Origin of the sequence: Asanoa sp. NPDC049573, assembly GCF_040676615.1 — a bacterium.
In the GTDB taxonomy this organism is placed as follows: Bacteria; Actinomycetota; Actinomycetes; order Mycobacteriales; family Micromonosporaceae; genus Asanoa.
Genome location: NZ_JBFAPI010000018.1, coordinates 54,390 through 99,171 on the forward strand (window position 1 = coordinate 54,390; position 44,782 = coordinate 99,171).

The 44,782-nt window shown below is 72.0% G+C and carries 47 protein-coding genes and 1 pseudogene; 19 read left to right on the top strand and 29 right to left on the bottom strand.

What is annotated here, in order from left to right:
* Nucleotides 1-10 precede the first annotated feature (10 nt).
* Nucleotides 11-1,492 (top strand): annotated as a pseudogene (locus AB0J74_RS31080) (glycine hydroxymethyltransferase); the annotation flags it as partial.
* 224 nt (nt 1,493-1,716) lie between these two features.
* Here the strand turns inward: AB0J74_RS31080 and AB0J74_RS31085 are convergent.
* From AB0J74_RS31085 to AB0J74_RS31100, 4 genes are all read right to left on the bottom strand, one after another.
* Complete coding sequence (locus tag AB0J74_RS31085; RefSeq protein WP_363454261.1) at nt 1,717-2,700, bottom strand: beta-ketoacyl-ACP synthase 3; 984 nt, start codon at nt 2,698-2,700, stop codon at nt 1,717-1,719.
* Between the two features lie 162 nt (nt 2,701-2,862).
* Nucleotides 2,863-3,294 (bottom strand): hypothetical protein, encoded by a 432-nt coding sequence (locus tag AB0J74_RS31090; protein ID WP_363454431.1) that lies wholly within the window; start codon nt 3,292-3,294, stop codon nt 2,863-2,865.
* Nucleotides 3,295-3,367: 73 nt separating this feature from the next.
* Nucleotides 3,368-4,240 carry a M48 family metalloprotease gene (locus AB0J74_RS31095; RefSeq protein ID WP_363454263.1) on the bottom strand — a complete coding sequence of 291 codons (873 nt, stop codon included), beginning with the start codon at nt 4,238-4,240 and terminating at the stop codon, nt 3,368-3,370.
* The gene (locus AB0J74_RS31100) at nt 4,237-4,617 is read right to left on the bottom strand and encodes a BlaI/MecI/CopY family transcriptional regulator (protein WP_363454265.1); all 381 of its coding nucleotides are present in this window, start codon (nt 4,615-4,617) and stop codon (nt 4,237-4,239) included. Before AB0J74_RS31100 ends, AB0J74_RS31095 begins: the two co-directional genes overlap by 4 nt.
* Before the next feature lie 308 nt (nt 4,618-4,925).
* On the opposite strand from AB0J74_RS31100, the gene AB0J74_RS31105 reads away from it, so the two are divergent.
* The 4 genes from AB0J74_RS31105 (at nt 4,926) to AB0J74_RS31120 (ending at nt 7,992) form a co-directional block, all read left to right on the top strand.
* A complete protein-coding gene (locus AB0J74_RS31105; RefSeq protein WP_363454267.1) occupies nt 4,926-5,222 on the top strand; it encodes a hypothetical protein in 297 nt (98 codons plus the stop codon).
* A 12-nt stretch (nt 5,223-5,234) separates the two neighbouring features.
* Complete coding sequence (locus AB0J74_RS31110) at nt 5,235-5,759, top strand: phosphatase PAP2 family protein (RefSeq protein WP_363454269.1); 525 nt, start codon at nt 5,235-5,237, stop codon at nt 5,757-5,759.
* A gap of 44 nt (nt 5,760-5,803) precedes the next feature.
* A complete protein-coding gene (locus tag AB0J74_RS31115) occupies nt 5,804-6,373 on the top strand; it encodes a VTT domain-containing protein (protein ID WP_363454432.1) in 570 nt (189 codons plus the stop codon).
* An 86-nt stretch (nt 6,374-6,459) separates the two neighbouring features.
* Complete coding sequence (locus AB0J74_RS31120) at nt 6,460-7,992, top strand: glycosyltransferase (RefSeq protein ID WP_363454271.1); 1,533 nt, start codon at nt 6,460-6,462, stop codon at nt 7,990-7,992.
* A 155-nt stretch (nt 7,993-8,147) separates the two neighbouring features.
* On the opposite strand, the gene AB0J74_RS31125 is transcribed toward AB0J74_RS31120, so the two are convergent.
* Nucleotides 8,148-9,131: a glycosyltransferase family 2 protein gene (locus AB0J74_RS31125; RefSeq protein ID WP_363454273.1), complete on the bottom strand. Its 984-nt coding sequence runs from the start codon at nt 9,129-9,131 to the stop codon at nt 8,148-8,150.
* 98 nt (nt 9,132-9,229) lie between these two features.
* On the opposite strand from AB0J74_RS31125, the gene AB0J74_RS31130 reads away from it, so the two are divergent.
* Entirely contained in the window at nt 9,230-9,877 is a 648-nt protein-coding gene (locus tag AB0J74_RS31130) for a hypothetical protein (protein ID WP_363454275.1), read from the top strand.
* Here the strand turns inward: AB0J74_RS31130 and AB0J74_RS31135 are convergent.
* Nucleotides 9,874-10,254, bottom strand: a complete 381-nt coding sequence (locus AB0J74_RS31135; protein ID WP_363454277.1) for a RidA family protein — start codon at nt 10,252-10,254, stop codon at nt 9,874-9,876. The genes AB0J74_RS31130 and AB0J74_RS31135 overlap by 4 nt on opposite strands.
* An 80-nt stretch (nt 10,255-10,334) precedes the next feature.
* Here AB0J74_RS31135 and AB0J74_RS31140 point away from each other — a divergent pair, with 80 nt between their 5' ends.
* Together AB0J74_RS31140 and AB0J74_RS31145 are read left to right on the top strand one after the other, a co-directional pair.
* Nucleotides 10,335-10,697, top strand: coding sequence for a YciI family protein (locus AB0J74_RS31140; RefSeq protein ID WP_363454279.1), 363 nt, complete (start codon nt 10,335-10,337; stop codon nt 10,695-10,697).
* A complete protein-coding gene (locus AB0J74_RS31145; RefSeq protein WP_363454281.1) occupies nt 10,694-11,905 on the top strand; it encodes a sigma-70 family RNA polymerase sigma factor in 1,212 nt (403 codons plus the stop codon). The genes AB0J74_RS31140 and AB0J74_RS31145 overlap by 4 nt, the downstream gene beginning before the upstream one ends.
* Here AB0J74_RS31145 and AB0J74_RS31150 read toward each other — a convergent pair.
* The 4 genes from AB0J74_RS31150 to AB0J74_RS31165 all read right to left on the bottom strand — a co-directional run bounded on the left by AB0J74_RS31150 (nt 11,902) and on the right by AB0J74_RS31165 (nt 15,382).
* Nucleotides 11,902-12,525 carry a hypothetical protein gene (locus AB0J74_RS31150; protein ID WP_363454283.1) on the bottom strand — a complete coding sequence of 208 codons (624 nt, stop codon included), beginning with the start codon at nt 12,523-12,525 and terminating at the stop codon, nt 11,902-11,904. The genes AB0J74_RS31145 and AB0J74_RS31150 overlap by 4 nt on opposite strands.
* On the bottom strand, nt 12,522-12,653 hold the full coding sequence (locus AB0J74_RS31155; RefSeq protein WP_275407654.1) for a hypothetical protein: 132 nt from the start codon (nt 12,651-12,653) through the stop codon (nt 12,522-12,524). Before AB0J74_RS31155 ends, AB0J74_RS31150 begins: the two co-directional genes overlap by 4 nt.
* Nucleotides 12,654-12,750: 97 nt before the next feature.
* On the bottom strand, nt 12,751-14,019 hold the full coding sequence (locus AB0J74_RS31160) for a cytochrome d ubiquinol oxidase subunit II (RefSeq protein WP_363454285.1): 1,269 nt from the start codon (nt 14,017-14,019) through the stop codon (nt 12,751-12,753).
* 4 nt (nt 14,020-14,023) lie between these two features.
* A complete protein-coding gene (locus tag AB0J74_RS31165) occupies nt 14,024-15,382 on the bottom strand; it encodes a cytochrome ubiquinol oxidase subunit I (RefSeq protein WP_363454287.1) in 1,359 nt (452 codons plus the stop codon).
* A gap of 94 nt (nt 15,383-15,476) precedes the next feature.
* On the opposite strand from AB0J74_RS31165, the gene AB0J74_RS31170 reads away from it, so the two are divergent.
* From AB0J74_RS31170 to AB0J74_RS31180, 3 genes are read left to right on the top strand one after another with little or no spacing between them, the layout of a single operon-like run.
* Nucleotides 15,477-16,172: a response regulator transcription factor gene (locus tag AB0J74_RS31170; RefSeq protein ID WP_363454289.1), complete on the top strand. Its 696-nt coding sequence runs from the start codon at nt 15,477-15,479 to the stop codon at nt 16,170-16,172.
* A complete protein-coding gene (locus AB0J74_RS31175) occupies nt 16,169-17,578 on the top strand; it encodes a HAMP domain-containing sensor histidine kinase (RefSeq protein WP_363454291.1) in 1,410 nt (469 codons plus the stop codon). Before AB0J74_RS31170 ends, AB0J74_RS31175 begins: the two co-directional genes overlap by 4 nt.
* On the top strand, nt 17,575-18,036 hold the full coding sequence (locus AB0J74_RS31180) for a hypothetical protein (protein ID WP_363454293.1): 462 nt from the start codon (nt 17,575-17,577) through the stop codon (nt 18,034-18,036). Before AB0J74_RS31175 ends, AB0J74_RS31180 begins: the two co-directional genes overlap by 4 nt.
* Here the strand turns inward: AB0J74_RS31180 and AB0J74_RS31185 are convergent.
* The 10 genes from AB0J74_RS31185 to AB0J74_RS31230 form a co-directional block, all read right to left on the bottom strand.
* Nucleotides 17,987-18,985: a D-alanine--D-alanine ligase family protein gene (locus AB0J74_RS31185; protein ID WP_363454295.1), complete on the bottom strand. Its 999-nt coding sequence runs from the start codon at nt 18,983-18,985 to the stop codon at nt 17,987-17,989. The genes AB0J74_RS31180 and AB0J74_RS31185 overlap by 50 nt on opposite strands.
* Nucleotides 18,982-20,151: an alanine racemase gene (gene alr / locus AB0J74_RS31190; protein ID WP_363454297.1), complete on the bottom strand. Its 1,170-nt coding sequence runs from the start codon at nt 20,149-20,151 to the stop codon at nt 18,982-18,984. The genes AB0J74_RS31185 and alr overlap by 4 nt, the downstream gene beginning before the upstream one ends.
* A gap of 235 nt (nt 20,152-20,386) precedes the next feature.
* Nucleotides 20,387-20,782 (bottom strand): DUF393 domain-containing protein, encoded by a 396-nt coding sequence (locus AB0J74_RS31195; RefSeq protein ID WP_363454299.1) that lies wholly within the window; start codon nt 20,780-20,782, stop codon nt 20,387-20,389.
* A 4-nt stretch (nt 20,783-20,786) separates the two neighbouring features.
* Entirely contained in the window at nt 20,787-21,662 is an 876-nt protein-coding gene (locus AB0J74_RS31200; protein ID WP_363454301.1) for an MFS transporter permease, read from the bottom strand.
* Complete coding sequence (locus AB0J74_RS31205; RefSeq protein WP_363454303.1) at nt 21,659-22,099, bottom strand: hypothetical protein; 441 nt, start codon at nt 22,097-22,099, stop codon at nt 21,659-21,661. Before AB0J74_RS31205 ends, AB0J74_RS31200 begins: the two co-directional genes overlap by 4 nt.
* A gap of 73 nt (nt 22,100-22,172) precedes the next feature.
* Entirely contained in the window at nt 22,173-25,679 is a 3,507-nt protein-coding gene (locus AB0J74_RS31210; RefSeq protein ID WP_363454305.1) for an ABC transporter ATP-binding protein, read from the bottom strand.
* 123 nt (nt 25,680-25,802) lie between these two features.
* Nucleotides 25,803-27,254, bottom strand: coding sequence for a M28 family metallopeptidase (locus AB0J74_RS31215; protein WP_363454307.1), 1,452 nt, complete (start codon nt 27,252-27,254; stop codon nt 25,803-25,805).
* 55 nt (nt 27,255-27,309) lie between these two features.
* The gene (locus tag AB0J74_RS31220; RefSeq protein WP_363454309.1) at nt 27,310-27,684 is read right to left on the bottom strand and encodes a nuclear transport factor 2 family protein; all 375 of its coding nucleotides are present in this window, start codon (nt 27,682-27,684) and stop codon (nt 27,310-27,312) included.
* Nucleotides 27,685-27,715: 31 nt separating this feature from the next.
* Nucleotides 27,716-28,177, bottom strand: a complete 462-nt coding sequence (locus tag AB0J74_RS31225) for a hypothetical protein (RefSeq protein WP_363454311.1) — start codon at nt 28,175-28,177, stop codon at nt 27,716-27,718.
* A 47-nt stretch (nt 28,178-28,224) separates the two neighbouring features.
* A complete protein-coding gene (locus tag AB0J74_RS31230) occupies nt 28,225-29,397 on the bottom strand; it encodes a serine hydrolase domain-containing protein (protein WP_363454313.1) in 1,173 nt (390 codons plus the stop codon).
* 44 nt (nt 29,398-29,441) lie between these two features.
* On the opposite strand from AB0J74_RS31230, the gene AB0J74_RS31235 reads away from it, so the two are divergent.
* From AB0J74_RS31235 to AB0J74_RS31245, 3 genes are read left to right on the top strand one after another with little or no spacing between them, the layout of a single operon-like run.
* The gene (locus AB0J74_RS31235) at nt 29,442-30,269 is read left to right on the top strand and encodes an SDR family NAD(P)-dependent oxidoreductase (protein ID WP_363454315.1); all 828 of its coding nucleotides are present in this window, start codon (nt 29,442-29,444) and stop codon (nt 30,267-30,269) included.
* Between the two features lie 50 nt (nt 30,270-30,319).
* Entirely contained in the window at nt 30,320-30,901 is a 582-nt protein-coding gene (locus AB0J74_RS31240) for a metalloregulator ArsR/SmtB family transcription factor (protein WP_363454317.1), read from the top strand.
* On the top strand, nt 30,898-32,337 hold the full coding sequence (locus AB0J74_RS31245; protein WP_363454319.1) for an MFS transporter: 1,440 nt from the start codon (nt 30,898-30,900) through the stop codon (nt 32,335-32,337). The genes AB0J74_RS31240 and AB0J74_RS31245 overlap by 4 nt, the downstream gene beginning before the upstream one ends.
* Nucleotides 32,338-32,387: 50 nt before the next feature.
* Here AB0J74_RS31245 and AB0J74_RS31250 read toward each other — a convergent pair whose 3' ends face one another.
* The 9 genes from AB0J74_RS31250 to AB0J74_RS31290 all read right to left on the bottom strand — a co-directional run bounded on the left by AB0J74_RS31250 (nt 32,388) and on the right by AB0J74_RS31290 (nt 40,191).
* A complete protein-coding gene (locus AB0J74_RS31250; RefSeq protein ID WP_363454434.1) occupies nt 32,388-33,449 on the bottom strand; it encodes an ABC transporter ATP-binding protein in 1,062 nt (353 codons plus the stop codon).
* Nucleotides 33,446-34,231 carry an ABC transporter permease gene (locus tag AB0J74_RS31255; protein ID WP_363454321.1) on the bottom strand — a complete coding sequence of 262 codons (786 nt, stop codon included), beginning with the start codon at nt 34,229-34,231 and terminating at the stop codon, nt 33,446-33,448. The genes AB0J74_RS31250 and AB0J74_RS31255 overlap by 4 nt, the downstream gene beginning before the upstream one ends.
* A complete protein-coding gene (modA, locus tag AB0J74_RS31260) occupies nt 34,228-34,989 on the bottom strand; it encodes a molybdate ABC transporter substrate-binding protein (protein ID WP_363454323.1) in 762 nt (253 codons plus the stop codon). Before modA ends, AB0J74_RS31255 begins: the two co-directional genes overlap by 4 nt.
* A gap of 153 nt (nt 34,990-35,142) precedes the next feature.
* Nucleotides 35,143-36,621 carry a CYTH and CHAD domain-containing protein gene (locus tag AB0J74_RS31265; RefSeq protein WP_363454325.1) on the bottom strand — a complete coding sequence of 493 codons (1,479 nt, stop codon included), beginning with the start codon at nt 36,619-36,621 and terminating at the stop codon, nt 35,143-35,145.
* A gap of 38 nt (nt 36,622-36,659) precedes the next feature.
* Complete coding sequence (locus AB0J74_RS31270) at nt 36,660-36,986, bottom strand: STAS domain-containing protein (RefSeq protein WP_363454327.1); 327 nt, start codon at nt 36,984-36,986, stop codon at nt 36,660-36,662.
* Nucleotides 36,987-37,109: 123 nt separating this feature from the next.
* On the bottom strand, nt 37,110-37,349 hold the full coding sequence (locus tag AB0J74_RS31275) for a hypothetical protein (protein WP_363454329.1): 240 nt from the start codon (nt 37,347-37,349) through the stop codon (nt 37,110-37,112).
* Nucleotides 37,350-37,368: 19 nt separating this feature from the next.
* Nucleotides 37,369-38,493, bottom strand: coding sequence for an inorganic phosphate transporter (locus tag AB0J74_RS31280; RefSeq protein WP_363454331.1), 1,125 nt, complete (start codon nt 38,491-38,493; stop codon nt 37,369-37,371).
* Nucleotides 38,494-38,620: 127 nt separating this feature from the next.
* Nucleotides 38,621-39,856 carry a DUF6596 domain-containing protein gene (locus tag AB0J74_RS31285; RefSeq protein ID WP_363454333.1) on the bottom strand — a complete coding sequence of 412 codons (1,236 nt, stop codon included), beginning with the start codon at nt 39,854-39,856 and terminating at the stop codon, nt 38,621-38,623.
* 5 nt (nt 39,857-39,861) lie between these two features.
* A complete protein-coding gene (locus tag AB0J74_RS31290) occupies nt 39,862-40,191 on the bottom strand; it encodes a YciI family protein (RefSeq protein WP_363454335.1) in 330 nt (109 codons plus the stop codon).
* Between the two features lie 98 nt (nt 40,192-40,289).
* Here AB0J74_RS31290 and AB0J74_RS31295 point away from each other — a divergent pair, with 98 nt between their 5' ends.
* From AB0J74_RS31295 to AB0J74_RS31315, 5 genes are all read left to right on the top strand, one after another.
* Nucleotides 40,290-40,829, top strand: coding sequence for a dihydrofolate reductase family protein (locus AB0J74_RS31295; protein ID WP_363454337.1), 540 nt, complete (start codon nt 40,290-40,292; stop codon nt 40,827-40,829).
* A 27-nt stretch (nt 40,830-40,856) separates the two neighbouring features.
* The gene (locus AB0J74_RS31300; RefSeq protein ID WP_363454339.1) at nt 40,857-42,104 is read left to right on the top strand and encodes an MFS transporter; all 1,248 of its coding nucleotides are present in this window, start codon (nt 40,857-40,859) and stop codon (nt 42,102-42,104) included.
* A gap of 379 nt (nt 42,105-42,483) precedes the next feature.
* Complete coding sequence (locus tag AB0J74_RS31305) at nt 42,484-42,960, top strand: GNAT family N-acetyltransferase (RefSeq protein ID WP_363454341.1); 477 nt, start codon at nt 42,484-42,486, stop codon at nt 42,958-42,960.
* A 408-nt stretch (nt 42,961-43,368) separates the two neighbouring features.
* Nucleotides 43,369-43,923 (top strand): helix-turn-helix domain-containing protein, encoded by a 555-nt coding sequence (locus AB0J74_RS31310; protein ID WP_363454343.1) that lies wholly within the window; start codon nt 43,369-43,371, stop codon nt 43,921-43,923.
* Complete coding sequence (locus AB0J74_RS31315) at nt 43,920-44,753, top strand: SRPBCC domain-containing protein (protein ID WP_363454345.1); 834 nt, start codon at nt 43,920-43,922, stop codon at nt 44,751-44,753. The genes AB0J74_RS31310 and AB0J74_RS31315 overlap by 4 nt, the downstream gene beginning before the upstream one ends.
* The last annotated feature ends 29 nt before the right edge of the window (nt 44,754-44,782 follow it).

Below are 44,782 nucleotides of genomic sequence, written 5' to 3' on the forward strand. Positions count from 1 at the left end.
GGTGGAGACGATCGTCGGTAGGTATCTCGGTGCGGTCGACCGCGGACAGCTCGACCCGTCCGCGATCGGGTTCTACGCCATGCTCGACGCGGTCCGCGCGGTCGACCCGGGCATCGCGGCGGCGACCGTGCAGGAGCTGCTCGACCAGCGGTCCCACCTCAAGCTGATCGCCTCCGAGAACTTCAGCTCCCTGGCCGTGCAGGCCGCGCAGGGCTCGCTGCTCACCGACAAATACGCGGAGGGCTTCCCGGGCCACCGGTTCTACGCCGGCTGCGACAACGTCGACACGATCGAGGCGACCGCGGCCAAGCTGGCCACCGACCTGTTCGGCGCGCAGCACGCCTACGTGCAGCCGCACTCCGGCGCCGACGCCAACCTGGTCGCGTTCCTGGCCATCCTGGCCACCCGGGTCGAGGCCGACGTGCTGGCCAAGCTCGGCGGCCCCGACGCGCCGGCCCGGTTGCCGCAACTCGACGCGGCGCAGTTCGCCCAGTTGCGCACCGAACTCAACAACCAGCGGCTGCTCGCGATGGACTACTACTCGGGCGGGCACCTAACCCACGGCTACCGGTTCAACATCTCCAGCCGGATGTTCGAGGCGCACTCCTATGCCGTCGACCCGCAGACCAAGCTCCTCGATCTCGCCGCGGTGCGCGACAGGGCCCGCGAGGTGCGGCCGTTGATTCTGCTCGCCGGCTACTCGGCGTACTCCCGAAAGATCAATTTTGCGGAGTTGCGCTCGATCGCCGAAGAGGTCGGCGCGACGCTGATGGTCGACATGGCCCACTTCGCCGGCCTGGTCGCGGGCAAGGTGTTCACCGGCGACTTCGACCCGGTCGCCCACGCGCACGTGGTCACCACGACCACGCACAAGACGCTGCGCGGCCCGCGCGGCGGCATGGTGCTCTGCACGAGCGAGTACGCCGAGGCGGTCGACAAGGGCTGCCCGGCCATCCTCGGCGGCCCGCTCTCGCACGTGATGGCCGCGAAGGCGGTGGCGTTGCGCGAGGCGTCGAAGCCGGAGTTCGCCGACTACGCCGCCCGGATCGTCAGCAACAGCCAGGCGCTGGCCGACGGGCTGCTCAAGCGCGGCGTCCCGGTCCTCACCGGCGGCACCGACAACCACCTGCTCCTGGTCGACGTCGAAGAGGGCTTCGGGCTCACCGGCCGCCAGGCCGAGCAGGCGCTGCGCGACTGCGGCATGACACTCAACCGCAACAGCCTGCCGGGCGACCCCAACGGCGCCTGGTACACCAGCGGGCTGCGGCTGGGCACGCCGGCGCTGACCACGCTCGGCATGGGTCCGGCCGAGATGGACGAGATCGCCGACATCATCTCCCGGGTGCTGGCCGCCACCTCCCCGGCGCAGGGCGAGGGCGGCAAGCCGGCCAGCAAGGCCAAGTTCAGCACCAGGCCCGACGCGGTGCACGAGGCCGGCAAGCGGGTGCACGCCCTGCTCTCGCAGCACGTGCTCTACCCCAACCTCGACCTCGACCACGTGCACCCGGCCGACTTCGGCCTGACCGCCTTCGAGCACCGGGGTGCCGCGGCCTAAGGCCGTGTCCTGTCGAGCATCGTGAGCCGAGACGGAGGCCAGATGTCGTCTGGTGGTGGCTCGGGGTTGCCGGGATACCGGTGTTGTATCTCGGTGATCCCGAGCCGCCGCCAGGCGGCATCTGGGCCCGTCGCAGGCCGCGATGATCGGCAGGACACGGCCTAGGGCAGATCGACGACCATCGCCGAGTAGGAGAGGCCCGCGCCGAAGCCGACGAGCAGCGCGGGGCCGTGCGGGGCGTCGGGCGCGGCGAGCATTGCGTCCAGCGCGAGCGGGATCGAGGCGGCCGACGTGTTGCCGGCCGTCTCGATGTCGCCGGCGACCACACACGACGGTGGCAGGCCGAGGTCGGCGGCCATCTTGTCGGTGATCCGGGCATTGGCCTGATGCGGTACGAACGCCGCCAGCGACGACGGGTCGAGCCCGGCCACGGTCAGCGCCGCCCGGGCCGTCGCGGTGACCTCCTGCACGGCCCAGCGGAACACCTCCGGCCCGGCCATCGTCATCGTCGGGTAGAAGTCCGGCTTCTCGCGCATGCTCGTCCACGGCTCCTGGTGGCCGATCAGCCCGGCCCGGGAGCCGTCGGACCCCCAGACCACTGGGCCGACCGAGGGCTCCGGTGCCGGGCCGACCAGCACCGCGCCGGCGCCGTCGGCGAACAGGAAGGCCAGCGAGCGGTCGGTCGGGTCGATGATGTCGGTCATCCTCTCGGAGCCGATCACCAGCACGTGCCGGGCGCTGCCGGCCCAGATCAACCCGTCGGCGACCGCGATGGCGTGGCAGAAGCCGGCGCAGGCGGCGCCGAGGTCGATGGCGGCCGCCCCGGCCGCGCCGACCTGCTGCGCGACCTGCGGTGCGGCGGGCGGGGTCTGCTGGACCCGGGACATGCTGGCCAGCAGGACGGCATCGACGTCGGCCGGCTCCAGCCCGGCGCGATCGAGGGCCTGCCGGCCGGCGGCGGCCGCCATGCTGACCACGGTCTCGCTGTCGTCGGCGAAGCGCCGGCTGGCGATGCCGGAGCGGCGTCTGATCCACTCGTCGGTGGAATCGATGCGTGTGCAGATCTCGGCGTTGGACACGACCCGCGCGGGCCGGTACCCACCGACGCTGAGCAGCCGGCTTCCGCCTACCGCGGCCACCCGCATCGATCACCCCCTCGGCCCGGTTCTGCCTAAGAGTCATTCAAGCCACCGGCACGGTCGGTCGGGCCGTTTTGCGCAAACGCCCCCCGCCGCGGCCGAGCACGCCGGCGGCGGGCGCGAAGAAAGCGGTCCAGCGGTCGGCCCAGACGCTGCTTGAGCCAGCCGTCAGCCACGCCAGCGGTAGAAGATCCGCACCGCGTCGTCGATCAGCAGGGACAGGCCGATGCCCAGCAGCCAGCTGTCCTTGGCCAGCGGGATGCCCTGTTCGGTCGGGCGCAGGCTGCCGTCCAGCCGCATACCCGGTGTCCGCAGGTAGAGGCCGACGAGTCCGGCCGAGAACCCGGTCAGGGTGAGGCCCGCGATGCCTTCCGGGATCAGCGGGAACAGCAGCACCGCTCCGACGGTGATCTCCGCGGTCGCCAGCATCCGGGCGAACTTCTGTGGCTCCATCTCGCCCATGAACGGGTATGCCGTCGAGGCGAACCCGTGCATGCCCTTGGCCGCGGCGTCGTCGGCGCCGCGTTTGGTCAACCCGGAGTTGAGCACGAACGCGCCCGTAGCGAGTCGAAGCGGCAGTTGGTGCGCGAGGTCTCGCATGAGCAACACGTGACTCCCCCTTGTTCGCGCGGTCAAACTGTCGCCTACCCGCTCGAACCGGAGACAAACGGTCTTACGCGGCGCCCAACCAGGCGGCGGCGAGGGCGGCGAACTCCGCGGCTGCCACCAACGTGACCACGCCGATGCCGGCGACGACCGCGGCGGGCAGGAGCAGGCGGGTCCAACGGCCGCGCGGTGCCGGGCGGCGCAGCGCGTGCACCCGGTCGACCACGCTCGTGCCGCCGAGGGCGAGCACCGGGCTGGCCGCGAGCGCCGCCTTGGCGACACAGCGTGCGACCAGCCCGCGGTCGCCGACCTGCACGGCGGCCTCCTCGTCGGCCCAGCGTTCGGCCTGGTAGGCGACCGCGTCGCGGAGCGGCACCAGCAACGGGTTGACCGCCGCGGCCGCCGCGGCGGTGGAGACCAGCCGGTGGTGCCGGTGCCGGAGGTGGGCGCGTTCGTGTGCCAGGACCACCCGCCGCTCACGGCCGTCGAGGGCGCGCAGCAGGCCGGTGGTGATGAGCACGTGGCCGGGGCGGCCGGGCACGGCGACCGCGTGCGGCGCCGCCCAGTCGGCGACCACCAGCCCGTCGGCCCGGGGCCGGCCGGCCGCGCGCAGCCGCTCGGCGGTGTCGCGGCGCAGCCGGCGATCCCGGACCAGCCGGACGGCACCCCAGCCGAGCAGGCCGGCCGCGACCAGCGCGATCGGGCCCGGCACCGGTTTGGGCAGCCCGGGCAGGTGGTCGAGGGCGGCGAGCGGCGGCACGTCGTCGAGCAGGGTCAGGGTCAGAAATCCGAGGCAACAGGTGTACGCGGCCGCGGCGCCCGCGGCGGCCAGGGCGAGGCCACGGGTCGCGACGGCCGGCGGCGCGCGCCGCACGGCGAGCCCCGACACGGCCACCAGCAGCAGCGAGAGCAGTGCGGGCAGGTAGACGGCCAGGGTCATGGCGCCTCCGGCGGCTCGGCGAGCAGGGCGCGGAGCGTACGCGCGTCGTCGTCGTCGAGTTCGGCGGCGAACCGCTGGAGCACCGCCGAGCGGTCGGGCCGGCCGGCGAGCGTGGCGCGCATCCGCCGGGCCGCTTCGGACGCCTCTTCGTGTTTCACCCAGTAGACGTGGCCACGCCCCTGCGCCTGGCGCTCGACGACGTCTTTCTCCAGCAGCCGGATGAGGATCGTCTGCACGGTGTTGTAGGCCAGGTCGTGGCCGAGCGCCCGCTGGACCTCGGTCGCGCTGAGCGGCCCGCCGGCGGCGGCGAGCGTCGCGAGAATCTCCGCTTCGAGCGCGCCATGCGGCCGGCGGCCGGCACCCGCGTTCACGGCCATCGATCCACCTCCGTATTCACCCTAACGCCCAACGCTGGTAGCGGCCGTCAGTAACGAAGCTAGCACCTACATGTTGTAGGAGCTGGTACCGAAGGGGCGATCATGCGCGACTACGCGGACGTGTTCCAGGATGCGGCCACGGCGGCCCGCTACGACGAGGAGGCCTACGCACCGGACGGCTGGGCGGCGGCGGTCGACGACCGGGGGGTGCGCCTGCGGCGCTGGCTGCGGGCCCGGGCGCGGCCCGTACCCGGTGAGTTGCATCTGATCGTCGAGGGATGCCCGACCGCGACGCGGGCTAGCTGCTGGTGGAGAACCACGGGCCGAGCGGCTCGCTGCGCGGTCTCGGGCGGCGCCGGCACCGCGCCGACCGCTCGTTCGCCGAACTGTGCCACCGGCGGGTCGCCGACCTGCTGGCCGGGCACGGCTTCGAGATCGTCGCCAGGCACGGTTTCGGGCTGGCGCCGGCGGGCAGTTACCGGTCGGGTTGGTCGCGGCCGCTGGCCCGCGCGGTGGACGCGCTGTCCGTCCACATCCCGCACGCGGCGGTGGCGACCACCGCGGTCTACATGGCGCGGAGATTTGACAGCACCTACAAATTGTAGGAGCTTGGGCGGGTGAACTACCGCACCTTCGAGGCGATAAACGGCCTGGCCGGGCGCGTCGACGGGGTCGACGACCCGGTCGAGTTCGTCGCGGTCTGGCTGATCTTCGGGGTGTTCGCGGTAGCCGCCGGCCTGTGCCTGCACGCGCTGCTGCGGCGCCGGTTCCGGCCGGTGGCCGAGGTGTGCGCCGCGCTGGCCCTCGCGTTCCTGGTCGGGCTCGCGGTCGGCGGGCTCGGCCTCGAACAGCGGCCGTTCCAGGCGCACCCGGTGCACCAGTTGATCGCCCACGCCCCTGGCACCTCCCTGCCCAGCGACCACGCCACGGCCGCCTTCGCGGTCGCCCTGGCCGTCACCGTTTTCCTGCACCGGCGTTGGGGGCTCGCACTGCTGGTCGCCGCCGTCCTGATCGGGCTGGCCCGGATCTGGGTCGGGGTGCACTACCCGGCCGACATCCTGGCGAGCCTGGTCATCGCCGCCCTCGCGGTCGGCGTGGTCGTCCTCAGCCGGCGGCTTCCCGCTGTCGCGGAACGGCACTGACCGTGGGTTTTGTCAACCCGGAATGGCTGATCTCCACGTTCGGGATGCTGGGCATCCTGGTCGCGGTGTTCGCCGAGTCCGGCCTGCTGATCGGCTTCTTCCTGCCCGGCGACTCGCTCTTGTTCACCGTCGGGCTGCTGATCGCCGACGGCCGCTATCTCCACCTGCCGCTCTGGCTGGCCTGCGTGCTGATCGCCGCGGCCGCCGTCGCCGGCGACCAGGTGGGCTACCTGTTCGGCCGCCGGGTCGGGCCGCGGTTGTTCTCCCGGCCGGACTCCAAGCTGTTCAAGCAGCAGAACCTGGAACGCGCGGCCGAGTTCTTCCAGCGGCACGGCGCCCGCTCGATCGTGCTCGCCCGCTTCGTGCCGGTCGTCCGCACGTTCACGCCGATCGTGGCCGGCGCGAGCCGAATGCCCTACCGCACCTTCGTCCTGTTCAACGTCCTGGGCGGGGTGCTCTGGGGCTGCGGCGTCACGATCCTCGGCTATTTCCTCGGCCAGATCGCGTTCGTGCACTCGCACATCGAGTTGATCCTGATCGGCGTGGTCGCACTCTCGCTGGTGCCGATCGGCGTGGAAGTGCTCCGGGCCCGACGGCGTCGCGTCTCCCGCTGACCGGGGGCCACCTCGCGTCCACCGCCCCGTAACGCGGGGACGCTATCCTTCGCGCCCGTACGCTCGGCGCCGCTGAAGGGTTGGTCATGAACGCCATTCCGCGGGTGCTCCGCAACGACTGGTCGACGGTGGCCGTGCCCGACCTGGCCGGCTGGCAGCCCACGAAGACGGTCAGCGTGATCATTCCGGCCTTCCGCTGCCAGGCCACCCTCGACCTGACGCTGGCCTCGCTCAGCGCTCAGACCTACCCGGCCGACCTGCTCGAGGTGGTCGTCGTCGACGACGGCTCCGAGCCGGCGATCGAGCTGCCGGCGATCCGCCCGGCCCGCACCACGCTGCTGCGGGTCGGTGCCGGCTGGGGCCGGGCCAACGCGCTGGCCTGGGGCGCCCGGCACAGCAGCGGCGAGATCCTGCACTGGCTCGACGCCGACATGGTGGCCTACCCGGAGCATGTCGCCGCCCAGGCCCGCTGGCAGCACGTGCTCCCCTACGCGGTGACCCTCGGCTACAAGCGCTTCGTCGACCCGGAGACCCACGGCCCGTGGCCGGCGCCGGCGACCGTGGCCGACGCGTGGCGCACCGGTGCGGCGGCCGACCTGTTCGGCGGCTCCGCGGGCGAGCCGCACAGCTACGTCGAGCGCTACATCACACAGACCGACCAGTTGCGCACCGCCGACCACCTGGCGTTCCGGATCCACGTCGGTGCCACCGCGGCGGTGACCCGCGAGCTCTACGAGGCGGCCGGCGGGTTCGACACCGACCTGCGGCTGGGTGAGGACACCGAGTTCGGCTACCGGCTGGCCCAGGCTGGCGCCGTGTTCGTGCCCGAGCCGGCGGCGCGCAGCTGGCACCTCGGCCGCACCCAGGTGATGAAGGCCCGCGAGCAGGTGGCCCGCTACAACGCGGCGTTCTTCGCCGACCGGATCCCGTACCCCCGGCACACCCGCAAGGTCGGCGGCACCGTCTGGACCGTGCCGCTGGCCGAGGTGGTCATCCCGGTCGGCGACGAGTCGCTGGAACGGGTCCGGGCGGCGGTCGACTCGGTGCTGCACGGCACCGACCTCGACGTACGCGTCAACCTGCTCGGCGCGTGGGACAAGCTCGACGACGCCCGGGTGTCGCCGCTGGCCGACCCCGACCTCGACCGCCGGCTGATCGCCGCCACCTACCGTGGCGAGCCCCGGGTCCGCCTGGTCACCGAGCCGGTGTCGGCCTTCCCCGCGCCCTACCTGCTGGAGCTGCCGCCGGCCTACCGGCTCGCGCCGGACAGCCTGCGGCATCTGGTCGAGCTGGCCGACCACCACCGGGTGGGCCTGATCCGGGTCGGCAACGACGAGCCGGTGCTGCTCTGGCGCACGGCGGCGGTACGCCGGGCGGAGTTCGTGCGCGCGACCGGCGAGTCACGTGCGGCCGCGGTCACCGCCGTCTACGGCAGCCGTACCGAACCCGCGGACGCCGTCGGGATCACCGTCGAGGGCGGCGCCGCCGGTGACGGGCGGCGCAGCCGGCCGATGCCCTCGACGATGGAGGTCGGCGGCGTGCGATCGCTGGCCCGGGCCGCGGTGATGGTCGCCTCGCTGACCGGCCGCCAGCTCAAGTCGCGGCTCGGCCGCCGCTAGGCGCATCGGTAAGCCGACGCCGCCACCAGCCCGAACTCGGACGTGACCCTAGGCCTCAGCCCTCGCCGCCGACTCGGACCCGGCGCCAGGCCTCAACCACCGGCGCGACCTCCGCGCCAAGCCACCACCACCCGGCGCCTACTCCGCGCCGGGGCTCAACCGACCGGGGCCGCGACCCTTGCCGGCACGGGCTCGCGCCCGGCCGAGCGGCGCCGGCGGAGCACCCTGTCGCGCAGGGTGGCCCGCAGGGTCGGTGGCAGCAACCACACCTGCAGGAACGTGACGTAGTCGAGGAAGCCGGGCCGGCCGTGGGTGCGGGCCTCGCGAAGCAGCGACCGGAACACCCGGAAGCTGCCGGTCGACGCGGCCATCGAGCTGATCACCGCCAGCGTGACCGCGGCGTAGGCCCGCGGGGTGAACAGCGACCGGTTGCGCCGCGACCAGTCGAACATCCGCTCCCACGGGGAGGCCAGGCTCAGCCGCGGCCGGTCTTCGTCGGTGTGCCAGATGACCAGTGGCTCCGGCGCCACGAGCAGGTCGACGCCCTCTTCGGCCAGCGCGCGCAGCGTCCAGTCGAGCTCCTGCAACCGGGGCAGGCCCACGGTGAACGGCACCCGGCGCAGCAGCTCGGTCGGCGCCATGATCATCGAGGTCTGCACGAAGCCGTCGCCGTGGAAGAGGCCGCGCCGGACGGTCAGGTATTCGCTGCGCGGCTCGCCCGGGTCGGGCAAACGGCGGGGCATGACGAAATCCGCCCGCGGCGTACGGTTGATCAATCTGCTCGTGACGATCGGCAGCGGGACGCGCGCCGACTTGGCCAGTTCGAGTTGCACCGCCAGCTTCTCGGGCAGCCACTCGTCGTCGTCGTCGAGCATCGCGGTCCAGCGGCCCTGCGCGACCCGTACGCCGGTGTTCCGGGCGTTCGGCGCACCGCCCTGGCCGGGCAGCACGATCGTGCGCAGCCGCCGGTCGCGAAGCGCACCGAGCGCCGCGACCGTGGCGTCGTCGGGACCGTCGACGACGACGATGACCTCGATGTTGTCGAAGGTCTGCGCCAGCGCGCCCCGCACGGCCCGGACGACCAGTTCAGGCCGCGAGTGCGTGGGGATGACCACGCTGACTTCAGGGATCGCCGACATGTGGCGGAACGTATCGAGGCCGCTCGACCAGCAGGTGAAGTCGACATGGGCAGTAGGTGTCCGCGCAGCGGCACGTAGGTCGCGCGTAGCGTTGAGTGATGTTGGCACAGCCCGCGCAGTCCCTGACCGACCTGTTGCTCGGTCTGGTCGTGCTGGCGCTGGCCATCGCCCTTTACCGCCGGAGGGTGCGGTCGAGCCACCACTATTGGGAGTACGCCCTGGGCTGGCTCGCGGTGTCCGCGTTGGGCGGTTTCGTCCACCACGGCTTCCTTGTCCGGTGGCCAGCGGTCGCGACGGTGAGCTGGACGTTGATCAGCGTCACGGTCGTGCTCGGCGTCTCCTACCTGCTCGCCGCCACGGTGGAGGAGGTGCTCGGCCCGGGCCACCGACGGGTCTTCTGGTTGCTCCGGGCGGCCGGGCTCGCCGCGTACCTCGGTCTGGTGATCACCACCGGGGCCGGCATCGGCGCGCTGGTGGCCTGTGAGTCGATCACCTTCGCGTTCATCATCGGCCTCTGGGCCTGGGCGGCCCGACACCGGCACCCGCTGGGGCTGCCGGTGCTCATCGCGATCGTGGCCAGCGCCGCCGCGGCGGGCACGAAAGTGCTGTCCGACGACGTCACCGGCTTCGTCAACCTGGACAACGACTCGATCTACCACCTGGCCCAGATCGTCGGCATCGTGCTGCTCTACCGCGCGGTGGCGACGACCCGCCGCACCCAGAAGCCGGCTCCGGTCGCCTCTTAGCCGGCCACCGCCGCGACGGCCTCGATCTCGATCAGGAACTCCGGTCGGACCAGCCCGGCCACCCGCACCAGCGAACTGGTCGGCGGCCTTGACAGGTCGACGAACTCGTCGCGGACGGCGCGGACGGTCGCCAGTTCGGCCGTGTCGGTGACGTAGATCGTCAGCTTGAAGACGTCGGCCCAGGTCGCACCGCCGGCCTCGAGCGCCGCGCCGACGTTGCGCATGACCTGCCGGGTCTGCGCCGCCCAGTCGCCCTCGACCACCGACCCGGCCCCGTCGACCGGCACCTGGCCGCTGGTCCACACCAGGCGGCTCCCGGCGGGCAGACTAGCGACCTGGCTGTAGCCGTTCGGGTTGGGCAGCGAAAACTCGATCATGGTGGAGATTCTCGCACCGGGTGTCGATCCGCCGCGCCCGCGTTCGTGTAGGTATTGACCACGGATCGGAGGCATTCCGGATGAGGTACTACCTGCTCAGCGTGCAGCAGCCCGGCGACGGCACCCCGCTGCCGCCCGACCGGCTCGAGCCGATCGCCAGAGACGTCAAGGCCGTCGACGAGGAGATGCGCGCGGCCGGTGCCTGGGTCTTCGTGGGTGGCCTGCACCCGCCGAGCACCGCGACCGTCGTCCGCCACGACGGCGACGAACTGGTGATCACCGACGGACCCTACGTCGAGGGCAAGGAACACGTCGGCGGACTGGCCATCGTGGCGGCCGCCGACCTCGACGAGGCGCTGGACTGGGGCCGCCGGTATGCCCGGGCCACCCGGCTGCCGATCGAGGTCCGTCCGTTCCGGGAACCGGGGGGCCATCTGGAGTGACAGCGGTGCGAGCCGCGGAGATCGAGCAGATCTTCCGGGCCGAGTACGGCCGTGCGGTCGCGGTTCTGGTCCGCGTCTTCGGTGACATCGACGCCGCCGAGGACGCGGTCCAGGACGCGTTCACCACGGCCGTACGCCGCTGGCCGGAGACCGGCCTGCCGCCCAGCCCGGCCGGCTGGATCATCACCACCGCACGCAATCGCGGTATCGACCACGCCCGCCGCGAGGCGACCCGGGAATCCCGCTACGCCGAGGCCGCGCTGCTGTTCCCGACCCTGGAGCCGGCGGAGCCGGATCCGGTCGGCGACGATCGGCTACGGCTGATCTTCACCTGCTGCCACCCCGCCCTGGCGCTGCCGGCCCGGGTGGCGCTGACGCTGCGGCTGCTGGGCGGGCTGACCACCGCCGAGATCGCGCGGGCGTTCCTGGTCGAGGAGCCGACGATGGCGCAGCGACTGGTCCGGGCCAAGGGCAAGATCCGTGACGCCGGCATCCCCTACCGCGTGCCGGCCGCGGCCGAGCTGCCCGAGCGACTGCGCTCGGTGCTCACGGTGCTCTACCTGATCTTCAACGAGGGCTACACCGCGACGTCCGGCGACGAGTTGACGCGGGAACCGCTCAGCGCCGAGGCGATCCGGCTGGCCCGGCTTCTCTCGTCGCTGCTGCCCGACGAGCCCGAGGTGGCCGGCCTGCTGGCGCTGATGCTGCTGACCGACGCCCGCCGGGCGGCCCGCACCACGGCGGAGGGTGATCTGGTGCTGCTGGCCGACCAGGACCGGAGCCGCTGGGACGCCGCGCTGGTGGCCGAGGGACGGGCGATCGTGCGGGGCTGCCTGGCCCGCAACCGGCCCGGGCCCTATCAGATCCAGGCCGCGATCAGCGCCGTGCACACCGACCCGGGCGCCACCGACTGGCGGCAGATCGTGGCGCTATACGACCAGTTGCTGGCGATCGCGCCGAGCCCGGTCACCGAGTTGCACCGCGCGGTCGCGGTCGCCGAGGTCGAGGGCGCCGAGGCCGCCCTGGCGATCGTGGCCACGCTCACGCTCGACCGCTACCACCTCTACCACTCGGTCCGCGCCGACCTGCTGCGCCGGGTGGGCGCCGACGATGAGGCGGCACGGGCCTACACCGAGGCGATCGCGCGGACCGCGAACGCCGCCGAGCGCCGCTTCCTGGAACGCCGGCGGGCCGAGATCCAGAGCTAGCGGGCCAGGAGGCCGGAAACGTCGACCGGCGGGTACGCGGCGACCATCGACGCGCGGTCCGGGAAGATCCGGGCCGACGGGAACCGGTCGGCGAGGGTCTGCTGCCACTTGCGCGGGTGTCCGAGGTAGAGGACCAACTCGACGGTCTTCACTACGCGGCCGTCGGGCAACTCGGTGCGCCGCCGTTCGTCGAAGATGTAGCGCGACTCGCCCAGTGCCTTCACGAGGTTGGCCTGGGTGGGCATCGCGTACTCGAGCGCCTTGATCTCCGAATATTGCGCCCGGAAGCCGCGCTCGCCCATCTCGACCCGGCCCCACGCCTCGACCACGCCGGTCACCACGCACCCGGGGTGCAGCACCGACGACTCCGCCAGTTGCTCGTCGTCGGGCCGGTGGCAGGCGTAGATGCCGCACGCGCAGTCGCTGTGCGGTGCCGCGTGATCGGTGGCGGGGTCCCGACAGATCGCGCGCATCGGCGAGTGCCAGACGTGGTTCTGGGTCACCGACTTGAGCTTCATGTCGAGCGTGACCTCCCACTGCCGGTAGCCGCGCACGGTGCCGGCCACCAGGGTCGCCGGCCGGTCGGAGCTGAACTGGTCCTGGAAGGGCGAGCGGGTCACGTGGTTGCCGGCTCCTTGACTGGCGCCGGCTCGACCGGAGCGGGGATGGCGGGCTCGACGGGGGGCGCGAACGGGTCGCCCGTGAGCGGAGCGAACTCGTACTCGTGGGTCTCCTTGCCGATGTCCATGACGGGCAGCGTACAAGCCTCTGACCTGCGTATCCTCGCGCGGGCGTCGGACTTCCGCCCCAGGCACAGACCACTTAAGTCGGAAATATCCGAAGTGTTAGCGGGGACGGCGCAGTATCTCGCGCAGCGAACGGCCGGATACCTCCGGCGCCGGCCGTTGCGCCAACTCCACCGGGCCGACCGCGCGGAAACCGACCAGCATCGCGATTCCCAGGAAAATGAGACCAAAGATGTGCGCCACAGTCGGCTCGGCGATGGTGAGCAGCACGAACCCGGCGATGAAGAACCCGATCCCGGTCTGCGCCGCGTGCTTGCGCCGCTCGCGCGACACCGCGCCGGCGGTGGCCGACGGCGGCCCCTGCGAGGTCGGGTCGAAGCGGCCGGCCAGGGTGAGCCGGAACAGCAGCACGAGGCTCGGGAAGAGCACCACCGCGCCGACCGCGAGCGAGACGATCAGCGCGATCAGCGTGGTGTCCGACGCCGCCGCTGCCTCGACCGTCAGCGTCGTCGGCAGCAGGTAGGGCCGTTGCGCCACCGCCCAGCCGATGATGACCGCGGCCACCGCCAGCGCCGCGCTCACCCGGGCGGCGGTGAACCGGCGCAGCACCACCAGGCCCATCGCGACGAGGCCGGCGACGCCGCTGACCACCACCGGGACCAGCCCCCAGCCCGAGGTCAGCCCGTCATAGAGCCGGGGCGCGTCGGAGCGCACCACGAACAGCCCACCCAACGCGAGCCCGCCGGCCACCACCCCGGAGATCAGCGCTCGGCCGTGGAACGACTCGACCAGCAACGGTTCGCGCAGGCGTTCGGCATCGGCCGCCAGGAACACCGCGGCGAGGAACGCGCCCGTGGCCACGGCCAGGAACCCGGCGATGATCGACGTCGGGCCGGTCCAACTGCCGACCTCGGCGCCGAGCGCGTTGCCGGGCGGCACCCGGCCGCTGGCGATCGCGCCGATCACGGTGCCGAGCATGTATGGCGTCATGATCGAAGCGGCCGCGAACGACAGGTCGATGTAGCGCCGCTGCCGCTCGTTGGCCGCGTTCTGCAACGCGTAGGACATCCCGCGCAGGATGATGCCCAGCGCTGCCAGGAAGATCGGAATGGCCAGCGTCGAGAAGATCGCCCCGAACACTTGCGGGTACGCCGTCCAGAGCACCGTGATGACCAGGATCAGCCAGACGTGGTTGGCCTCCCAGACCGGCGCGTTCGCGTGGTGCGCGTGGTCGCGGATCGCCCGGGCGTGGGCGCCACCGCCCGCCGAGAGCTGCCACACCCCGGCGCCGAAGTCGGCTCCGGCCAGCAGGGTGTAGAGGATCAGGCCGATCACGACGACGGCGGCGGGGATGATCTGCAGGGCCATTGCGCTACTCGGTGCGACTGAGCGGATGCACGGCGTCCGTGTCTTCGGGTGTGGGCGGCATCGGCGAGCGGGCCAGCCTCACCAGGATCCAGCCGACCGCGATGACCAGCGCGAGATAGACCGCGGCGAGCGCGCCGTAGCCGACCGGAATGCCGGAGGCGCCGGTGACCGCGTCCGCGGTGCGCATGTATCCGTACACCACCCAGGGTTGCCGGCCGACCTCGGTGGTGATCCAGCCGGCGAGCAGCGCGACGATCGAGAGCGGTGCGCACAGCACCACCGCGCGGTAGAACCAGGGGCTGCCCGGCAGCCGGTGCCGCCACCAGCGGAAGAACAGGAAGAACGCGGCCACCAGGGCCATGAAGGTGCCCGCGAAGACCATGCTCTGGAACGAGTAGCGGACCACGTTGACCGGCGGCTGGTCTGCCAGCGGCACGGTGTCGAGCCCCAGCACGGTCGCGTTGATGTTGTGGAACGCCAGCAGCGACAGCAACTTGGGTATGCCCAGACCCCAGATCACATCGCCGTTCTGATACCAGCCGAGGATGTGCAGCGCCGCGCCCTTGGTGGTCTGGCCCAGCCCCTCCATCGCGGCCAGCTTGATCGGCTGGTTCTTCGCCACCTCGCGGGCGGCCCAGTCACCGACCAGGATCTGCACGGGCGCGGCGACCGCGGCGGCGGTCATCGGCACGGTGAACGCGGTCCGCTCGTAGCGGCCCCATCGTCCGCGCAGCGCGTAGACCGCGTACGACGCGGCGACGAGGAAACCGGTGACGATGAACCCGGCGACGTACATATGGATGAACTCGTGCCAGAAGAACGAGTTGGCGAACAGGGCCTTGGCCGAGTTCGACGAGATCACCCGGCCGTTCTCGAACGTGAAGTGACCCGGGTGGTTCATCCAGCCGTTGACCGAGATCACCATGAACGAGCCGATCACACCGGCGACCGCGATCGGCAAGCCGGAAAGGAAATGGGCGCGGGGCGAGAGCCGGTTCCACCCGTACACGTAAATCCCGATGAAGATCGCTTCCAGGAAGAACGAGAAGCCCTCGATCGCGAAACCCAGGCCGAAGACGCCGCCGAAGGTCGCGGTGAAGTTCGGCCAGAGCAGGCCGAGTTCGAAGCTGAGAATGGTGCCGGTCACGACCCCGGCCGCGAACAGCGCGACCAGGACCTTCGACCAGCGCCGGGCCAGGGTGCGGTAGAGCTCGTCGCCGGTGCGCAGGTATCGCCACTCGACGAAGAGCACCAGCGCCGGAAACGCGATGCCGATGCAGACCAGCGGGATGTGCACCACGAACGAGAGCGCCTGCATCTGGCGCGCTTCGAGCAGGTAATCCTGCGCCAAGATCTCGGTCATCGCCAGGTCACGCTACGCGTTGGTAGCCCCCTGGCGTGGGCAAACGGCGAAGATCCCCGCGAGTCGCCTTGGCGCGTAATGCGATAGTTGTTCCATGTCCCGGGTGCTCTTGATCGAAGACCATCACACGGTGCGGGAGGGTCTGCGGATCGCGCTCACGCGACAGGGGCACTCGGTCGACGCCTTCGACAGCGGCGAGCGGGGGCTGGCTCACCTCTCGTCCGCGTCCGCCGACGTCGTCGTACTCGATCTGATGTTGCCCGGTATGGACGGGTTCGAGGTCTGTCGCCGGATCCGGGCGAGCCAGGACCTGCCGATCATCATGCTGACCGCTCGCGACGACGACATGGACGTGGTCGCCGGCCTGGAAGCGGGCGCCGACGACTACGTGGTCAAGCCGGTGCAGGCCCGGGTGCTCGAGGCCCGGATCCGCGCGGTACTCCGGCGCAGCAACGGGCGCGCCGCCTCGGAATCCACGGCCGAGGAACGGCACGGCGACCTGACCATCGACCGGGCCGCCCTGGTCGTGCGCAAAGACGGCGAGCCGGTCAGCCTGGCGCCGACCGAGTTGCGGCTGCTGCTCGAACTCTCGGCCACCCCCGGCCGGGTGCTCAGCCGCCAGCAGCTTCTCGAGGCGGTCTGGGACCAGGGTTACCTGGGCGACTCGCGACTGGTCGACGCGTGCGTCCAGCGGCTCCGGGCCAAGATCGAAAAAGACACCACCACGCCGGTGTACGTGCAGACGGTGCGCGGCTTCGGCTACAGGTTCGGGCCGTTGGTACCGCGGTGACGGGTTGGGCGCTCGGGTTGCGGGGGCGGTTGCTGCTCGCGTTCGCGGTGCTCGGCCTGAGCACCACCGCGCTGGTCGCCGGCGTCAGCTACTGGCAGGCCCGCACGGTCATCCTGCAGAAGGCCCAGGACGCCGCGGTGGTCTCGCTGGTCGACGAGGTGAGCCGGCTGGCACCGGTCCGCGAGCTGCCGCCGAGCCAGGCCGAGCTCGAGTCGATCGCCAGCGCCGTCTCCGAGGGCCCCGACCCGGCGCTGGTGCGCTACGGCAACCTGTCCGCCGGCGACGGGCTCGCGGCCGTCGACGTGCCGCCGCAGTTGCACCGGGCGGTGACCGAGGGCCGGGTGGTCTGGCAGCGGATCTCGGTCGACGGCGTGCCGGTGCTGGCCATCGGCACGGAGCTGATGGCCGACAAGCGGGACGGCGGCACCGAGCCGACCGGGATCGAGATCTACCGCGCCCACCCGCTCGCCGAGGAACAGCACAGCATCGATCAACTGGCCGCGCTGGCCTGGTCGACCGGTGCCGCGTCGCTGGTGCTGGCGGTGCTGCTCGCCCTGCTCGCCGCCCGCGGCGTGCTGCGGCCGGTGAGCGAGTTGGGTCGGGCCGCCCGCCGGCTGGGCGAGGGCGACCTGCAGAGCCGGGCGACGGTGCGCGGTGGCGACGAACTGGCCGGCGTCGCGCAGATCTTCAACCAGACGGCCGAACGGCTGGAGCGGCAGGTGGGTGAACTGCGCCGGATGGAAGCCGATGCCCGGCGGTTCGTGGCCGACGTCTCGCACGAGCTGCGTACCCCGTTGGCCGCGATGACGGCGGTGACCGACGTGCTCGACGAGGAGTCCGCGAAGCTGCCCGGCGACGCCGGCAAGGCCGCGCGGTTGGTCAGCCAGGAGACGCAGAATCTGGCCCAGCTCGTCGAGGACCTGATCGAGATCAGCCGGTTCGACGCGGGCACGGCGGCGTTGACCGTCGACGACCTCGACATCGCCGCCGCCGTGCGGGCCACCCTGCGCTCCCGCGGCTGGACCGACCGGGTGAGCACCGACCTGCCCGACGGGGTGACGGCCCGGCTGGATCCGCGCCGGCTCGACGTCGTGCTGGCCAACATGGTCGGCAACGCGCTGCGGCACGGCGCTCCCCCGGTGACCGTCGAGTTGCGCGCCACCAACGGCTGGGTGGTGGTGACGGTGGCCGACCACGGCCCCGGCCTCGCGCCCACGGTGCTCGACCATGTCTTCGACCGTTTCTACAAGGCCGACAGCGCCCGCTCCCGGTCCGACGGCGCCGGCCTGGGGCTGGCCATCGCGCTGGAGAACGCCAAACTGCACGGCGGCACGCTGGTCGCCGGCAACCGGGAGCCGCACGGTGCGGTCTTCACGCTGGTCCTGCCCCAGGATGGTGTCTCGTGAACCGTCGACTGCTGGCCGTTGGTGCTTTGTTGGCCACGCTGCTGGCCGGTTGTGGTGTGCGACCCAGCGGGGTGATCACCGGCGGCCCGGCACCGGCCAACACGATCAGCGGCCTCCGGCTCTACCTGATCGCGGACGGCCGGCCGGCGCTGGTCGCGCGGGGGCTCAAGCCGCTACAGCAGCCGTCCGAAATCGTGGATCTGCTCGCCGCCGGGCCGAACGCGGCCGAGCGGGCGGCCGGCTTCACCAGCGAGGTGCCCGCCGGGATCGCACCGGTGAAGCTGACCTCCGAGGGCACCGGCACGACCGTCGCGCTCGCCGCCGACGTCGACGGCCTCTCGGTGCTCGCGGTCAACCAGATCGTCTGCACCGTGCAGGCGATGGCCGGCAGCGGCCCGGTGACGCTGGTCAGCAGCGGGACCCGCCGGGGACCGTTGACCTGCCCGCCCCTGTCCTGACGGCGCCGGCGATCAGAATGTCGAGCAGCTCGGGGAACTCGATCCCGGCCCGCTGCCAGATCCGCGGATACTGCGAGGCGCTGGTGAACCCCGGGAAGGTGTTGACCTCGTTGACCACGGGTTCACTGCCCGGCGCCGTGTCCGGCAGGAAGAAGTCGACCCGGATCAGGCCGCGGCAGCCGAGCGCGTGAAACGCCCGGATCGCCCGGTCCCGCAGCACCTCGGTGGTGCGGGCCGGCAGGTCCGCGGGGATCTGGAACCGCGCGCCGCCGGCGTACTTGGCGTCGTAGTCGAAGAAACCCTCGCCGCTCACGGTGATCTCCAGCGGCGGCCCGGCCTCGACCCGCCCGTCCGGGTATTCGAGGACCGCGACGTCGACCTCGCGACCGCGGATGGCGGGCTCGATCAGCACCTTGCCGTCGAACATCCGGGCGACCGACAACGCCTCGGGAAGCTGCCACCACGCGTCGACCCGTGATACGCCCAGGCTCGACCCGGCCCGGGCGGGCTTGACGAAGACCGGCAGGCCGAGCCGCTCCTGGTCGACCGGCGTCGGGTGCTCCCCCGCGCGCAACGTGACCCCGCCGGCGACCCGCAACCCGTCGGCGGCGAGCAACGTCTTGGTGACCGCCTTGTCCATGCCGGCGGCGCTGGCCAACACCCCGTTGCCGACGTACGGGACGCCGAGCCATTCGAGCACGGCCTGGACGGTGCCGTCCTCACCGAAGGGCCCGTGCAGGGCCGGAAAGACGACGTCCTGGCCGGCGAGCACGTCGAGCGCGTCGGCGAACCGCACCGGGGTGTCGTCGACGTGCCACTGCCCGTCGCGCCCGATCAGCACCTCGGTGACCTGATAGGCCGGCCCGAGGTGGGCGAGAATGCTGGCCGCCGACTTGCGGGACACCTCGTGCTCACCACTGCGCCCGCCGAAGAGCACCGCGATCCTCATGCCGCCGCCCCTCGGTATCGCCGCGCCACCCGCGCCCCGATGCCGGTCAACACCTCGTTGGGATTCGTACCGGCCCACCGCGCCCAGTCGGCGACGCCCGGCTCGTCGGGCCCCGGCCCGAACAGGGTGACCGGGTCACCCAGCCGCACCGGCCGGTCGCCGACGTCGACCACGCACTGATCCATCGCGATCCGCCCGACGACGGGGCAGCGCGCCCCGCCCACCCAGACTTCGGCCCGCCCCTGAACCGACCGCGGCAGCCCATCGGCGAAGCCGACCGGCACCAGGGCGAGCGTGGTGCTCGCGGCGGTGACGTACTCGCCGCCGTAGGAGACCGCGGTCCCGCCCGGCACCCGCTTCAGGTTGACGACGCTGGACCGCAGCGTCATCGCCGGCCGCAGGCCGGTCCGCAGGCCGCCGACGGGATCGACACCGTAGAGGGCGAGCCCGATCCGGCAGATGTCGAACCGGGTGGTGGGCTGGGTGAGCGCGGCGGCCGAGTTGGCGAGGTGCAGCAGGACCGGGTCGAGCCCCGCGCCGCGGGCAACCCGCACGGCGGCGCGGAAGGCGGCGACCTGACGCCGGACGAGCGGCGCGTGCGGCCGGTCGGCGTCGGCGAGGTGCGACCAGACACCGCGCACCCGCACCGTGCCGGCCGACTCGTAGGCCCGCGCCAGCCCGACCAGGTCGGCCCAGTCACTCCCCCGAGCCCCGTTGCGGGACAGCCCGGTATCGACCTTGAGCTGCACCATCGCCGGCTGCCTGCGGCGCGCGGCCGCCGCGGCGACCGCGCGCAGATGCGTCACCGTCGAGATCCCGACGTCAACCCCGGCCGCGAGGATCGGCCCGAAGTCCTCGTCCGCCCGATGCAGCCAACTCAACACCGGCGCGCTGATGCCGCCGGCCCGCAGGGCCAACGCCTCGGCCGAGGACGTGACACCGAGCCAGGTCGCACCGGCGGCGAGCGCGGCCCGCGCGACCGGCACGGCACCGTGCCCGAAACCGTCGGCTTTCACGACGGCCATGAGATCGGTGCCAGCGGCGGCGGCAACCGAGCGGACGTTGGCGGCAATCGCGTCGAGGTCGACCTCGGCGGTGGCGAGCGCGCCCGTCACGTCGGCTTTGCCCACCGCCGTGCCGCTCACGGTGGTCGGATGGCTGATCACCCGCCAGACGGTGCCAGCGCCATGTCCGGGCACCATCCCCGGACTGTCACGAACCCGTAATAACGAGAGCGGCCCGTTGCAGCGCGTGTCCGCCGGGATCCGGATGTGCTTTTCGAGCCGACATGTTTTGGCATGTGCCCACATGCCAAAACACGTACGCGACAAGACAGACCTGACAAGCCAGACGCCGCCTACACGGCCTGCGCGAAGCCGCGCTGGTCGCGGTGCGGGCGGGTCAGGCTGTTGGCTGTTGGCGGGCGGGTGAATCGGCGGGGATGGCGCATGCCGCGGTGCCGCCGGGTAGCCGGTGGCGGTTGCGGGCCACCCAGCGGTAGACCGGCCAGGCCAGGGCGGTCACCGGGGGCAGGTCGAGGAGGCGGCCGGCGGCGCGCCACATCGGGCCGCTGGAGCGGAGCAGGCGGGCGATCGCCACCGGGCCCGCGGCGGTCTCGCCCGTTGTCGGTACCCACTGGACCGCCTCGACGGCCTGGGCGCGGGTCAGGCCCAGCGCGTCCAGGTCGGTGAACTGCCAGGGGACGACGACCGCGGAGGTGCGGATTCGGCGTTCGATGAAGCGCGCGCACATCGTGCAGAACGCGCAGTCGCCGTCGTATACGAACGTGTCGGTCATGCGGTCAACCTCCGCCCGGCTCGGCTGCCACCGGCTCAAGGGTATCCAGGGGCTGACGCCGGGTGGTTGCCTGGCGGAGCCAGGTGATCGGGCGCACTCGCTCCAAGGGGAGGAACGACGTCAGGGCGACGAGGTGGGGGGCGAAGGAGATCGAGATCGTCGCGAACGACAGGATGTGGAACGAGTAGAAGAAGGCGATCGCGGCGTAGCGGTTGCGGCCGCGTAGGGCGAAGACCAGGGGGCTCAGTGCCTCGAAGGTGACCATGCCGATCTGGGCCGCGATCATCAGGTAGGGGACGCTGGCGATCAGGTCGGCGAAATCCGATCCGCGGCGGATGAAGGCCCGTGCCAGCACCGAACCGGTCATCCAGCCGAAGCCGCCGAACCGGATCTTTGCCCAGGCCGCCAGGAAATAGGTGGCGACCACCGCGATCTGGATCATTCGCAGGGCCCAGCCGGCCGCCTCGCTCGGCTCGCGGTCGCCGTGCCGGGCGCGGCCCACCGTCGGCAACACGGCCAGCGCGATCAGGAAGGCGAACCGGTCGTGGTCGACCTTGCCGTAGCTCATCGCGATGATAAGCCACTCCAGGTAGAAAGCGCAGACGAGCCAGCCCAGCAGCCGCGGGAAGCGGCCCGTCGCGGCCAGTGGCGCGAGCAACAGCAGGGCCCAGAAGACGACGCTGACCAGGATGCTGCCGGGCGCCGGCAGGTGCAGCACCCGGGCGATCCACAGTGGTTGGTAGAGCTCGGTCGGCACGTCGCCGCGGGTGCGTACCCAGGAGCTATAGACCAGCAGGTCGAAGACGATGAACAGGTAGGTCAGGGTGCGCAGCGCGGCGACCCGGCCGCGTGGCGCGGCCTCGAACAGCCAGGCCCTCATGACGGCCGTTCCCAGACCGCCCGGACGTCGTCATACCAGCGGCCGGTCGCGGTGCTGTGCCGGATCTCGTGCTCGCGCACGATCAGCGCGACCTTGACCAGCGCTGGAGCGCCGGGGTTGAGCCGCTGGTAGCTGTCGGCGATGCGGGCCAGCCGCGCGGGATCGGCGACGTAGGCGCCTTCCTGCCCCTCGATCTCGGCCCGCCGGACACCCGCGTTGCGCTCCGCCAGCACGATGACCCGCCCCGTGCTGTCGGTGCCCTCGACCCGGGTGTCGGGCGCCGGCTCGTTGGGGCCGTTGACGCCCGCGTACATGCTGAACGGTCCGAATGGGAACTTGTCGTCCTGCCCCCAAGCGGAACCGGCGAGCAACAGGACGACGCAGACGACGGTGGCGATGACACGGGTGGCGCGAGCGGTCGTGCTCAGCTCTGCCATGGTCTTACCCCCGTGCCTTGTGCCGGCCATGAAGATAGCCCACGTCGTTCACCCGGCGCGGCCCCCGGTTGCATCACCCGGCCAGGTGACCCCACCGCCGCGCCAGCTCGGGCCAGGTGCCGCTGGCCGCGACCGTGCCCTCGACCAGCACGATCACGTGGTCGGCCTGGGCGAGCGCGGCCTGCTTCGACGTCGAGCCGATCACCGTGACACCGGTCGCCCGCAGTGCGCGCCACAGGTCGAGCTCGGTGGTCACGTCGAGCGCCGAGGAGACGTCGTCGGCGATCAGCAACTCAGTGCGCGGCGCCAGCGCCCGAGCAAGCGCGAGCCGCTGGAGCTGGCCGCCGGACAGGCGGGTGCCCTTGTGGCCGATCAGCAGGCCGAGACCACCGCCGGCCGCCGCGAGGTCGTGCGAGAGCTGTGCGATGGTGACCGCGTTCTCGGCGTCGACCTGGTGGCCGAGCTGGATGTTCTCGGCGACCGTCCCGGACAGCACCCGGGGCAACTGGCCGACGTAGCCGACCTGGTTGGGTCGCAGGAACACCTCCGGCTCGTCGACGGGCTCGCCGTTCCAGCGCAGGGCGCCGGTGTGGTGCACGATGCCGGCCATCGCCCGCAGCAGCGACGACTTGCCGGCGCCGACCGGACCGACCACCAGCACGAGCTGGCCCCGCCCGACGGTCAGGTCGACGTCGCGTACGCCGAGCGTGCCGTCTTCGTGGACGGCGGTGAAGCCGCGCAGCTCTAGCTCGCGCAGCGGCGTGCGCGGCGCGGTGACCGGCGCGGGCGCGATGCCGAGCGAGATGTCGACGCCGGGCACCTCGGCCGAGTAGTCGGGGCGGCCGGCCATCGCGGCCGTGCGCCGGGTCCAGACCCGGGCCGAGGGAAGCTGCGCGACCAGCGACGCGGTGGTCCAGGCGAACCAGCGGGCCGCGCCGAGGGTGGCGACCGCGACCAGGGTCGCGCCGCCGGACAGGCCGCCGAAGAGGTAGAGCGCCCACGCGCCGATCGGCAGCAGTCCGCTGACCATCGACGGCGTCGACCGGGCCAGCACCTGGGTGGATATCTCGCGCCGCTGCCGGTCGCTGCGCACCGAGTCGAGGCGGGCCAGGTGGACCAGCACCGGCTCGGTCGCGCCGGCCAGCTTGACCGTGCGGGCGGCCGAGAGCGAGGAGACCAGCGCGGTCGCGAAGGCGGCCCGGGCAGCGACGGTGCTGCGGGCCAGCTTCTCCAGCCGGCCGCCGAACGCGGTCGCCACGATGCCGGAGACCAGCACGGTGGCCAGGAAGAAGGCCGCCGGAACCAGGGAGCCGGCGACCACGGTCATCGAGACCAGCAGGAATACGCAGATGACCTGGTCGACCAGGTGGTCGGCGAGCAGCACGACCCGCTCTGTGTCGCCGGCCTGCGCGACCACCTCGGCCGGCGTGTGCTTGCTGACCCGGCGCGCGCCGGTCTGGCCGTGCAGCAGCCGCAGGCTGATCCGGAGCATCTGGCGGACCCACCATTCCGGGTACCAGATGGAGGTCACGTAGGGCATCGGCAGGTAGACCAGCAGGCCGGCGATGATGCCGACGGCCGGCCAGACCAGGCTGCCGGTGCCGTCGACCAGGTCGGCGAAGAGGTAGGGCAGCACCGAGCCGTCGAGGCCGAGCAACGTCATGAAGCAGAAGATGACCAGCCCGACGATGCCGAAGCGGGGATCGTTGGTCATCAGGCGCAGGATCTCGCGGAGCGTGCCCGGCCGGGCCGGCTCGGTCAGCGGCGGCGGGTCGGCCTTCGGCGGCACGGTCATGGCGGCCACCTGCGGGACCGCGGCCGCCTCGGGCTGCTCGTCGCCGAGCACCCAGTCGTCGTCTTCGGGACCTTCTGCCAGGGCGACGCCGCCCGCCGGGGCGGGAGTTGCGGTGGCCGCCCGGCTGCGCGCCATCAGGGCCGCGAACCGCTCTGACTGTTGCAGCGGGCCGGCCTCGACCAGCGCGCCGTCGGCCAGCACGACCACCTCGTCGCAGCGCCGCACCGAGGAGAGCCGGTGTGCGATCACGATGCCGATGCGGTCACGGAGCAGCCGCTGGGTGGCCTGCTGCACGCGGCCCTCGGTGACCGGGTCGAGCCGCGCGGTGGCCTCGTCGAGGATTACCACGTGTGGGTCGCGGACCAGGATGCGGGCGAACGCGACCAACTGCTCCTGCCCGGCGGAGAGGATGTTGCCGCCCTCGCCCAGCTTGGTCTCCAGCCCGTCGGGCAGCTCGGCCACCCAGGACGCCAGGCCCAGCTCGTCGAGCGCGGGCCCGGCCCTGCCGATCAGCTCGGGGTCGAAGAGCGCGACGTTCTCGGCGAGCGTGCCGGCCAGGATCTCGGTGCGTTGCGGCACGATCGCCACCCACCGCCGCAGGCCGTCGAGGTCGATGTCGACCAGGTCGGTGCCGCCGAGGAAGACGGTGCCGCGGGGCACGTCGACGGAGCGGGTGAGCACCTTGGCCAGCGTCGACTTGCCCGAACCGGTGCGACCCACCACCGCGTAGGACCGCCCGCGCACGAACGAGAGGGTGAGATCGGTCAGGGCGGCCGGCCGCCCACCGGCCTCGGCCGCCGGGTAGCGGAAGGTCAGGCCGCGCACCTCGATGTCGGCGTCGGGCGGCGCGCTGCCGCCGACCGGCTCCTGCGCCGAGGCCTTGAGCAACAGCACGCGGCCCCAGGCACCGAGCGCGTTCTGCAACTCGGGGACCATCCGGCTCATGTGCTCGACCAGCCCGGCGAACCCGATGACGAGCAGCCAGATCGCGGTGAGCCGGGCGCCGTCGATGCGCCCGGTGGTCAGCGCCCAGATCCCGCCGAGCACAGCGATGGCCACACCGACCCGCATCACGCCGACGGCCATGGTGGTGACCTGCGCCGAGAGCTTCCAGACGATGCGGGCCAGGCGGAGCACCTCGCGCGAGCGGTTGGCGAACAGCCGCAGCACGTAGGGGCGGGCCAGCGTGGTGCGCACGTCGTCTTGCCCGTGGATCGACTCTTCCATCACCGCGGCCAGGTCGGACCAGGCCTCTTCCTCGGCCATCCGGGCCGGCGCGATCCGCCCCGTCGGCTTGGCCAGCCAGAAGACCAGGATCGTGGCCAGCACGACCATGCCCACCCCGGCCGGCCACCAGACGATCAGCGCGGTGATCACGGAGACCAACCCGAGCGCCACGGACTGCACCACCCGGATGCCGCTGCCGCGCAGGTCGCCGCCGATCTGGTAGACGTCGCCGTCGATCCGGTCGAGCAACTCGCCGACCGGTGTTGACTCGAGCTTCGGCAACTCCTGGCCGAGCGCGACCCGGCACAGCCGGCGCCGCACGTCGGCCGTCCAGTCGGCGCTGAGCCGGGCCATCAGCAGGCCCGTGGCGGTGTCGCTGAGCACGGCCGCGACCAGCGCGGCGGCGAGCGCCACGAAGGCCGTCATCGAGTGGTCGACGAGCACCGGCCCGGACAGCGCCGCGGCCAGCGCCATGCCGACGGCATTGACCAACACGAGCACGGCCACGACGGTGGTCCGGATCGGTGAGGTCGACCAGAGGTCGCGGAACAGAGGCATTGGCGCGCATCCCCGGGTAGGCGAACCTCCAGCCTGCGACGGATTCGCCGCACACTCAACGCATTTAGCGCGGCGGAGCACCGGCCGCGCCGCCGGCTAGGCGGCGCGGCTCGGGGGGCCGGGTCAGACGCCGGGCACCGGGAAAGCGACCGGGCTGCGGTTGCCGTCGCGGTCGTAGGCGCGGACGCCGAAGAAGACGCTGTCCTTCGAGAGGTCGACGGTCGCACCGGTGACATCGCCCACGTCGATGACGTGGGTCCAGTCGTCGTCGCGCGTCTCGCGCCAGACGATCTCATAACCGGCCAGGTCGGGCTCGGTGCCCCGGGCCCAACGAAGCTGGGTGTCGTTGGTCAGGTTGGTGGTCACGATGACGACGCCCTTGGGTGTGCCGGGCGCCTGGGCCAGTGACCAGATCGTGGCGAGGTTGACCCGGGCGACCCGGGCGATGAAGGCGAAGTCGCAGAACTCGGGCAGGTCGCCGAACTGCACGCCGTTTTCGACCCGGACGTCTTGATGCTGGTGTGTGAAGTCTTCGTTGGGCTCGGTGAACCGCCCTGCCGGGTAGCCGCGCTCCAGGAACGAGATCTGGTCGCTACCCCGCAGGTAGCGGTCACGGCGCCAGACGACCCGCACGTGCATCCCGGTCTCGTCGTTGTCGGCCACCGAGTCGACGAAGCGGGCCAACTGCCGGCTCGCCGAGTCGTTCTCACCGCCGACCGAGCGCCGGGTGTTGGCCTGGGCCGGAGTCTCCGAGGTGGGCACGCCCTCGGCGAACAGGCGGATCACCCGCGGCTCGCTGGTGCCGTCGTCGGCCCGGCTGGAGCCGACGATGTCGTTGCTGAACATGCCCTGCACGTCGGTGCCGGCCTCGAGCATCCGCTGGGCCATGTAGATCGAGCCGTAGAGCCCCTGCTCCTCGCCCGCGACGGCGCCCAGCACGACCGTCGACTCGAGTGGGCGGCCGGCCAGGACCCGGGCCAGTTCGAGCAGCACCGCGACACCGGACGCGTCGTCGTCGGCACCGGGCGCGTCGTCGGTGAAGTTCATGACGTCGGTGATCCGCGAGTCGTAGTGCCCGGTCAGCACGTAGACCCGCTCGGGCGTGACGGTGCCGCGCAGTGTCGCGATCACGTTGGTGATCACGGTCGGGGTCGGCACCCGGGGCGAGACGGGTTGGGTGAACGACTGCTTCTCGACCGTCATCCGGCCGCCGGATCCGGCGGCGATGCCGGTGAACTGGTCGAACAGCCAGTCGCGGGCCGCGCCGATGCCGCGCACCGGATCGGTCTGGGTGGACAGCGTGTGTCGGGTGCCGAACGCGACCAGCCGGCGCACGTCGGCCTCGATGCGGTCGGCGTCGACCTCACCGAGCGCCCGGCGCAACGCCGGACCCGGCCGTTGTGCGCGCGGCCGCCGGCCCGGACCGGCGACCGGCGGGTCGCTCCACCCGCCGTTGGCCTGCGCGGGTCGCGCGCCCGTCAGCGGAACAGCCGCGGCCGCCGTGACAGCGGATGCGGACAGGAACGCCCGGCGGGTGGCCGTGGGTCGCTCCTGGCTTTCCCGGTTTTCTCCCATTCCAGGAATCATCGTCTTCGATCAATGCCGTGTAAACCGGCAGGTATAGATCACCTCAATAGCGCTCCACGAGGTGTTCACGGCCGGGCGGCGGCTCGTAGGCCTCGGGCCAGAAGTCGGTGATCGAGGCGATCAGCCCGGCCTCGTCGAGGTCGAAGAAGCTGAGCGCCTCGGCCGGCTCGCCGTCGGTGGTGAAGTGGCACCAGGTCGCGGCGTGCCGATGCTCGCCGACGACGCGGTGCACGGTCAGGTGCCAGTCACCCGGATATTCCACATTGAACTGGAGATAGGCTGCCTTGCCGCGGATGCGTTCGCGGGTCTGCGGCAACTCGTAGACGACGTCGTCGGCGAGCAGCGCGCCGAAGGCGGCCCAGTCGCGGGCCTCGGCGGCGGCCCAGTATGCGAGTGCGGTCGCGGTCGGGTTGGTCATGCCGCGCAGTCTGGCAGCGGGGTCTGACAATTCAGCTCGTGCGGGTGAACTCGGCCGTCCAGTTGGTCTCCCACGTCTCGCCCTTGTCGACCGAGAACGCCTGCTCCCATCGCGCCGAGTCGGCCGTGATGTCGGACCAGCGGAACCGCACCGTGATCGGCCGCCCCTCGAACTCCTCCTCCGCGGTGAACACGCCGACCCCGGCGTCGTCGAAGCGGCCGACCACCGGAGGCAGCGAGATGCCGGACCGGGTGCTCGCCCAGTAGAGCGACCACTCGTCGGTCGCCGCGTCGTAAAGGCGCAGGGTCACCCCGGAGAACCCCTGCGACGGGAAGGTCACCTCGTCGATGTTGCCGGCGCCGTCGAACACGCTCCAGCACCGGGTGACGCCCTCGAACGCATACCAGTCGGTGTTGCCGGCCAGGGGGCCACCCCGCAGCCGGCGCTGCACCGAGGTCCACGTGCCTACGAAGAAGTTGAAGTCATTGCCCATGCGGCGAAAACTAATCGCACTACCCTGACAACCTGTGTCAGTGAAGGTCAGTCGTCGATCGCCTGGTAGGCCAGCGTCCAGAAATCGCGCAGGATCGACGGCGGGCTGGGCGAGAGCCAGGCGCGCTGGGTCATCAGGATGGTGATCATGTCCTCGGCGGGATCGACCCGCCACGAGGTGCCGAGGCCGCCGTCCCAGCCGTACTTGCCCGGCGTGTCGGCGATGTCATGGCGACGGTTGGTCACCTTGCCGCCGAAGCCCCAGCCGGACCCCTCGAACTCGTCGACCACCCAGTGCGGCATCACCTTCTGCGCCGGTGTCAGGTGGTCGTCGAACATGGTCGCCAGCGTCGGTCGCGACAACAGCCGCTCGTCGCCGGCGCGCAGCATCATCCGCCCGAAGGCGAAGAAGTCTTCCACAGTGGACACCAAGCCGCCGGCACCGGAGAAGAACGGCGGCACCGTGGTCCACTCCTCCTGCGTGTCCAACGCCACCGGCGGCTCGTCCCAATAGCCCAGCGCCAGCCGGTCGAGTGACTCCGGCGGCACCGAGAAGCCGGTGTCGGCCATGCCCAGCGGCCCGAACACCCGCTCCCGCAGGAACTCGTCGAACGACCGGCCGGTCGCCCGGGCCACCAAGACACCGAGCACATCGGACCCGGTGTTGTAGAACCACCGCTCCCCCGGCTGCGCCATCAGCGGCAGCGTGCCGAGCCGCTTGAGCCACTCGTCGGGCTCCGGCATCTCCCGCGGCCGCGGCTCCTGCATGCCGATGCCGAGGTCCCAGGCCGCTTTCAGCACCGGGTAGGTGGCCGGGGGCGCGTACACCTGGCCGAAACCCCAGGTGAAGGTGAGCAGGTCGCGCACTGTGATCGGGCGGAACGCGGGCACCGTGTCGTGCAGCGCCGCGCCCATGCTGCGCAGCACCTGCCGGTCGGCGAGTTCGGGCAGCAGCGGGTCGATCGGGTCGTCGAGCCGCAGGCGGCATTCCTCGACCAGCATCATCGTCGCGGCCGCCGTGACCGGCTTGCTCATCGAGCTGACCCGGAAAATCGTGTCGGCGGCCATCGCCCGCCCGCCGCCGTACCCCGTTGTGCCCAGGGTCTCCACATGGGTCTGCCCGCGCCGGCTGACCAGTGCCACCACGCCTGGCACCTCGCCCCGATCGACATAACCGGTGAGCACGTCGCGCATCCGTCGCAACCGCATCGTCGACAACACGCACCCGACGTTAGCGTGCCTATGGTGGGTGCAGGGGGTCAACGATGCCCAAGACCTGGCTCGTCACCGGAAGTTCGCGCGGGATCGGAAACGCCATCTGCCGGGCCGCACTCGATGCCGGCGACAACGTCGTGGCGACCGCGCGCCGGCCGGCCGCGTTACAGGATCTGCAAGACGCCTACGGCACTCGGGTACGCGCGGTCGCGCTCGACGTCAGCGACCCGGCTGCGGCCGACGCGGCCGTGCGCACGGCGGTCGACACCTTCGGCCGGCTCGACGTGGTCGTCAACAACGCCGGCAACGCCAACAGCGCCCCGATCGAGCACACGTCGCTCGACGAGTTCCGAGCACAGATCGAGACCAACCTGCTCGGCGTCATCTACGTCTCGAAGGCGGCCCTGCCCTACTTCCGCACCCAACGCTCCGGCCACTATCTCCAGTTCTCGTCGATCGGCGGCCGGGTCGGCGGCACCCCGGGCATCGCGCCCTACCAGGCGGCCAAGTTCGGCGTCGAGGGCTTCTCGCTGGTGCTGGGCGCCGAGCTCAAGCCGTTCGGAATCAAGGTGACGATCGTCGAGCCGGGCGCCTTCCGCACCGACTGGGCCGGCTCGTCCATGCGGATCGACGACGGCGGCGAGGAGTACGCCGAGTCGGTAGGCTTCATGTCCCGCTACCGGCGCGACAGCGAGGGCAAGGCGCCGGGCGATCCGGCCAAGGCTGGCCAGGTGCTGGTCGACGTCGTCGGCCTCGACGACCCGCCGCAGCGCCTGTTGCTGGGCTCCGACGCGCTGGGCATCGCCGAGAAGCACAACCAGGCGCTGGCCGAGGAGATCGCGACCTGGGCCGAGCTGTCTCGCTCGACCGACTTCTGAGTTGCGCAAGAGGTCTTGCGCAACAGTTCTTGCCGTGCGACCGTGTACGCATGGCAGAACGTCACGTCCGGCAGGTCACCGACTCCCGCGTGCTCGCCGCGATGTCCCACCCGCTGCGCCGCCGCCTGCTCGACGTCCTCGCGGTCTACGGGCCGCAGCCGGTCGGCACCCTGGCCGAGCGCACCGGTCAGGCACCGGCCAACGTCAGCCACCACATGAAGGTGTTGCGTGACAGCGGCCTGGTCGAGGAGGCGCCCGAGTTGGCCCGCGACCGGCGCGAGCGCTGGTGGCGGCCGGTCTCGGCCGGGCTGCGCTGGTCGGGCCGCGACTTCGACGACGACCCGGGCGAGGCCGCTGTGCTGCGCGCCGCCGAGTCGCTCAACCTCGACCGCCAGGTCGCGCTGGTCCGCGACTGGTACGGCGCCGGCGACGACGAGCAGGCCGTCTGGGGCGATTCGGCGTTCGCGGCCGACCGCTGGCTGCACCTCACCCCGGCCGAACTCGCCGAACTGAACCGCGACATGGTCGCGCTGCTCGACCGCTGGTCGGCCCGCGCCACCACCCCCGCCGACGACGACCCGGCCCGTCGCCCGGTCTTCGTGTTCTCGCACGGCGTGCCGGCGACGCCGTGACCCGCGACTTCCGCCTGTTCTGGTTCGGGCAGACCACCTCGAAACTGGGCAGCAGCGTCAGTTCGGTGGCCCTGCCGCTGGTCGCGGTGACCACATTGGACGCCAGCACGTTCGAGGTCGCCCTGCTGGCCGCTTTCTCCTGGCTGCCCTGGCTGCTGATCGGCCTGCCGGCCGGCGCCTGGGTCGACCGCTTGCCCCGCCGGCCGCTGATGATCGTCTGCGACCTGGTCTCCCTGGCCGTCTTCGTCAGCGTGCCGGTGGCCTGGTGGCTGGGCGCGCTGACCCTCGCGCACCTGTTCGCGGCCGCGCTGCTCGCCGGCACGGCCGCGGTCTTCTTCGAGACCGCCTACCAGGTCTTCGTGGCCACCCTGCTGGCGCCGCGCGAGCTGCCGGGCGGCAACGCCCGGCTGCAGAGCACCGAGGCGGCCGCCCAGGTCGCCGGCCCGGGCGTGGCCGGCGCCCTGACCCAACTCGCCGGCGCGGTGCTCGGGCTGCTCGTCGACGCGGTCACCTTCCTCGTCTCGGCGCTGTGCCTGGCCCGCATCCGCACACCGGAACCGCGCCGGCGGCAACAGCGCGGTTCGCTGGCCGCCGAGGTTCGCGAGGGGCTCCGGTTCGTCGTGCACGACCCCTACCTGCGGGTGCTGACCGTGTGGGGCGCGGCGAGCAACCTCGCGCTGACCGGCTATCAGGCCGTCCTGGTGGTCTTCCTGCTCCGCGAGGTCGGGATGACGCCCGGGGTCCTGGGTGGACTGTTGACGGTGACCAGCCTCGGCGGTGTGCTCGGCGCGGCCATCGGCAGCGCCCTGGCCCGCCGGTTCGGCAGCGCCCGGGTGCTGCTCGGCGGCGCGATCCTGACGCCGCCGTGCGGCCTGCTGCTGCCGTTGGCCGAGCCCGGGCCGCGACTCGCGCTCGCGGTCACCGGCCTCACCGTGCTGGCCGCGGGGGTGGCCGCCGGCAACGTGGTCAAGGGCAGCTTCCGGCAGGCGTACGTGCCACGCGACCTGCTCGGCCGGGTGACCGTGAGCATGCAGTTGCTGAACTACGGCACCATCCCGCTCGGCGCCCTGATCGGCGGCGCGCTCGGCGCCTCGCTCGGGCCCCGGCCGGCCGTCGCGCTGACCATGTGCGGCGTCGCCACCGCCGGCCTGATCCTCCTGATCGGACCGATCCGCACCGCTCGCGAACTTCCGGCCGCACCGAGGTGTAGACCGCCGGACATGGGTATTCCAATGGACGGAGGTGTTGTTTCGATGAAGTTCGTCGTCAAGAAGACGAGCAATGACCAGTTCCGCTTCAACATCGTCGCCAGCAACGGGCAGGTCGTCGCCACCAGCGAGACCTACACCCGCAAGGCCGCGGCGCTCGACACGATCAAGTCGCTGCGCAGCAACATGGGCAGCGCCGACGTCGACGACCAGACCCTGGTGCACTAGACCAAGGGCAGCGCATGGGGGTACGCCGCCCGGCGTACCCCCGCCGCGGCTCAGGCCGGATAGGCGTGCGTCTCGGCGGCCTTGAGCGATGCCCAGACCTGCTTCCCGGGCACCAGGCCGAGCTCGGCCGCCGCGGCCGGGGTCACGTCGGCGGCCGCCTCGATCGGCCCGTTGAGCAGCACCCGCAGGTTGTCGCCGTGGCTCTGGATGCCGCCGACGGTCGCCGCCCACACGTTCCGCGGGCTGCCGGCGGGTCGTTCCTTGTATACCGCCACCGCCGACGGGCGGAACGCGACGAACGCCTCCCCCTCCACCCGGTCGGTGACCGCGAGGGTGAGCCCGTCGCCCACCTTGACGCCGTCGCCGGCCGCGCGGCCCCGGTAGAGGTTCAGCCCCACCAGCCGCGCGACGTAGTCGGTGCGCGGCCGGGCGGTGACGGCGGCCGCGTCGCCCTCCTGCACCACGGCGCCGTGCTCGATCACCACCAGCCGGTCGGCCAGCACCAGGGCGTCGAGCGGGTCGTGGGTGACCAGCAGCGTCGCACCCGGGTGTTCGGCCAGGTGGCGCTGCAACTCGACCCGGGTGTCCAGCCGGGTGCGGGCGTCGAGCGCGGCCAGCGGCTCGTCGAGCAGCAGCAACTCCGGATGGTTGACCAGCGCACGGGCCAGCGCGACCCGTTGCGCCTGCCCGCCGGAGAGTTGCCGGGGCTTGCGTTTGCCGAGCTCGGCCAGGCCCACCCGGGCCAGCCACTCGGCCGCCTGGGCGCGGGCGGCGCGCCGGTCGATGCCGTGCCGGCGCGGGCCGAACGCCACGTTGTCGAGCGCGGAGAGGTGTGGAAAGAGCAGGTAGTCCTGGAACACCACGCCGATCGGGCGGCGCTCGGGCGGCGTCCACACCCGACCGCCGGGCCGGTCGAGTTGCCGGTCGCCGAGCGTGACGTGCCCGTCGGTCAGCGGCTCCAGGCCGGCCAGCGCCCGCAATGCCGTGGTCTTGCCGGCTCCGTTGGGGCCGAGCAACGCGAGCACCTCTCCGGCGGCGATCCGCAGGTGCACGTCGAGCCGGAACGCACCGCGGTCGACGACCAGCCGGGCATCGAGCAGGTCGCCGCTCACGGGCTCGAAATCCACTTGTCGCGCAGGCTGGCCAGCACCACGACCGAGACGAAGAGGAGCAACAGGCTGAGCACGATCGCCGCCTGCAGGTCCGTCTCCAGCGCCAGGTACACCGCGAGCGGCATGGTCTGTGTCCTGCCGGGGAAGTTGCCGGCGAACGTGATGGTCGCGCCGAACTCGCCGAGCGCCCGGGCCCAGCAGAGCACCGCGCCGGCCGCCACACCGGGGGCGACGAGCGGCAGGGTGACCCTCGTGAACGTGGTCCACCGGCCCGAGCCCAAAGTGGCCGCCGCCTCCTCGTAGCGGGCGTCGGCGCCGCGCAGCGCGCCTTCCACCGCGAGGATCAGGAACGGCATCGCCACGAACGCCTCCGCGAGGACCACGCCGGCGGTGCTGAACGGCAGCGTGATGCCGAAGCTGCCGTCGAGCCACTCGCCGATCAGCCCGCGCCGGCCGAACACCAGCAGCAGGGCCACCCCGCCGACCACCGGCGGGAGCACCAGCGGCACGGTCACCAGGGCCCGGACCACCCGCCGGCCAGGGAACCTCACCCGGGCCAGCAGCCAGGCCAGCGGGACGCCGAGCACGAGGCAGAGGGCCGTGGCGATGGTCGCGGTCAGCAACGAAAGCCGCAGCGCGTCGAGAATTCCCGGCTCGGTGAGGCGCTGGGGCAACGTCGTCCACGGCGCGCGGTAGAGCAACCCGGCCAGCGGAAGGACCAGGAAGAGCAGCCCGAGCAGCGCCGGCAGCAGCAGAGCCAGCGGCGCGCGGCGTGATCTCACGGCGCCTGGAAGCCCGCGTCGGTCAGCACCTTCCGCGCCGGCGGGGACAGCACGTAGTTGACGAACGCCTGACCACCGGTCCTGTTGGGGCCGTTCTTGAGCACCACGATCGGATACTCGTTGACGGCGCCGGCCGACTCGGGGAACTCGATCCCGTCGACGTCACCGGCTGCGGCCCTGGCGTCTGTGCGGTAGACCAGCGCGGCGTCGACCTCGCCGAGCGTCACCTTGGACAGCGCGGCCTTGACGTCTTGTTCCTGGGTGACCGGGGTGACCGGGACACTTGCCGACTGGAGCGCTTTCTGCGCGGCGGCGCCACACGGCACCTGCGGTGCGCAGAGGGCGACCTTCACGCCGGGCTTCGCCAGGTCGGCGAGCGTGGTGACGTTGTTCGGGTTGCCCTTGGGCACCGCGATGACGAGCTGGTTCTTCACGAAGTTCTGCGGCGTGCCGTCGGCGTTGCCGGCGTCGGTGACGGTCTTCATGTTGGCCGGGGCCGCGGCGGCGAACACGTCGGCCGGCGCGCCCTGGTCGATCTGGGTGGCCAGCGCCGAACTGCCCGCGAAGCTGAAGGTGACCGTGGTGCCCGGGTTGGCCGCTTCGAAGTCCTTGCCGATCTGCGTGAACGAACCGGTCAGCGACGCCGCCGCGAAGACGGTGATCGGGCCGCTCGCGGCACTGTCACTGTCGCTGCCGCAGGCCGTGAGGGCGGCGGCGGTGACGGCGGCCAGGGCGGCACCTATGTAGCGGGCTCTCACCGGCAGGACCCCTTGTCTCACTCATCGCACGTGCGATGGCAATCTAGGCAACGGGGTGGCATTCTCCCCAGGTACTGGCCAGAATAGGCTAGCAAATGCAGGAAAGAGAATGGTCGGTCCGCGCCCTCCCGACCCGCGTCGCGGGCTGACCGCTCAGCGCAGCCAGCGCCGCAGCTTGCCCTTGCGGGCACGGGCCTGGGCGGCCGGCAGCTTGCGCACCAGCGCGCGACCGTGCGCGGCCTGCTCGCCGTAGAGCACGCCGTAGGTGAACGAGTTGGGCTTGGCCCGCACCGCCAGGTCGCGCAGCACCTGCCGGGTGACCACCGAGTCCTGGTGGTCACCGAGCAGGTCCTGCAGGCCCTTGAGGCCGCGTACGAGCCGCTTGGCCTTCTTGGCTCCGTCGAGCTTGCGCACCTCGACCGCGTAGCGCCCCCGCTTGTAGGCCTTGCGGGCCTCGTGCAGCGCCGGGTCGTCGTCGGCGGCGCCGGGCGCGCGCTGCCGGTCGAGCGCCGTGTCGAGCAGGCCGTCGGCACGTCGCACGGCCTTGTGGATGCGGCGGTCGACCCAGCGCGGGCTCACCTCGGTCGCCGGCGTCGCTTCGATCAACTCGTCCAGTGTGGACAGCAGCCGCACGTAGCGGGCTGAGCTCAACGCGCGGCGCAGCCGGGTGAGGGCGGCGGCCTCGGTCGCGGCGAAGTGGCCGCGCACGTCGGCGGCGACCGGGCCGAGCACCAGCTCGTCGGGCTCCCGGCGCACCGCCTTGGCCAGCCGGGGACCCATCACCTGCGCGTCGCGGACCCCGCCGAGTTGCTCGCCGAGCCACTTGAGCTCATCCCGGGCCGCGTCGACCCGGCCCTGGTCCCAGAGCGCCCGGAAGGTGCGGAACGTGCTGCGCAGCCGCCGCACCGCCACCCGCATGTCGTGCACGCCGTCGACGTCGCCGTCGCGCGCCGCGGGGTCGTGCGCGACCAGGTCGTCGCGGACGGCCGCGGCGTAGGCGAACACCGGCGTCGCCGCGCCGACGTCGATCGCGGTGACCTCGCGCAACCGGTCGCCGAGGACCCGCTGGATCTTCGCCGGGGAGCCCGGCCGGGCGCCGGCCCGGCGCAGCCGCCGCTCGACGCTGTCGAGCACGTCGTCGCCGCCGTCGACGAGTTCCACCTCGATCTCGTGCCAGGCGACCCGCCGGCCGTCGACCAGGTCGTGCCCGACCACCGTGTCGTCGGCCATGGTGGCCAGCACCACGCCGTCGGGGCCGTGCAGCCGCCACTCCCGGCGGCGGGTCTCGATCCGGGCGACCGGTTCGACCGGGGCGCCGCGGGCCGCGGCCCGGACCAGCCGCATCAGGTCGCGCGGCGGGGTGGTGCCCGAGGTCAGGGCACGCTGGTGCTCGGTGCGGGCACCGCCGGCGGCGCCGACCTTGAGGTGCCAGCCGGCATCGGAGCCGCCGGTGCGGCGGCGCAGCGCTAGGGCACCGCGGGTCAGCCGCAACTCGGGCGTGTCGTAGTAGGTGGCGTCGAGTGTGAGCAGGGCGGGCTCGTCGACCGCGGCGATGCCGTCACCGACCAGGTCGGGCACCCGGAACCCGTCGGGGCTCTCGAACTTGCGCTCGCGCTCCACCATCGTCCGCATACCCACACCCCTACCCCGCGGGGCGGGCGCTATGCGGGTCAGACCCGCGCGGTGGGTGTGACGCAGGCGCGCGGGAGGCCCGCGACCAACAACTCCTCGGCCACCGCGGGCGCGGCGGAGCGGACGGTCATCGATATGCCGTTGTCGGTGGCGACATCGACGCTGGCGACCACGGCGCCGATGCCCTCGGGAACGATGTCGCCCGCGGCCCGTAGGTCGATGACGACCCTGGTCGGGCCGGTGGGGCGGAGGGTGCGCACCAGCGCCGACCGCAGCTCCGCTGCGGCGGCACGGTCGACGTCGCCGGTCACTTCTATGACGACGACGCCTAAGTTGTCGCGCTCCGTGACGAGCACCGTACCCACGGGGATACCTCCGGGTCGGCGGCTGTTCGGCACGTTCACGGTAACGGGGCATGGACGCCCGCACCACCCGCCAGTGGGCCGCCGTTCCGCGCGGATCGGTGTGGCGTTCACCCCGCGTCCGCCCTACACCAACGTGTAGATACCGTACGCAACCGCCGCCGCACAGACCGCGAAACAGAGGGTGGTGGCCGCGAGCCGCACGGGCGTCGGGCGCACGTGGGTCTCGGTTTCGTGCGGGTCACCGTCCGGCGCCGGGGTGAGCACCCGGATACCGACCGCATAGAGGACGGTGACGCCGGCACCCAGGATCAGGCCGACCAGCGTCACCTGGAACAGGTCACCCCAAGCGATGTCGACGTGCATCTCCTGATCTCCTCTCTGGTCAGCTGGCGAAGCTGGGCCTGGTCGCGGGAGTCTTGTCGTCGTTGACGTTGTGCCGGTCGACCTTGTCGCGCCTGGACAACGCGTAGCACCAGGCAGACAACGCGACCAGGACGAACGCCACGATGAGCACGCCGGTGGTGCCGCTGATCGCGAGGCGGCCGGCGAGCGCGCCGACCACAGCGGCCGCGGGCAGAGTGAGCAGCCAGGCGATCGCGATCCGGCCGGCGACGCCCCACCTGACCTCGGAGAGCCGCTTGCCGATCCCGGAGCCGACCACCGCTCCGGAGGTCACCTGGGTGGTCGACAGCGGGTAGCCCAGGTGCGACGAGGCCAGGATGACGGTGGCGGAACTGGCCTCGGCCGCGAAGCCCTGCTGCGGCTCGATCGTGGTCAGCCTGTGGCCGACGGTGCGGATGATCCGCCACCCGCCGAGGTAGGTGCCGAGGGCGATGGCGAGCCCTGAGGAGAAGACCACCCAGAGCGGCGGGCCGCTGCCCGAGTCGAGGCTCCCTGCGGTGATCAGCACCAGGGTGATCACGCCCATGGTCTTCTGCGCGTCGTTGGAACCGTGCGCGAGCGACACCAGCGAGGCCGAGATGACCTGACCGTGCCGGAACCCGCTGCGCACATTGCGTTGCGCCGCCCGCCTGGTGATCAGGTAGACCAGGAACGTGCCGATCCCGGCCACCAGCCCCGCGATCAGCGGCGACGCCAGCGCCGGAATGATCACCTTCGTGACCACGGTGGCGAAGTGCACCGCGTCGCCGCCCGCCGCGATCCAGGTCGCGCCGATCAGGCCGCCGAACAGCGCGTGCGACGAACTCGACGGCAGGCCGAGCAGCCAGGTGACCAGGTTCCACAGGATCGCACCGACCAGCCCGCCGAAGATGACGGCCGGGGTGACCTTGCTGTCGTCCACGAGCCCGTTGGAGATGGTCTTGGCCACCTCGACGGACAGGAACGCGCCGACCAGGTTCAGCACCGCGCAGATGCCGACCGCCACCCGCGGCCGCAGTGCCTCGGTGGCGATCGAGGTGGCCATGGCGTTGGCCGTGTCGTGAAACCCGTTGGTGAAGTCGAACGCGAGCGCCGTGATGATCACGACGATGACCAAGGTGTCCATGGCTAGCCTCCCGGGACGAAACCTCGCCACCAGAAGTCCCCCGAGCCGCGCGGGCCCACCGCATCCGGAGATGGCCGTTGGGTGAACATCCGGTCAGCACGCCGCGGCGGGTCTGGCTGCCCGGCGGCTACATTCCGGCGCGCTCCAAGAGCACGTCGCGCTCACGGGCGTTACGGGCGAGTTCCGCGGCGCGGGCGAACTCGGCCCGGGCCTCGGCGTCGCGGCCGAGCCGGCGGAGCAGGTCGCCGCGCACCGCGGGCAGCAGGTGATAGTCGCGCAGCGGCTCGGCGAGCCGGTCGACGATCTCCAGCCCGCGCTCCGGCCCGAACGCCATCGCGACCGCGACCGCCCGGTTCAGCTCGACCACCGGCGTCGGCGTCTGGCGCACCAGCAACTCGTAGAGGCCGGCGATACGCACCCAGTCGGTGTCGCCGGGCTCGCGGGCCCGCGCGTGGCTGGCCGCGATGGCCGCCTGGAGCACGTAGGGACCGTCCTGGCGGTCGGCCCGCAACAGCGACGCGAAGCCGCTGCGGATCAGCGCCTGGTCCCAGCGGCCGCGGTCCTGCTCCAGCAGCGGCACCGGCTCGCCGGCCGGGCCGAGCCGCGCCGGCATTCGCGAGGCGTGCAACTCCATCAGCGCGACCAGGCCGTGCACCTCGGCCTCGCCGGGCGCCAGCCCAGCCAGCATCCGGCCGAGCCGCACGGCCTCCTGGGCCAGCGCCGGCCGCATCCAGTCGTCGCCCGCCGTCGCGGCGTACCCCTCGTTGAAGATCAGATAAATCGTTTCGAGTACGGCGGCGAGCCGCGGCGCGCGTTCGGCCGGCGGCGGCACCTCGAACGGGATCCCGCGGTCGCCCAGGGTCTTCTTGGCGCGGGAGATCCGCTGCCCGATGGTCGGCTCCGGCACCAGGAACGCGCGGGCGATCTCCGCGGTGGTCAACCCGCCGATCATGCGGAGGGTCAGCGCGACGCTCGACTCGCGGGACAGCACCGGGTGACAGGCGATGAAGATCAGCCGGAGTACGTCGTCGTCGATGCCCGCGCCGTCGTCGAGCACCGCCGCGAACGCGTCGTCGCCGGCCTGCTGCTCTAGCTCCGCGGCGCGGCCGAGTTCGGCCAGGTTGGCGCGCAACCGGTCGTCGCGGCGCAGCCGGTCGATCGCCCGGTGCTTGGCGGTCAACATCAGCCAGCCGCCCGGGTTGGCCGGGGTGCCCTTGACGGGCCACTCCTCCAGCGCCGCGAGCAGCGCATCCTGGGCCAGGTCCTCGGCCAGCCCGACGTCGCGGACCAGCCGGGTCAATGCCGCGACGATCCGGGCCGACTCGAGCTTCCAGACCGCCTCGACCGTCGCGCGCGGGTCCATGGCTGTTACTCCGGACCGCCGTACACCTGGCGGATGTCGCCCTCGCCGTCGCCCTGGATCGCCCAGAAGCGGCGGCTGATCTCGATCGCCTCTTCCTTGGAACCCACCTGGATCAACGCGAAACTGATGATCGTCTCCTTGGTCTCCGGGTAGGGCCCGTCGACCACGGTGATCTTGCCGCCGCTGGCCGTGACGTGGCTGCCCTCCATGGCCAGCCCGCCGGTCGCCAGCAGCACACCCGCCTTCGACATCTCGTCGACGAACCGGCCCATCTCGGCGTAGAGCGCCTCGTCGGGCTCCCGTACGCCCGCGTTGAGTGTCATCAGAAATTTCACCCGAGAAATCTAGCCCACCGCTGTCGAAATCCGGCCGGGCCGTTCGCGGGGTAGGTGTCGGGCGGATCCGCCGCCCCAGGTCTTCACCGGGAGTAGTCATGCGCATGATCACCGTCGCGGAGTTCATCTCACTGGACGGCGTCGTGGAGGCGCCGGACAAGTGGCACTTCCCCTGGCTCGACGAGGAGATGATGACCGCCATCTGGTCTGAGCCAGCCGAGACGATGCTGCTCGGCCGGGTCACTTACGAGAGCTTCGCGGGCGCGTTCGCCGGCATGCCCGCCGACGACCCGGTCGCCGCCAAGATGAACGCGCCGGAGAAGGTCGTCGTGTCCCGCTCGCTGTCGTCGCCGTCGTGGGTCAACTCGCGGCTGCTGCCGCCGGGCGACGTGGCCGAGCAGGTCGCTTCGCTGAAAGCGGGTCCGGGCGGGCCGATCACGATCACCGGCAGCATCACGCTCAGCCGCACGCTGCTCGCCGCCGGCCTGGTCGACCGGCTCAGCCTGCTGGTGCACCCGATCGTGCTCGGCTCCGGCGAACGCCTCTTCCCCGACGGCGGCCCCCGGGTGCCGCTCAAGCTGGAGAAGTGTGACGTCTTCGGTTCCGGGGTGACACACCAGATCTACGCGGTGGGCTGAACCCCGCTGCGCTATCGTCCGGTCCCGATGCGCGCCCTGCTGGCCGACCGGCCCTTCGCTCTCCTGTTCACCGCCCGCACCATCTCGGTGCTGGGCACCGGCTTCGGCCGGGTGGCGCTCGCCTTCGCGGTGCTCGCGCTGCCCGGCTCGTCGCCGGCCACGCTGTCCGTCGTCCTCGCCTGCCAGGCCTTACCGCAACTCGTGCTGATCCTGGCCGGCGGCGTGATCGGCGACCGGTTCGCGCGCCGCCGGGTGCTGCTGTTCGCCGAACTCCTCGCAGGCGTGGCCTGGACCGGCTTGACGCTGATGTTCCTCACCGGCCACGCGCCGCTGCCGCTGGTCAGCGTGTTCGCGGCGATGGCCGGCGTGGCCAGCGCGGTGTTCCTGCCGGCGTACGACGGCGTGGTGCCCGAGCTGGTGCCGCCCGATCGTCGGCTGCGCGCCAACGGGCTGCTGCGGATCGGCTTCAACCTGGGGCTGATCCTGGGCCTCTCGTTGGCCGGCGCCACGGTAGCCCTGGTCGGTGCGGGGTGGGCGGTCGCGCTCAACGCCGCGTCGTTCTTCGTGTCGGCCGGGCTGATCCTGGGCATCCGCACACCGGCCGGCCCGCCCAGGCCACCGGCCTCCGCCTGGTCGGATCTGCGCCGGGGCTGGCAGGAGTTCTCGTCGCGACAGTGGCTGTGGGCGGTGGTGGCGCAGTACGCGTTCGTGGTCGCGGCGATCAACGCGTACGTCGGCGTCTTCGGCCCCCTGCTGGCCGTCTCGGACCTGGGCGGGGCACCGGCGTGGTCGGCCATCACCGCGGCGCAGGCGGCCGGCACGTTCCTAGGGGTCGGCATCGCGGTCCGCGTCCACCCGCGCCGCCCGGTGCTGGTCGCAGCGCTGGTGACGGCCGCGGCGGCCCTGCCGATGGCGCTGCTGGCCGCGTCGGCCCCGCTGCCAGCGGTGGTGGCGGCCGCTTTCCTGGCCGGCGTGGCCGGTGACGTGTTCGGGGTGCTCTGGTCGACCACGATGCAGCGCGAGGTGCCGGCCGACGCCCTGTCCCGGGTCAGCTCCTGGGACCTGCTCGGTTCGCTGTCGTTCGCTCCGCTCGGCCTGCTGGTGGCCGGCCCGATCGCGGCCGCAACCGGGACGTCCGACGCGCTCTGGGGTTGCGCCGCCCTGGTCGTGCTGGCGACCGCGGGCGCGCTGCTGGCGCCGGAGGTCCGGCGCCTTCGCGCACCGGTGCGGGTCGTGGCACCAGCGCTCGCGCCCGAGCCCGCGGAGGTCGCTTAGCGGCAACGGCCAGCCGATATCCGCCGGGAGCTTTGCTCTGCGCCCTTGTAGGAAGCGCCCCCGGGGGCTGGTGCGCCTTGCTCTGCACCCTTGAAGGAAGCGCCCCCGGGGGCTGGTGCGCCTTGCTCTGCACCCTTGAAGGAAGCGCCCCCGGGCGCGGGCTCCTTGCTCTGCATTCGCCCCCGGGCGCGGGCTCCTTGCTCTGCACTCGCCCCCGGGCGCGGGCTCCTTGCTCTGCACTCGCCCCCGGGCGCGGGCGCCTTGCTCTGCACCGCTGTAGGAAGCGCCCAGGCGCGGAGGCGCCACCCTGGCACGGCGCCGCACGCTTTCGGGGATAACGCGGTGGCGCCTCTTGGCCGGGGTGCGGCATCCTGCTGCGATGGTGGATCTTCGCGTGCTGTCCGACGGCGACTGGGAGCTGTGGCGGGAGTTGCGGCTCGCGGCGTTGGCCGAGGCGCCCTACGCGTTCGGTTCGACGCTCGCCGACTGGCAGGACGCCGGCCCCGACAAGTGGCGCGATCGGTTGCGCATCCCGGGTGCGCGCGACCTCGTCGCCTTCCTCGGCGACGAACCCGTCGGGATGGCCAGCGGCGTCCCGGCCGGCGTGGACGCCATCGAGATCATCTCGGTCTGGGTGAGCCCCGCCGGGCGTGGCAAGGGTGTCGGTGACGCGCTGGTCGGCGCGATCGCCCACTGGGCGGCCGGGACCGATGCGCAGATGGTGCGCCTGTCGGTCCGCGCCGACAACGCCGCGGCCGTCCGGCTCTACGAGCGGGCCGGCTTCGTCCACATCGGACCAAACCCCGACGACCCCGCTGAGATCGTGATGGAACGGAGCCTGTCCGGGGCCCGATAGACGAGCTCCGGACATCCGGGCTCAGTAACGCGGGGGGTAGCGCGGGCCGACCGCCGGTGCGACCGCAGCCGCTCAGCCCTCCGAGTCTGTCACCGTTCCGGTGTAGGTATCCGCGACCGCAGCCGCCGACTGAGCGATCGGTACGCGGCGCAGCGAGGCTGCCCTGGAGGCCCGCCAACAACACCGGCACGCCGGAGCGATCGTGAAGAGGCCTGGCGGCGGAGCTCGAGATCGTTTCGCCGGGCGTGCCACCACCGGTGGTGTAGGCCCTCGACGACACGGTGGGTCGTCCCCAGCAGGCCGGGCCGGTCGGTGGCACGACCGGGCCGACCGAGCCGCTGACGTTCCCGCAGACGTCGCCGACGCCTATTGACAAAATCTGTTTGTACGTCAAAACTGGTTTTCGCCATGAGAGATGTCCTGTACCTGGAGCAGATCGAGCAGGCCGAGGCGCTGCTCAAGCCGCAGCGGATCGACGTGCTGCGGCAACTCGCCGAGCCCCGGTCGTGCACCGAGGTCGCCACCGAGCTGGGCCAGACGCCGCAGCGGGTCTACTACCACATCAAGCGACTGGTCGAGGCCGGCCTGGTGAGCCAGGTCGCCGAGCGCCGGGTGCGCGGCATCACCGAGGGGATCTACCAGGCGCAAGCCCGGTCCTACTGGCTGTCGCCGCGGCTGGTGGGGCGGATCGGGCTGCGCAAGGCGCAAGACGAGCTGAGCCTGGGCTATCTGCTCGACCTGATGGAGGAGGTCCAGGCCGACATCGGCGGCCTCGACCGCACCGCACCCGAACTGCCGTCGATCGGGGTCTCGGGTGAGATCCACGTTCGGCCGGAGAAGCGCAAGGAGTTCCTCGACGATCTGCAGTCGACGCTGCAGGAGCTGTTCACCCGCTACGGCGGAGCGGAGGGCGACGCCTTCAAGCTCGTCGTGGCCTGCTATCCCAAGGGAGACGAAGGATGACCGTCATCGCCAAGGCCCGGGTCAACGCACCGATCAAGCAGGTGCGGCACGCGCTCACCGACGCCACCGAGCTGCGCGTCTGGCTGGCCGAGCACGCCGAGGTCGACCTGCCCGCGCACTACGCGTTCTGGGGCCGCTACACGCCCGAGGGCGACGCGCCCCATCAGCGACCGACCGACGTCGACGACAACGTGGTGGCCTTCACCTGGCGCCTCGACGGGGTCGACACCACCACGCGGATCGACCTCGCGGCGGAGGGCGAGGACGCCACCGTGGTCGCGGTGGACCAGAGCCACTTCGACTTCGCCGAGGCGATGAGCGGCAGCAGCATCCGCGGCGTGCTCCAGACGTTCTGGGCACTCTCGATCGCCAACCTGGTCGACCACCTGGAGGGCCGGCCGCTGAGCCCGAAGGTCGACTTCACGGCCACCGAATTGCGCGCCGAGTTCGAGGTCGAGGCGGCGGTCGACCGGGTGTTCACCTCGCTGATCGACTCGGAGCAGGCCAGCGAGTGGTTCGGTTTCCCGGTCGGCATCGAGCCGGTGCTGGGCGGCCGCTTCGCGATGGGCGGCCTGGAGAACAACCCCAACCCGGCGAAGATCGTCGACCTGGTGCCCGACGCGCGCCTGTCGGTCGACTGGGGCCCGGCCGGCGTCGGCACGTGGGAGCTCGCGGGCTCGGGCGGCAAGACCCGGATCACCCTGGTGCAGAGCGGTTTCGACGCCGCCAACCCGCCCTATGCCGCCTGGGGCGGCGTGCTCTCCGGCGTCGCCGGCCTGCGCCGCTATCACGAGCTGCCGGGCCGCCCGCAGGTGTGGCTCGAGCCCTGACCGCGCCGGTCGTGGGGCCCGGCCGGGGA

Coding starts and splice junctions, on each gene's coding strand:
- AB0J74_RS31140 (WP_363454279.1), top strand. CDS start 10,335: ATGAGGTACTACCTGCTCAGCGTGCAGCAGCCCGGCGACGGCACCCCG.
- AB0J74_RS31160 (WP_363454285.1), bottom strand. CDS start 14,019: ATGGCCCTGCAGATCATCCCCGCCGCCGTCGTCGTGATCGGCCTGATC.
- AB0J74_RS31100 (WP_363454265.1), bottom strand. CDS start 4,617: ATGGCCGTGAACGCGGGTGCCGGCCGCCGGCCGCATGGCGCGCTCGAA.
- AB0J74_RS31085 (WP_363454261.1), bottom strand. CDS start 2,700: ATGCGGGTGGCCGCGGTAGGCGGAAGCCGGCTGCTCAGCGTCGGTGGG.
- AB0J74_RS31165 (WP_363454287.1), bottom strand. CDS start 15,382: ATGACCGAGATCTTGGCGCAGGATTACCTGCTCGAAGCGCGCCAGATG.
- AB0J74_RS31185 (WP_363454295.1), bottom strand. CDS start 18,985: ATGAGGATCGCGGTGCTCTTCGGCGGGCGCAGTGGTGAGCACGAGGTG.
- AB0J74_RS31195 (WP_363454299.1), bottom strand. CDS start 20,782: ATGACCGACACGTTCGTATACGACGGCGACTGCGCGTTCTGCACGATG.
- AB0J74_RS31305 (WP_363454341.1), top strand. CDS start 42,484: ATGGTGGATCTTCGCGTGCTGTCCGACGGCGACTGGGAGCTGTGGCGG.
- AB0J74_RS31155 (WP_275407654.1), bottom strand. CDS start 12,653: ATGGACATCGGCAAGGAGACCCACGAGTACGAGTTCGCTCCGCTCACG.
- AB0J74_RS31225 (WP_363454311.1), bottom strand. CDS start 28,177: ATGGGCAATGACTTCAACTTCTTCGTAGGCACGTGGACCTCGGTGCAG.
- AB0J74_RS31310 (WP_363454343.1), top strand. CDS start 43,369: ATGAGAGATGTCCTGTACCTGGAGCAGATCGAGCAGGCCGAGGCGCTG.
- AB0J74_RS31235 (WP_363454315.1), top strand. CDS start 29,442: ATGCCCAAGACCTGGCTCGTCACCGGAAGTTCGCGCGGGATCGGAAAC.
- AB0J74_RS31295 (WP_363454337.1), top strand. CDS start 40,290: ATGCGCATGATCACCGTCGCGGAGTTCATCTCACTGGACGGCGTCGTG.
- AB0J74_RS31135 (WP_363454277.1), bottom strand. CDS start 10,254: ATGATCGAGTTTTCGCTGCCCAACCCGAACGGCTACAGCCAGGTCGCT.
- AB0J74_RS31275 (WP_363454329.1), bottom strand. CDS start 37,349: ATGCACGTCGACATCGCTTGGGGTGACCTGTTCCAGGTGACGCTGGTC.
- AB0J74_RS31215 (WP_363454307.1), bottom strand. CDS start 27,254: ATGGGAGAAAACCGGGAAAGCCAGGAGCGACCCACGGCCACCCGCCGG.
- AB0J74_RS31090 (WP_363454431.1), bottom strand. CDS start 3,294: ATGCGAGACCTCGCGCACCAACTGCCGCTTCGACTCGCTACGGGCGCG.
- AB0J74_RS31125 (WP_363454273.1), bottom strand. CDS start 9,131: ATGTCGGCGATCCCTGAAGTCAGCGTGGTCATCCCCACGCACTCGCGG.
- AB0J74_RS31170 (WP_363454289.1), top strand. CDS start 15,477: ATGTCCCGGGTGCTCTTGATCGAAGACCATCACACGGTGCGGGAGGGT.
- AB0J74_RS31315 (WP_363454345.1), top strand. CDS start 43,920: ATGACCGTCATCGCCAAGGCCCGGGTCAACGCACCGATCAAGCAGGTG.
- AB0J74_RS31095 (WP_363454263.1), bottom strand. CDS start 4,240: ATGACCCTGGCCGTCTACCTGCCCGCACTGCTCTCGCTGCTGCTGGTG.
- AB0J74_RS31285 (WP_363454333.1), bottom strand. CDS start 39,856: ATGGACCCGCGCGCGACGGTCGAGGCGGTCTGGAAGCTCGAGTCGGCC.
- AB0J74_RS31120 (WP_363454271.1), top strand. CDS start 6,460: ATGAACGCCATTCCGCGGGTGCTCCGCAACGACTGGTCGACGGTGGCC.
- AB0J74_RS31300 (WP_363454339.1), top strand. CDS start 40,857: ATGCGCGCCCTGCTGGCCGACCGGCCCTTCGCTCTCCTGTTCACCGCC.
- AB0J74_RS31200 (WP_363454301.1), bottom strand. CDS start 21,662: ATGAGGGCCTGGCTGTTCGAGGCCGCGCCACGCGGCCGGGTCGCCGCG.
- AB0J74_RS31130 (WP_363454275.1), top strand. CDS start 9,230: ATGTTGGCACAGCCCGCGCAGTCCCTGACCGACCTGTTGCTCGGTCTG.
- AB0J74_RS31210 (WP_363454305.1), bottom strand. CDS start 25,679: ATGCCTCTGTTCCGCGACCTCTGGTCGACCTCACCGATCCGGACCACC.
- AB0J74_RS31205 (WP_363454303.1), bottom strand. CDS start 22,099: ATGGCAGAGCTGAGCACGACCGCTCGCGCCACCCGTGTCATCGCCACC.
- AB0J74_RS31265 (WP_363454325.1), bottom strand. CDS start 36,621: ATGCGGACGATGGTGGAGCGCGAGCGCAAGTTCGAGAGCCCCGACGGG.
- AB0J74_RS31115 (WP_363454432.1), top strand. CDS start 5,804: ATGCTGGGCATCCTGGTCGCGGTGTTCGCCGAGTCCGGCCTGCTGATC.
- AB0J74_RS31220 (WP_363454309.1), bottom strand. CDS start 27,684: ATGACCAACCCGACCGCGACCGCACTCGCATACTGGGCCGCCGCCGAG.
- AB0J74_RS31240 (WP_363454317.1), top strand. CDS start 30,320: ATGGCAGAACGTCACGTCCGGCAGGTCACCGACTCCCGCGTGCTCGCC.
- AB0J74_RS31280 (WP_363454331.1), bottom strand. CDS start 38,493: ATGGACACCTTGGTCATCGTCGTGATCATCACGGCGCTCGCGTTCGAC.